The organism is Sphingomonas sp. H160509 (assembly GCF_024124765.2).
Taxonomy (GTDB): domain Bacteria; phylum Pseudomonadota; class Alphaproteobacteria; order Sphingomonadales; family Sphingomonadaceae; genus Sphingomonas.
On record NZ_JAMXSR020000002.1, the window covers coordinates 197,960 to 254,711 of the forward strand.

The 56,752-nt window shown below is 62.1% G+C and carries 54 protein-coding genes and 12 pseudogenes (2 of these 66 cut by a window edge); 31 read left to right on the forward strand and 35 right to left on the reverse strand.

Features of this window, described 5'->3' with window-relative positions; genetic code table 11:
* From NHF48_RS02600 to NHF48_RS02615, 4 genes and pseudogenes are all read left to right on the forward strand, one after another.
* Positions 1-385: pseudogene (locus NHF48_RS02600) on the forward strand (beta-glucosidase) (it extends 1,834 nt beyond the left edge of the window).
* A gap of 334 nt (positions 386-719) precedes the next feature.
* Positions 720-1,088: a hypothetical protein gene (locus NHF48_RS02605; protein ID WP_253070122.1), complete on the forward strand. Its 369-nt coding sequence runs from the start codon at positions 720-722 to the stop codon at positions 1,086-1,088.
* A complete protein-coding gene (locus NHF48_RS02610) occupies positions 1,031-1,789 on the forward strand; it encodes an MFS transporter (RefSeq protein ID WP_253070123.1) in 759 nt (252 codons plus the stop codon). The genes NHF48_RS02605 and NHF48_RS02610 overlap by 58 nt, the downstream gene beginning before the upstream one ends.
* A complete protein-coding gene (locus NHF48_RS02615; protein ID WP_253070124.1) occupies positions 1,758-1,952 on the forward strand; it encodes a hypothetical protein in 195 nt (64 codons plus the stop codon). The genes NHF48_RS02610 and NHF48_RS02615 overlap by 32 nt, the downstream gene beginning before the upstream one ends.
* Here the strand turns inward: NHF48_RS02615 and NHF48_RS02620 are convergent.
* From NHF48_RS02620 to NHF48_RS02645, 6 genes are all read right to left on the reverse strand, one after another.
* Positions 1,949-2,764, reverse strand: a complete 816-nt coding sequence (locus tag NHF48_RS02620; RefSeq protein ID WP_253070125.1) for a glycoside hydrolase family 16 protein — start codon at positions 2,762-2,764, stop codon at positions 1,949-1,951. The two genes, NHF48_RS02615 and NHF48_RS02620, sit on opposite strands and share 4 nt — an antisense overlap.
* Before the next feature lie 16 nt (positions 2,765-2,780).
* Positions 2,781-3,593: a hypothetical protein gene (locus NHF48_RS02625; RefSeq protein WP_263816653.1), complete on the reverse strand. Its 813-nt coding sequence runs from the start codon at positions 3,591-3,593 to the stop codon at positions 2,781-2,783.
* A gap of 240 nt (positions 3,594-3,833) precedes the next feature.
* Entirely contained in the window at positions 3,834-4,529 is a 696-nt protein-coding gene (locus tag NHF48_RS02630; RefSeq protein ID WP_253070127.1) for a hypothetical protein, read from the reverse strand.
* Between the two features lie 104 nt (positions 4,530-4,633).
* On the reverse strand, positions 4,634-5,299 hold the full coding sequence (locus NHF48_RS02635) for a DUF6445 family protein (RefSeq protein ID WP_235524596.1): 666 nt from the start codon (positions 5,297-5,299) through the stop codon (positions 4,634-4,636).
* A gap of 881 nt (positions 5,300-6,180) precedes the next feature.
* On the reverse strand, positions 6,181-6,675 hold the full coding sequence (locus NHF48_RS02640; protein WP_253070128.1) for a nucleoside deaminase: 495 nt from the start codon (positions 6,673-6,675) through the stop codon (positions 6,181-6,183).
* Between the two features lie 58 nt (positions 6,676-6,733).
* Positions 6,734-8,194 (reverse strand): aminotransferase class I/II-fold pyridoxal phosphate-dependent enzyme, encoded by a 1,461-nt coding sequence (locus NHF48_RS02645; RefSeq protein WP_253070129.1) that lies wholly within the window; start codon positions 8,192-8,194, stop codon positions 6,734-6,736.
* A gap of 214 nt (positions 8,195-8,408) precedes the next feature.
* Between NHF48_RS02645 and NHF48_RS02650 the strand changes: the two genes are divergently transcribed.
* Entirely contained in the window at positions 8,409-8,603 is a 195-nt protein-coding gene (locus tag NHF48_RS02650) for a ComEA family DNA-binding protein (protein ID WP_133021352.1), read from the forward strand.
* A gap of 1 nt (position 8,604) precedes the next feature.
* Here the strand turns inward: NHF48_RS02650 and NHF48_RS02655 are convergent, their stop codons facing one another.
* The 17 genes and pseudogenes from NHF48_RS02655 to NHF48_RS02730 all read right to left on the reverse strand — a co-directional run bounded on the left by NHF48_RS02655 (position 8,605) and on the right by NHF48_RS02730 (position 26,315).
* Entirely contained in the window at positions 8,605-8,955 is a 351-nt protein-coding gene (locus tag NHF48_RS02655) for a response regulator (RefSeq protein WP_093401120.1), read from the reverse strand.
* 91 nt (positions 8,956-9,046) lie between these two features.
* Positions 9,047-9,685, reverse strand: a complete 639-nt coding sequence (locus NHF48_RS02660; protein ID WP_253070130.1) for a sensor histidine kinase — start codon at positions 9,683-9,685, stop codon at positions 9,047-9,049.
* A gap of 42 nt (positions 9,686-9,727) precedes the next feature.
* Positions 9,728-9,808, reverse strand: a pseudogene (locus NHF48_RS02665) (hypothetical protein); the annotation flags it as partial.
* Positions 9,774-10,397, reverse strand: a complete 624-nt coding sequence (locus tag NHF48_RS02670; protein WP_253070131.1) for a PAS domain-containing protein — start codon at positions 10,395-10,397, stop codon at positions 9,774-9,776. The gene NHF48_RS02670 and the pseudogene NHF48_RS02665, both read right to left, overlap by 35 nt.
* Positions 10,398-10,655: 258 nt before the next feature.
* A complete protein-coding gene (locus tag NHF48_RS02675) occupies positions 10,656-11,120 on the reverse strand; it encodes a response regulator (protein ID WP_121884513.1) in 465 nt (154 codons plus the stop codon).
* Positions 11,120-12,220, reverse strand: coding sequence for a histidine kinase dimerization/phosphoacceptor domain -containing protein (locus NHF48_RS02680; protein WP_121884514.1), 1,101 nt, complete (start codon positions 12,218-12,220; stop codon positions 11,120-11,122). Before NHF48_RS02680 ends, NHF48_RS02675 begins: the two co-directional genes overlap by 1 nt.
* 357 nt (positions 12,221-12,577) lie before the next feature.
* Positions 12,578-12,949 carry a GDSL-type esterase/lipase family protein gene (locus NHF48_RS02685; RefSeq protein WP_253070132.1) on the reverse strand — a complete coding sequence of 124 codons (372 nt, stop codon included), beginning with the start codon at positions 12,947-12,949 and terminating at the stop codon, positions 12,578-12,580.
* A complete protein-coding gene (locus NHF48_RS24545; RefSeq protein WP_263816661.1) occupies positions 12,855-13,673 on the reverse strand; it encodes a GDSL-type esterase/lipase family protein in 819 nt (272 codons plus the stop codon). Before NHF48_RS24545 ends, NHF48_RS02685 begins: the two co-directional genes overlap by 95 nt.
* A 333-nt stretch (positions 13,674-14,006) precedes the next feature.
* Positions 14,007-15,032 carry a glycoside hydrolase family 43 protein gene (locus NHF48_RS02695; RefSeq protein ID WP_263816662.1) on the reverse strand — a complete coding sequence of 342 codons (1,026 nt, stop codon included), beginning with the start codon at positions 15,030-15,032 and terminating at the stop codon, positions 14,007-14,009.
* Positions 15,033-15,519: 487 nt separating this feature from the next.
* Positions 15,520-17,373 carry a glycoside hydrolase family 2 TIM barrel-domain containing protein gene (locus NHF48_RS02700; protein ID WP_253070135.1) on the reverse strand — a complete coding sequence of 618 codons (1,854 nt, stop codon included), beginning with the start codon at positions 17,371-17,373 and terminating at the stop codon, positions 15,520-15,522.
* Complete coding sequence (locus NHF48_RS02705; RefSeq protein WP_253070136.1) at positions 17,276-17,902, reverse strand: glycoside hydrolase family 2 TIM barrel-domain containing protein; 627 nt, start codon at positions 17,900-17,902, stop codon at positions 17,276-17,278. Before NHF48_RS02705 ends, NHF48_RS02700 begins: the two co-directional genes overlap by 98 nt.
* Before the next feature lie 169 nt (positions 17,903-18,071).
* A pseudogene (locus tag NHF48_RS02710) lies at positions 18,072-18,782 on the reverse strand (sugar-binding domain-containing protein); the annotation flags it as partial.
* Positions 18,783-19,166: 384 nt separating this feature from the next.
* Complete coding sequence (locus NHF48_RS24550; RefSeq protein WP_342454550.1) at positions 19,167-19,415, reverse strand: glycoside hydrolase family 95-like protein; 249 nt, start codon at positions 19,413-19,415, stop codon at positions 19,167-19,169.
* Entirely contained in the window at positions 19,321-20,745 is a 1,425-nt protein-coding gene (locus NHF48_RS24555) for a glycosyl hydrolase family 95 catalytic domain-containing protein (protein ID WP_253072520.1), read from the reverse strand. The genes NHF48_RS24550 and NHF48_RS24555 overlap by 95 nt, the downstream gene beginning before the upstream one ends.
* 97 nt (positions 20,746-20,842) lie before the next feature.
* Positions 20,843-21,535 (reverse strand): annotated as a pseudogene (locus NHF48_RS24560) (glycoside hydrolase family 95 protein); the annotation flags it as partial.
* 35 nt (positions 21,536-21,570) lie between these two features.
* Positions 21,571-24,223, reverse strand: a pseudogene (locus NHF48_RS02725) (glycoside hydrolase family 3 C-terminal domain-containing protein).
* A gap of 70 nt (positions 24,224-24,293) precedes the next feature.
* Positions 24,294-26,315: a glycoside hydrolase family 97 protein gene (locus NHF48_RS02730; protein WP_253070137.1), complete on the reverse strand. Its 2,022-nt coding sequence runs from the start codon at positions 26,313-26,315 to the stop codon at positions 24,294-24,296.
* A 108-nt stretch (positions 26,316-26,423) separates the two neighbouring features.
* On the opposite strand from NHF48_RS02730, the gene NHF48_RS02735 reads away from it, so the two are divergent.
* Positions 26,424-27,263 (forward strand): IclR family transcriptional regulator, encoded by an 840-nt coding sequence (locus tag NHF48_RS02735; RefSeq protein ID WP_263816663.1) that lies wholly within the window; start codon positions 26,424-26,426, stop codon positions 27,261-27,263.
* On the opposite strand, the gene NHF48_RS02740 is transcribed toward NHF48_RS02735, so the two are convergent.
* From NHF48_RS02740 to NHF48_RS02755, 4 genes are read right to left on the reverse strand one after another with little or no spacing between them, the layout of a single operon-like run.
* Positions 27,251-27,409: a hypothetical protein gene (locus tag NHF48_RS02740; RefSeq protein WP_253070139.1), complete on the reverse strand. Its 159-nt coding sequence runs from the start codon at positions 27,407-27,409 to the stop codon at positions 27,251-27,253. The genes NHF48_RS02735 and NHF48_RS02740 overlap by 13 nt on opposite strands.
* Before the next feature lie 25 nt (positions 27,410-27,434).
* Positions 27,435-28,547 (reverse strand): MFS transporter, encoded by a 1,113-nt coding sequence (locus NHF48_RS02745; protein ID WP_253070140.1) that lies wholly within the window; start codon positions 28,545-28,547, stop codon positions 27,435-27,437.
* Between the two features lie 46 nt (positions 28,548-28,593).
* Complete coding sequence (locus NHF48_RS02750) at positions 28,594-29,607, reverse strand: aldo/keto reductase (RefSeq protein ID WP_253070141.1); 1,014 nt, start codon at positions 29,605-29,607, stop codon at positions 28,594-28,596.
* A gap of 13 nt (positions 29,608-29,620) precedes the next feature.
* Positions 29,621-30,631, reverse strand: a complete 1,011-nt coding sequence (locus tag NHF48_RS02755; RefSeq protein WP_253070142.1) for a zinc-binding alcohol dehydrogenase family protein — start codon at positions 30,629-30,631, stop codon at positions 29,621-29,623.
* Between the two features lie 98 nt (positions 30,632-30,729).
* On the opposite strand from NHF48_RS02755, the pseudogene NHF48_RS24565 reads away from it, so the two are divergent.
* A pseudogene (locus NHF48_RS24565) lies at positions 30,730-31,056 on the forward strand (amidohydrolase family protein); the annotation flags it as partial.
* Between the two features lie 82 nt (positions 31,057-31,138).
* Positions 31,139-31,564 carry an amidohydrolase family protein gene (locus NHF48_RS02760; RefSeq protein WP_253070143.1) on the forward strand — a complete coding sequence of 142 codons (426 nt, stop codon included), beginning with the start codon at positions 31,139-31,141 and terminating at the stop codon, positions 31,562-31,564.
* Between the two features lie 44 nt (positions 31,565-31,608).
* Here the strand turns inward: NHF48_RS02760 and NHF48_RS02765 are convergent, their stop codons facing one another.
* Positions 31,609-31,887, reverse strand: coding sequence for a hypothetical protein (locus NHF48_RS02765; RefSeq protein ID WP_253070144.1), 279 nt, complete (start codon positions 31,885-31,887; stop codon positions 31,609-31,611).
* Here NHF48_RS02765 and NHF48_RS02770 point away from each other — a divergent pair.
* The 6 genes and pseudogenes from NHF48_RS02770 to NHF48_RS02795 all read left to right on the forward strand — a co-directional run bounded on the left by NHF48_RS02770 (position 31,886) and on the right by NHF48_RS02795 (position 38,771).
* Entirely contained in the window at positions 31,886-32,110 is a 225-nt protein-coding gene (locus tag NHF48_RS02770; RefSeq protein WP_253070145.1) for a hypothetical protein, read from the forward strand. The genes NHF48_RS02765 and NHF48_RS02770 overlap by 2 nt on opposite strands.
* Positions 32,064-32,681, forward strand: a complete 618-nt coding sequence (locus NHF48_RS02775; RefSeq protein ID WP_253070146.1) for a mannitol dehydrogenase family protein — start codon at positions 32,064-32,066, stop codon at positions 32,679-32,681. The genes NHF48_RS02770 and NHF48_RS02775 overlap by 47 nt, the downstream gene beginning before the upstream one ends.
* Positions 32,678-34,174, forward strand: coding sequence for a UxaA family hydrolase (locus tag NHF48_RS02780; RefSeq protein WP_253070147.1), 1,497 nt, complete (start codon positions 32,678-32,680; stop codon positions 34,172-34,174). The genes NHF48_RS02775 and NHF48_RS02780 overlap by 4 nt, the downstream gene beginning before the upstream one ends.
* Positions 34,175-34,702: 528 nt before the next feature.
* Positions 34,703-37,657, forward strand: a pseudogene (locus NHF48_RS02785) (TonB-dependent receptor domain-containing protein).
* A gap of 67 nt (positions 37,658-37,724) precedes the next feature.
* On the forward strand, positions 37,725-37,928 hold the full coding sequence (locus tag NHF48_RS02790) for a hypothetical protein (protein ID WP_253070148.1): 204 nt from the start codon (positions 37,725-37,727) through the stop codon (positions 37,926-37,928).
* Between the two features lie 39 nt (positions 37,929-37,967).
* Positions 37,968-38,771, forward strand: a complete 804-nt coding sequence (locus NHF48_RS02795; protein ID WP_253070149.1) for a hypothetical protein — start codon at positions 37,968-37,970, stop codon at positions 38,769-38,771.
* 55 nt (positions 38,772-38,826) lie between these two features.
* Here NHF48_RS02795 and NHF48_RS02800 read toward each other — a convergent pair whose 3' ends face one another.
* Positions 38,827-38,988, reverse strand: a complete 162-nt coding sequence (locus NHF48_RS02800; protein WP_253070150.1) for a hypothetical protein — start codon at positions 38,986-38,988, stop codon at positions 38,827-38,829.
* A 79-nt stretch (positions 38,989-39,067) separates the two neighbouring features.
* On the opposite strand from NHF48_RS02800, the pseudogene NHF48_RS25710 reads away from it, so the two are divergent.
* The 7 genes and pseudogenes from NHF48_RS25710 to NHF48_RS02830 all read left to right on the forward strand — a co-directional run.
* A pseudogene (locus NHF48_RS25710) lies at positions 39,068-39,139 on the forward strand (hypothetical protein); the annotation flags it as partial.
* A 40-nt stretch (positions 39,140-39,179) separates the two neighbouring features.
* A pseudogene (locus tag NHF48_RS02805) lies at positions 39,180-39,734 on the forward strand (TIM-barrel domain-containing protein); the annotation flags it as partial.
* Positions 39,735-39,789: 55 nt separating this feature from the next.
* Positions 39,790-40,635 (forward strand): glycoside hydrolase family 31 protein, encoded by an 846-nt coding sequence (locus tag NHF48_RS02810; RefSeq protein WP_253070151.1) that lies wholly within the window; start codon positions 39,790-39,792, stop codon positions 40,633-40,635.
* A gap of 113 nt (positions 40,636-40,748) precedes the next feature.
* On the forward strand, positions 40,749-41,279 hold the full coding sequence (locus NHF48_RS02815) for a beta-galactosidase (protein ID WP_253070152.1): 531 nt from the start codon (positions 40,749-40,751) through the stop codon (positions 41,277-41,279).
* A complete protein-coding gene (locus NHF48_RS02820; RefSeq protein WP_253070153.1) occupies positions 41,260-42,372 on the forward strand; it encodes a beta-galactosidase in 1,113 nt (370 codons plus the stop codon). Before NHF48_RS02815 ends, NHF48_RS02820 begins: the two co-directional genes overlap by 20 nt.
* A 32-nt stretch (positions 42,373-42,404) precedes the next feature.
* On the forward strand, positions 42,405-42,854 hold the full coding sequence (locus NHF48_RS02825) for a beta-galactosidase trimerization domain-containing protein (protein ID WP_253070154.1): 450 nt from the start codon (positions 42,405-42,407) through the stop codon (positions 42,852-42,854).
* Positions 42,855-43,346: 492 nt separating this feature from the next.
* Positions 43,347-44,756: pseudogene (locus NHF48_RS02830) on the forward strand (amino acid permease); the annotation flags it as partial.
* A 291-nt stretch (positions 44,757-45,047) separates the two neighbouring features.
* Here the strand turns inward: NHF48_RS02830 and NHF48_RS02835 are convergent.
* Positions 45,048-45,128 (reverse strand): annotated as a pseudogene (locus tag NHF48_RS02835) (IS5/IS1182 family transposase); the annotation flags it as partial.
* Positions 45,129-45,219: 91 nt separating this feature from the next.
* Between NHF48_RS02835 and NHF48_RS02840 the strand changes: the two are divergent.
* Entirely contained in the window at positions 45,220-45,468 is a 249-nt protein-coding gene (locus NHF48_RS02840) for a hypothetical protein (protein WP_253070156.1), read from the forward strand.
* Between the two features lie 99 nt (positions 45,469-45,567).
* On the opposite strand, the pseudogene NHF48_RS02845 reads toward NHF48_RS02840, so the two are convergent.
* Positions 45,568-46,689: pseudogene (locus NHF48_RS02845) on the reverse strand (IS3 family transposase).
* A gap of 44 nt (positions 46,690-46,733) precedes the next feature.
* Here NHF48_RS02845 and NHF48_RS02850 point away from each other — a divergent pair.
* The 7 genes from NHF48_RS02850 to NHF48_RS02880 all read left to right on the forward strand — a co-directional run bounded on the left by NHF48_RS02850 (position 46,734) and on the right by NHF48_RS02880 (position 51,518).
* A complete protein-coding gene (locus tag NHF48_RS02850) occupies positions 46,734-47,174 on the forward strand; it encodes a hypothetical protein (RefSeq protein WP_263817011.1) in 441 nt (146 codons plus the stop codon).
* Entirely contained in the window at positions 47,171-48,112 is a 942-nt protein-coding gene (locus tag NHF48_RS02855; RefSeq protein ID WP_253070158.1) for a PDR/VanB family oxidoreductase, read from the forward strand. Before NHF48_RS02850 ends, NHF48_RS02855 begins: the two co-directional genes overlap by 4 nt.
* 165 nt (positions 48,113-48,277) lie before the next feature.
* On the forward strand, positions 48,278-48,784 hold the full coding sequence (locus NHF48_RS02860) for an EF-hand domain-containing protein (protein ID WP_253070159.1): 507 nt from the start codon (positions 48,278-48,280) through the stop codon (positions 48,782-48,784).
* Between the two features lie 38 nt (positions 48,785-48,822).
* A complete protein-coding gene (locus NHF48_RS02865) occupies positions 48,823-49,380 on the forward strand; it encodes an RNA polymerase sigma factor (protein WP_263816667.1) in 558 nt (185 codons plus the stop codon).
* Positions 49,370-49,567: a hypothetical protein gene (locus NHF48_RS02870; protein ID WP_253070161.1), complete on the forward strand. Its 198-nt coding sequence runs from the start codon at positions 49,370-49,372 to the stop codon at positions 49,565-49,567. The genes NHF48_RS02865 and NHF48_RS02870 overlap by 11 nt, the downstream gene beginning before the upstream one ends.
* 303 nt (positions 49,568-49,870) lie before the next feature.
* Positions 49,871-50,206 (forward strand): periplasmic heavy metal sensor, encoded by a 336-nt coding sequence (locus NHF48_RS02875; protein ID WP_253070162.1) that lies wholly within the window; start codon positions 49,871-49,873, stop codon positions 50,204-50,206.
* 424 nt (positions 50,207-50,630) lie between these two features.
* Entirely contained in the window at positions 50,631-51,518 is an 888-nt protein-coding gene (locus tag NHF48_RS02880; RefSeq protein ID WP_253072317.1) for a cellulase family glycosylhydrolase, read from the forward strand.
* Between the two features lie 37 nt (positions 51,519-51,555).
* On the opposite strand, the gene NHF48_RS02885 is transcribed toward NHF48_RS02880, so the two are convergent.
* The 4 genes from NHF48_RS02885 to NHF48_RS02900 form a co-directional block, all read right to left on the reverse strand.
* Positions 51,556-51,807 (reverse strand): GCG_CRPN prefix-to-repeats domain-containing protein, encoded by a 252-nt coding sequence (locus NHF48_RS02885; protein ID WP_253070163.1) that lies wholly within the window; start codon positions 51,805-51,807, stop codon positions 51,556-51,558.
* 99 nt (positions 51,808-51,906) lie between these two features.
* Positions 51,907-52,779, reverse strand: coding sequence for a formylglycine-generating enzyme family protein (locus NHF48_RS02890; RefSeq protein ID WP_342454551.1), 873 nt, complete (start codon positions 52,777-52,779; stop codon positions 51,907-51,909).
* A gap of 59 nt (positions 52,780-52,838) precedes the next feature.
* Entirely contained in the window at positions 52,839-54,356 is a 1,518-nt protein-coding gene (locus NHF48_RS02895; RefSeq protein WP_253070164.1) for a sulfatase family protein, read from the reverse strand.
* 59 nt (positions 54,357-54,415) lie between these two features.
* A complete protein-coding gene (locus tag NHF48_RS02900; protein WP_253070165.1) occupies positions 54,416-54,730 on the reverse strand; it encodes a hypothetical protein in 315 nt (104 codons plus the stop codon).
* Between the two features lie 293 nt (positions 54,731-55,023).
* Between NHF48_RS02900 and istA the strand changes: the two genes are divergently transcribed.
* On the forward strand, positions 55,024-56,511 hold the full coding sequence (gene istA / locus NHF48_RS02905) for an IS21 family transposase (RefSeq protein WP_253070166.1): 1,488 nt from the start codon (positions 55,024-55,026) through the stop codon (positions 56,509-56,511).
* Positions 56,508-56,752 carry the 5' portion of an IS21-like element helper ATPase IstB gene (istB, locus tag NHF48_RS02910; protein WP_274705113.1) on the forward strand. The gene runs 607 nt beyond the window's last position, so the window shows 245 of its 852 coding nt (coding positions 1-245); its start codon is at positions 56,508-56,510; its stop codon lies beyond the right edge, outside the window. Before istA ends, istB begins: the two co-directional genes overlap by 4 nt.

The window sequence follows — 56,752 nt, forward strand, 5'->3', positions numbered from 1 at the left end:
CGCTCTTCGCGTTCGGGCACGGGCTGAGCTACACCAGTTTCGCCTATCGCAACCCGGTAGTGACGGGCGGGCGATCGCTGAACGTCACGTTCGAGGTCACCAACACCGGCAAGCGGGCAGGGGCGGACGTCCCGCAGATGTACGTCGCGCGCGACGGTTCGGCCACGCCGATGCGGCTCGCGGGCTTTGCGCGTGTGACGCTGAAGCCGGGGAGACGCGGCGAGTCACGCTGACCGCCGAACCGCGCATTGTCGCCGATTACGACACGACGCTGCCCGGCTGGCGGATTGCGGGGGGTGCTTACCGGGTGGCGCTCGCGCATGATGCGCAGGACCGGGCGTTGGTTGTTACGACCACGCTCGATGCGGCGACGATGAAGCCGTAGTCTTTTCTCTGTCCGGGTCCGAAATCCTCCCCCGCCAGGGGGAGGTGGCTGGCGCTTGCCAGACGGAGGGGGCGGTACGCGATGAACTATCGTTCCGTGTCCTCGCCCTCCGTCACTTTCAGCGCCACCTCTCCCCTGGCGGGGGGGATTGCAGAGACTGGCAACCGTCACCGTACGCTTGCCCTCGATACGCATGTTTCCTCGCGAAGGCGGGGATTTAGCCTGAGCTCCCGCCTTCGCGGACGAACAAGGAACGCGCTAAATTATCCTGACTCGGTAATTAGCGGGTATGAGCGCGGTTGCCTGTCCGGCTCGGACCGGCATAGGTGGACGAATGGCGCGTCTACCCGTTTCCCGTGACGTCTTGCCCACCCCCGTCCGCCGCTCCACCGGTTTCCTGCTCGTCTTCGCGCTCGCCTATGTCGGTGGGGTCGTCGGCTATCTCCCGCTGCTGACAATGTTGCTGCCGATCAAGGTCGACGCGGTCGTTACCGCGATCGGGGGTGCGGGGCGGCTCGACGTTCTTACCGTGATCGTCGTTACGGGGGCTCTGGCGGCGAGCGTGTCGAACATCGCGTTCGGGTGGCTGAGCGATCGATCGGTCGCGCGGGGCGGGGGCGCCGGGGCTGGCTGGCTGGGGGCTTCGTGGCGACCGCGATCGCCTACGCCGCGATGGCTGTCGCGAGTACGCCGATCGCGCTGATCCTCGCGGTCGTCGCGTTCCAGGTGGCGGTCAACGCGGTGCTCGCGCCGCTGCTCGCGATCATGGCCGACGAAGTGCCGGATGCACAGAAAGGCTTGGCCGGCGGCCTGCTGGCGATGGCGAGTCCGGTGGCGTCTGCCTTGGCGGCGCTGCTGGTGGCGACCGCGTCGCTGAACGAGACGCTGCGGCTTGCGATCTTGCCGGTCGTGGTCGCCTGCTGCATCGTTCCGCTGTTGCTGACACCGGCGCAACCGATCGCGCGGATCGATCCGAGATCGCCGATCGAGGCGGTGCTGCGCCGGGATCTGGCGCTCGCGTGGAGCGCACGGCTGTTCGTGCAAGTCGCTGGCAGTGCGCTGTTCGTCTATCTCTTCTACTATCTCGAAAGCATCGCCCCGTCGGTGGCGCCGGGCAGTATCGCGGCGCGGATGGGGATGGTGATGATCGTCGGGTACACCGTGCCGCTGCCGATCGCGGTCCTGGTCGGACGGCTGGCTGATCGTTCCGGGCGGACCAAGCCGTTCCTGTTCGCCACCACCATCGTTGCTGCGTCCGGACTGTGTGGCATGGCCTTCGCCAATGACTTTACAAGCGGCGCGGTCGCATTCTGCGTCTATACCGCGGGGGGCGTCGGTGTTCCTCGCGCTGCACGCGTCGTTCGCCATGCAGTTGCTGCCGAACCCACTGCACCGCGGACGTGACCTGGGACTGCTAAACCTGACCAACACGCTGCCGGGGCTGCTCGGGCCGACGCTGACCTGGGCGCTCGCGACGCCGACCGATTTCGATTCGGTGATGCTCGTGCTCGCGGCGCTGACGCTGTGCGGCGGCGGGATCATCCTCGCCGCGCGCGGCCGACACTAGCGGCGCCAGTAGCGGACGTAATCGACCGCCATGCGCTGCGGGAAGGCGGCGTCGTCGATTCCCTTCTGGCCACCCCAGTCGCCGCCGACCGCGAGGTTGAGGATCAGTTCGTACGGACGCGTGAACGGCCAAGCCGCCTTGCCGCCAGGCTGATTGTTGGCGACCCGCATGACCGCGCGGCCATCGACGCCGATGGTGATTGCATCCGCCCGCCAGTCGAGCTGATAGCGGTGATATGTGGTGCACGCCGTTGCGACCTGTGTCTGGGCGCCACGCTGCGTACCCTTGACGTGATTGAAGGCGGCGGTGTGCAGAGTCGCGTGGACGGTGCCGGCATCCCAGCCGACCATTTCCATTACGTCGATCTCGCCTTCGTCGGGCCATTTGCCGCCTGACGGCAGCAGCCAGATGGCCGGCCAGCTGCCGCGACCGCACGGCAGCTTCGCACGGACTTCGTAAAAACCGTAGCCGCGGGGCTCGCGAGAGACGAGCTTGGCGGAGGTGTACGCCTGGCCGCCCCAATCGGCGAACTTCGATCTGTCCAACGTCTCGCGCCGGGCCTCGATTACCAGCGCGCCGTCTTCGATGCGGGTGTTTTCGACGCGGTCCTTTGCGTAATATTGCCGTTCGTTATTATACCAGCCTTCGGTGTTGCGCGACACGTCGAAGCGCCATTTGGTTTTGTCGACCGCCTTGCCGTCGAACTCGTCGGCAAAGCTCGGTTTTCCCTTGGGCGCGACCATCGGCGCGCTGGCGCTGTAATTGGTCGCGCCCAGGGTAGCGGCTTGCGCGGCGAGTAGCAGCAGGATCATCGGATGGCCCTTTTCGTCATGGATAGCGTGTCAGCGTCTGGCGAACCGCGCCCGGTCGCGCGGCGGCGCCTGCATCGTTGACCAGATGCGCGATCGTACCCTGGCCGGTGCCGAGCGAGATGGTCGTTATGCTGGCAAAGCGAACGCCCGGTCGCCGCGGTGCCTCGATCGCGCTGTCCAGCACGATCGAGGGGTCGGCGGTAAAGTTGGCGTAGATGCCGAGGCCGGTCGCCTCGTGCGACGTGACTGTGTCCGCGACCTTGTATGCGGCCCAGCCTCGCGTCTTTCCCGCCTTATAAGCGGCCTGGTTCGGCGGGTCATAGGGCAGTTCGCACTGGTAGAAATTGGTCCGGCCGCGTTCGCCGTTCCACGTCACCTGGTATTTCTGGAAATGCTCGACAAAGAGGCCGTGAATGGTCACGTCGTCACCGTTGACGATGAGCCCCTGGTCGGCGGTGCTTTCGGTCCAGCCGACATGCACGCGTCCGCCATCGCGGTTGCCGTGGTCGGCGCGCCAGATCCAGAGATGATCACCGATCACGTGGTGGCTGTTGATCTCCAGGCAGGTCTGCGCCTTGCCCACAGTCGCGCCGCCGACCCGGAAGAAAAGGTCGGCGAGCAGGGTCGGGTTGCGGCTGTGGTCGTGCTTGGCACCGCGGGGACCGACCTGGATAAGTACCGGCGTTTCGACCGGCCCGGCGTCGATCAGCAGGCCGGCGATCGCGACACCCGGCACGTCCGCGACGACGATCGCCGCGGAACCCTGTTCGACGAGCAGGGTCGCCAGTCCCAGACCCAGCAGCACCGTTCCGGCATGTTCGATTCGCAACGGCTCGCGGATGCGGTAGATACCGGGGGGTGAGCAGAAGATGCTTTCCCTTGGCCAATGCCGCGTTGATCGCCGACACGGGCGTATCGGGTTGGGCGATCAGGAACCGGGACAGCGGAATGGACGTGCCCGCGGGTGCGCCGCCGGCCCAGCTCGTCCCGCGCGTGTCGCGTCGCACGGCAGGGACGAAGACCGCCCATTCCCCTAAGCGCGTGATGTGCAGGAAAGGCTTCTCCCTTATCAAGGCCACCGTCTGCAGGCTGGTATAAGGCGGCTCGGGAAACTCGTCGGCGGGGCGCCCTCGACGCCCGCGAACATCATGTTCCAGTTCGATCCCCGCCACCCGCCGATATGGCTGTTGCGGGTGAACCATTGCTGTTGCGTACCCGAGCGCACGGTTCCGTCGATTTGGCAGTCCGCCATGAACCCGCCGCTCGACCAGCCGCCATCGTCCAGCGCCAGGTCGCCGTTTAGATGCACGCGGCGATAAGGTGCGGCCTGCGACACCGCCCAGCGATCCGCGCCATCGGTGGGGCGCACCGAAAGGTTCTCTACGCCGCGCCAGAAATTGACGAGCGCCATGCCCTTTGCCCAGTCCGCTTCGGCATGGACGTGCCCGTCGATCGCGACGTCGCCGGGCAAAGGGCCAAGCCCTGCGACTTGCGTGAAGAACCCGACGTTCACGTCGATCGAATAGCGCCCCGGCTTGAAGAGAATCGCATGACGCGCGTCCGTGAAATGCGCGCGTTCCTGTTTGCGGAAGATGGCGTCTACGCGGGTCTGTACGACGTCTGCTGGCATGGCGGGGTCGACGATAAAAACGTTGGGGCCGAAATCCGGCGAGGCTGGGCTTGCGGATGCGGCAGCGGTTGGGAACGCAGCGACGAGACCCGTTCCGCCAAGTCCTTCGAGAAACGCCCGGCGCGTGTGGTTCAAGGCTGGCCTCCCCAGTATATGCTCCGGAACCGTCGCAGCGTGGTGCGGGCGCAGTCCGGTAGCGCGACCGGGTTAGGCCAAGTGAACCCGTGGCTCAACCGCCCTCATTCGATCGCGAGGAATGCGGTGATCGTCAGTCGCCCAACCGCTGGATCGGCGGATAGTGGCGCATCGCGTGCGATCGCGCCGCTGTGCAGGACGTAGCTTCGATACAGCAAAGCGCGATTATAGGCCGCATCGACCAGCGCCGTGCGTTCGAACAGCGCCGTATCGCTGGCGATATACCCGTCGGGCGGCGTCGCTGCGACTTCGTGGCCGAGGTGCTCGAAAAATGCGGGCGCGCGCGTCTCGTCGATCGTCTCGAACCCGGTCTTGCGATGTCGGAAAAACGCCGTACCTTCTCGGATCGTCGGCGAGAGGTAATGGATCAGCGCGATCCGGTCGCGCCCGTACGCGTCGACATGGGGCAGGCGTTGCCGAATATCGAGCGCTTCGGGCGTGGTCGTGACCATCGAGAATTGCGCATCGACGACGCGGATGCGGCGGCATGGTCCGAACTCCCGCCCCAGGGCGCGTGCGACCACGGGAAGTTGATCGCGCAGATACGTATCGGGAAGGGCCGCGCGGATGCCGGGATAGTGCTGCCCCGCGGGGACGAACGCGGCCTCAGCAGCCGCTAAGCGCAACCCATCGGGATCGCTGACAAAGCCATCGATGACGATGAGTGGTTCGGCTTCGCCACCGATATGCCGTCTGGTGATACTACGCATGGTCATGGCTCATCGTCCGTTATCGGTGTTTGACGCAGCACAACGCAAGGGCGTCGTTGATCCGTGGCCAACCTAAGACGGTCCCAAATCGGCATGTAGGATCGCTTCGTAGTTCGGCTCGAGCGGAGAGTTCGTCATATGCGTGCCATTACCGCAGCGCTCATCAGCGTGAAACCAACCAAAGATGGCTTCCGAGAGGGCGATATACAACGCTTAGTTGCCCGTGGCGCGAGCATCGTTACGACCTAGCGTCGCAGATTCAACCGCTCGCGCGCCGGCTCGCGAAGGAACTTGCTTACTTCATTGATTAAAAAACAGCCGAACTTTATCGCATCTATGATTCACCACACCTGACGACTGAGATAATAATGTGGTGCGGCGTCAATTTGCCGTACGGTACCGATTTTAATATTCATGCAATTCTTGTATATTTGCCGTCTGCCGGTCTCCCATTTCGGGAAGCTTGCTCCTTTTCGAGCGCACAAAAGCGCCGGGCGATATCAGCTATTTCGAACCGCCTATCGTAATTCATCGGTTCGTAAGCGGCGGCGAGGTAGGCTCGTGCAAGATCGAGCATCTGCCCGAGCGAAGCCCTCGCGCCAGGGTACGTTAGATAGGCTCGGGTTTCAGCCTCAGAGACCTCCGTTTAAGGGGGTGCGAAGCAACTCATTAATTGTGAGTTTCGGCACCCCCGGTCCGGGTCAGCGAGAAGCTGACGGCTCATTGAAGGCAAAATCAATGTGAATGGACGACCGGTTTCGGGAGGCGGCGGAAAGGGCGTGAATGTCCAAAAGTGGGTCGCCGGGCCTGCTTCGAGGAGGCTTTGCGTTACTCTCGCGCTCACAGCCGCAAACAGTCGGCGCCTATGACATCCTGTGTGCTTATAGGTTGGCCTGTTCCTCTTTGTTTAAGTCAGCATCGGGACCGTAATAGAGTTCAGCGCACGCGTCGCGCAGGCAGCCACCCTCGAGCTCGATATCGTCCCGATAGGCGTCCCCGATGAAGCCGAGAGTGTCGACGTGCTTTGCCTCGAAATACATCGGATGCACATCGTTGCGACCAGCACCGTAAACGACGCGGCCGACTTTCGACCAGATCGATGCCATCGTGCACATGCCGCAGGGCTGGAGTGTCGAGTATAATGTCGCCCCGCGCAGCTCCAGTTCTCCGGTTTGCTCACAAGCCCGACGGATCGCCATCATCTCGGCATGAGCGGTTGCGTCAGGCAATTCCTTGGTCTGGTTGCGTTCGGCGGCAATCACCTTCCCGTCTAGCACGATGACGCATCCAAGCGGGGAGGTTGAGGGATCGGACCCTTTGGAGCGTGCGACGTCTATTGCCATTTGCATCCAGTGTTCGTCGGTATCGGTCTGCATTGCGTATCCACCTGATTGCAGTTGCTGTTAGATTTGGCATGTCGATCCGGTTGCTGCGTCAGCTCTGAACCACCCTGACGGTCGCTTCTGTGGGATCGACCGGATCCATCACGAAAGCCCCGGCATCACGGTTCGCGACAAGCCATGCGACGTGTGCAGCCGTGATGCGCTGGCCTGGCACGAGCCGAGGGACGCCGGGCGGCGCTGGCGCGATCATCTCGGCTGCGATCCTTCCCTCAGCCGCCTCGTAGGCAACCATCTCGGCTGAGCCGTAGAGTGCCGCAGGCCCAGGCATCGCCATGTCGACGGACAGGGTGTCGATCCCGGGCACAGATGAGATTGCCGGCAGGATGAAGGGATCGGAACCGAGCTGTCTCACGAGATCCCGCAAACCACGGACGAGCTTGCGGAGATCGGACCTAGTTGTGCCCAAGGACAGAACAGCCAGAATATGCCGGGCGTCGGACAGCCCCATGCTGATCCGGTGATGCTTGTAGAGCCAGTCATCGATAGCATACCCGGCTACGCCCAGCGCCGAGACGTCGATCAGCACTTTCGTGACGTCCAGACTGGCATCTGGTGGCAAATGATCATGACCGAACACGCGCAGGGGGGCGATACCGGCAATCTTCCTGCGGACCTTTTCCGCCAGCGCAATGACGCCGTTCCACATCTGCTCCCCGTTCAACGCGTGATCTCGCCGGGTCGCGTCAAGCGTTGCTAGGATCGGTACCGATGGGCTGGTGGTCTCGAACAGCTCATAGGCCATCCACAATCGCTGGCGATCGATCAGGTCGCCCTTGGCGACGATCACCGATCCCTGCGCGAGGGCCCCCATCGTCTTATGGGCGCTGTAGACGGCGGCATCCGCCCCCTTGGTCAGCGGATCGGCAGGCAGTCCTTCACAAAATGCGAACGCACCACCCCAAGCGGCATCGACGATCATGGGAATACCGTGATCGTGACAGACAGTGGCGAGTGCCGCGATATCGCTCGTCACGCCGTAATAAGTTGGGCTGACGACGATGAACGCCTTGGCGGTTGGATTGGCCGCCAGGGCGGCGTTCAGCGCCTGCGGCTCAACACCATGCTCAATGTCCCATTCCCCGTCGATCTGGACCGGCACGATAGCGGCATTGAGCCCCGTCGCGAGCGCGTAGGTACGCTCGGCCTTGTGGGCATTCGCCGCGACCAGAATGGTGTCACCTGGTCCGGCGACCGAGGCCATAACCGTGTGAAGACTCTGGGTGGATCCGCCGGTTGCAAACCGGCAGAAGTCGGCATTCCAGGCCTCCGCCGCGATCTCGTGCGCACGTTGAAGGGCCAGCTTGCCTTCGGTACGGTCGTCGAGCCCCTTCGGCGTCAGCACGTCGGCTTGGAAAACGCGCTTGCCGAGCAGTGCCTTCATCCCGCCAGGAATGGCTGCACCCTGGTTGTGGCCCGGCGCTCCAAATCCGATGACCGGCCTCTTCTCGATCGCCGCCAACGCATCGGCCAACGGCGCACTCTTCTGATCCATGCCGAACCCTCTCCTGATCGAGTGGGTGAAACGCACGGATACTGGAAAGCCCCTCCACGATGGTTGATCTTCTTTATCAAACAAGCAGTTATCCGCCGAAGGCGGACATGAATCAAACCTTCCGCCTAGCTGGCTAGGGCGCTCATCGATAGCAAAGCCCTTTCCAACATTCCGTCACCAAGGGTACGAAAGAGGAAGAGCTATGAGGAACTAGATGCCGATCAACGTCAACGCGGCGAGTGCGGCGGAGTTGGACGCCATCCCGGCGTTAGCGGGGCACGGGTTCGAGATCGTCCGCTATCGTGAGGAACGTGGCGGGTTCAGTGACCTGAGACAGCTTGATGAAGTACCCGGTCTTACCGGTAAGGCCGATGGGGCGACTGCTTCACTGACCGTCGGCGATTGCTGACTCAGGCGGGCGCCAGACTTTGGAACGCCGCAATAAGAGCCTGTTCGTTGATCGGTTTGTCGAGAACGATCATCGATGGCCGACTTACATGGCATGCTTCGCGCGTGCCGGTCACGAAGATCACGGGCGTCGGCCCATGCTCCAAGATGATGGCTTCCACCGCGGCAGGGCCGGTACCGGCTGAGAGATTGACGTCGGACATGATGATGGAGGGAGGCCTCAATCTCGCAGCATCGATTGCCTCATCTTGCGAGGCAGCCTGATCAAAGGATGTGCCGCCAGCCCGCTCGATCAGCTGGATGATGTGATCGGCGATGAGGAAATCATCCTCGATGACGAGCACATGGCACATACGACAGATCCCGATAATCTGAGCTCTTAACCAATGTGGTCACGCAATGGGCCCGCCACGGCGTTAATAAATGTCAGACAAGGTCGAGAGCTCAGATCGGCGCTTCGATTGCGAAGCGAACACCTTCCGGCAAATATTGGATTTCCGCCTTGCCGCGGATGTGGCGTGATAGGACGCGCTCAATCATTCTCGTACCAAATCCAACACGTGTTGGCATAGCAACGATAGGTCCATCCTGCTCCGCCCAGGAGAAGGTAAGTCGGCGTTCGGTTGCATTGCCGTTCAGGTCCCAGCGTATGCTCACCTGACCCTCCGGTACCGAGAGCGCCCCATATTTGATCGCATTGGTCGCCAGCTCGTGCAGTGCCATAGACAACGCAAGTGTCACTTCCGGGGTCAGCCGTATCGTCGGGCCGACAGCGGAAAACCGTCGACCGTTGCTATCCATGAACGGCGCCAGCACCCGCTCGACAATCTCACCGATTGCCGCGCCTTCGATCTCGTCCTTGAGCAGCAGTTCGTGCGCAGACGCGAGGCTAGCGATGCGGCCCGACACCGCATCCCGAGCCTCAGCAAGGGACCCAGCATCGCGTAGCGTCTGACTGACAACGGCACTGACCGTCGCAAGTGTGTTCTTCACGCGGTGGGTCAGTTCATGGGCCAGAACCGAACGTTGCTCCTCGGCGAATTTGCGAGCTGAAACATTGCTCGAAAAGCCCGAAACCGCCAACGGTGTGCCATCCGCGCGACGCTGCAGCGAGCCTTGGGAATGGATCCAGCGTTGCTCGCCTTCAGGTGTTAGAATGCGGTATTCGACGTTATACCGTGTGCCATGTTCGATAGCGCTGTTCAGCGAGTTCGTGAGGAGGTCTCGATCCCTCTGGATGAACGCATGCCAACATACCTTCTATCGACAACTGTTCGCCGACAGGCCGGCCAAAGTTCGTCAGGCAACTTGGCGAGTAGCTGAGCCGCCATTCCGGCAGGTCGATGGTCCAAGTGCCCAGTCCGCCAGCATCGAGCGCAAGTGCCAGGCGGGCCTCTCGTTCGGCTAGCGCAACTTCGCGCTTCGCAAGCTCGGCACTCAGCGTGTCGCGGTCGCGTTCCAACTGCAACAGCCCGTGCCGCTCGAGTGTGACATCAAGCTGAGATGCCACAAAGTAACGTAGGCTGCCGGTCGCGTCATGCACGGGCGCGACCATGAGGCGGTTCCAGAACGGCGTGCCATCACGACGGTGATTCAGGAGGTCGATATCGATCGGTTCACGGCGAGCAATCGCGTCCTTCATGCGTCGGACGTCGGCCTGATCGGTCAGCGGTCCCTGCATGAAACGGCAGTTCCGGCCAACGACCTCGACCGCCGAGAACCCTGTCAGAGCCTCGAACGCCCGATTGACGTAAACCAGCGGGTTATCCGGTAGCGTTGGATCGCTGACGACCATCGGCGTAATGCAGTGATCGAACGCCGCAACGAAGGGGTCATGCTCGTTTAGGCGGGACGCAAATGCGTCGACAGCCTCGCGTACGACACCTGAGGCATCGTGCGGTCGAATAGGCGAAGGCGGGAGTGGCTGACGGTCCAAAGCGGGAACGTCCTAGCGGTAAGACGTTGATGGATCAACGTAATCGAAATTATGCATAACTTCTGTCATCTGTCGTCCCACTTCGTGAGGCCGTGGATTGTCGCTTAAACCCGGAAATCAGGGACTGGTCTGGGACCACTCTGCGGCAAACGCGGGCGCTGCAATGAAGCTCGCTGGCTGCGGGGATACGGGCGGCGGATCGCAGACACCCTCTTCAATGTAGCGCATTGCGGACATCAGACCATTCCGGGAGAAGGGCTTGGGTATGACGCCATGGCCACCGGCAAAGTCGGCTGGGATCTTGAGTGGGTTTGCAGTGACGAAGACGACTATCGCGTCCGCCCATCGCTTCCGGATCAGTGCACAGACATCCAGGCCGCTGGTGCCTTTCGCAAGCTGTATGTCGACAAAAGCCAGGTCCGGATGGAGATCGCCTGCCAGGTCTTCAACTTCGTAGAGAGACGCGGCCTCGCCGACGACACGGTGACCGGCGTCTTCGATCATCGCTTCAATATCCATCGCCAAAAGAGCTTCGTCCTCGACGATCAGCACATTCAACGGCGGTTTGGCACGTCCACTCATTAATCGTCCACCGGGAATGAGAGAGATACACGAACACCGGGGGCGGCGTCGGACCATACGACGTCGGCCCTGACTTGCTTGGCGAGGCGGGAAATAAGCATTTTGCCAATGCCGTCCGGCTGAACGTCATTGCTGGCAAGCCCATGCCCATCATCGGTGATTTCGATCAGGGCATTATTGCCTTCTAGGGCGGTGCGGACGGAAATCGTACCCGCTCGCCCGTCGGCAAATGCATGCTTGATGGCGTTGGTCGCTATTTCGTTGAGGATCAACCCAAGCGATGCCGCCTTACTGGACGGCACCTCTATTTGCGAAATGTTCGAAACAAGCTTGATGTCGTCGCGTCGGCTGGCACCAACGACGTCGCTGATTAGATTTTCGGTAAACGCCCCGACATCGAACCGGGTGACGTCGTCCGACTGATAAAGACGGCGATGCACTGTCGCCAGCGCATCAACCCGTTCGAGCATGGTTTCAAGTTTTGATGAAACGGCCGGGTCAGATATGCTCCGCGCCTGCAAACGCAGAAGCGAACCGATCATCGTAAGGTTGTTCTTTACCCGGTGGTCGACTTCGTGAAGCAGCAGAGTTTTCGCATCTAACGCGGCCTCGAGGTCTGACGTGCGCGCCTCGACTTCCTGTTCGACCAATAACTTCTGCTTTGAAATGATAGTCTGCGCTTTGACGCGGTCAGTAACATCAAGCTGGGAGGCGAAGAAGAATACAACCTTACCGGCGTCATTGCGTACAGGGCTCAGATACAACGCGTTCCAGAACGTAGATCCATCCTTTCGATAGTTTAGAAGGTCCACGGCAATGTCGGTCTGGGCGTCGATTGCCCGACGCACTTTAGCCACCTGCTCTCGGTCGGTGTCGGGACCCTGCAGGAAGCGGCAGTTACGGCCAATGATTTCACTTCGGTCATAGCCCGACAGCGTTTGAAAGGCTTCGTTGCAGAAGACGATCGGGTTATCGGTCTGCGCGGGGTCCGTGATGACCATAGGCATTCGGGTAGCCCGAACAGCCGCGGCAAAAGGGTCCGCTCGCCCGTGCTCGTAATCGAGCGCTTCCGTCAGATGCCAATCGTCCCGCTGCTTCATCACGCCTCCGTGGAGCGTGCCGACCAGCCGAACTCCGTGCCGGGACTAAATCGTTTTGATCGGCTTCCGTTCCGCTGAGAGATCGAGTTCGTCTCACTAAGGCATGGCCATTGGGCGGCATGGCTTGCGCGTACAAAGCCTCTTTGAGATCGAAAATCGGCGACCCGTCTTGCAGCCTGGAAGCTGAACGAATGGCAGAAGTAGGGAAAGCGAAAACGGCTTATGAGTGTCCGCTTGTGGGTCAGGTGATCTGCGATTGTGAATGGTAGCGACCGACGTCTTGTCCGATGCTCGAGGGGGACAAAGCGCTGAACTACGCACCATTCGATACGGGCGTACGGGACACGAGCTAGCCGATCACATACCGGTAATTACTTGCAGGTCAGCCGCATCTGCCATGGCTTTGTAGCCAGCGTCGTTCGGGTGCAGCTTGTCACCGTCGTTGAACGCAGAGGCGATGGCTTGGGGATCAGTCTTGTCAGCGACCGACGACGCAAAATCGATTACGCCATCGAAGGCCCCTGAACTTCGGATCCAATTGTTAAGCGCCTGTCGCACCGCCTCGCCTTGTTCGCTGGCGTAACCAGCGTTCTTGTACGGGGTGAGCGTAGCGCCAATTACGCGGATACCCTGCTCATGCGCCCGCTCGATGATCTGTTTGTCCGCCGCGATCAGGGCGTCCGCCGTTACAGGATCGCTTGCTCCGCGGGGGGCTGAAGCTGCGTCCAATATCGTTGATTCCCTCGAGCAAGATGACGGCCTTCACGCCAGGCACGCTCAGCACGTCGCGGTCGAACCGCGCGAGTGCATTAGGACCTGCACCATAGCCGAGCAGGCGATTGCCGCCGATCCCCGCATTCAACACCGCCCAGCGTTGTCGGCCCGGCCGCGCCGCCAATCGCTCGGCTAGTCGATCGGTCCAGCCGCGGAAGGCATTGTTGGTTGAGCCATAGCCTTCAGTGATCGAGTCACCGAGTGCAACGACTACACTCGTCGGCTGAGTAGGTGCGACCTCGACTTGCGTGAGGATGACCGGTGCGTTCACCAGGCGGACCTTAGACAAGACCGGCATCGCGCCGCTGTCGCCGCTCGGGCCGGCGACATACTGCCACAGCGCTCGCACGTTACGAACCGGCAGCCGACCCGGCGCGTACAGCGATATTGCCAGCCTATCGAGCGCCTTCACAGGGAGCATGATGGGATCACTCAGCAACGGCGCTCCTGCCGGGATGTTGGTGCCAGGCAGACCGGCGAAGGTGACGATGTGATCGGTGTCGGGCAGAACCGATCCGTCCGGCCCCGCAAGGCCGACGTGCATCGCTCCAATCGCAAGCACGTCCACGCCGCCTTCGTTCGACAACCGCAGCCGAACTGCGCTTCCTGCGACGGAGACGCGGACCACCTGCCGGATGGTCGCGTTGACGAGATCGCCAGTGCCGGTGTCTACCGGCACCTGGCCCGGGTTCTCAAGCAGCCGGGGCGGGGTGGGCGGGCTGGCCGGTGCCGAAGCAGGACCAAGTGGCACGACCGTTCCGGCGGGAGGCGTGAAAGGGGCCGGCTGCTGACCGGGCGGTGGTGGCGAGACGACATACCCCCACGCTGCAACCCACGTGCGATCCGAGGCGGCCCGAGCAGCCGTAGGGCGCGGTGGCGCGCTTGCGGCCGGTACCGACATCGCAGCCATGGCACAAAGCAAGGTCAAACCAAATCGCGTCATCTTAGACTAACCCCATTCGCTTAATTAACAGAGGATCGGCAGCGTGCAGCCAGCAAACTCCGCGACACTTCACCGCTTACGCTTGAGTTGCGGGCCAGACACTCCGGCTTCGGTCTGAACGACCGGTTTCATCGTGCCATCCGGATTATAATAGAGACGTTCTACGGTAACTGCGCGACGTCCAAGCGCGCCCTTCTGAGCGCCGATCGTCAGCGCAGCATTGTGCAGGAACAGATACCAGCTGCCTTTGAAGTCGGCGATACCGGGATGGATGGTGAAGCTGTTCTTCGCCGGTCCGGTCAGCTCGCCACGGAACGTCCACGGGCCGGCGATTGCCGGCGCCGTTGCGTAGGACACGTGTTCGTCCCCGGGTTTGGCCCCCAGCTTTGCCGCTGGGTCCATGGAGGCATAGGTGAGGTAGTAGAGATTACCGCGTCGGTGCAGCCACGGGCCTTCTACGTAGAAGGGCGGGGTAATCTCCCGGATCGGTCCGTCGAGCTCGATCATGTTCGGCTTAAGTTTGGCGATGTAGCATTCGCGATTGCCCCACGCGATCCAGATCGTGCCGTCGGTGTCGGTGAGCACGGTGGGATCGATATCTTCCCAGCTATGCTGGCCCTTGGGCGTCATCTCGTTCATGATCAGCGCCGAGCCGCGCGCGTCTTTGAAGGAGCCGGTCGGCGTGTCCGACACCGCAACACCGATGGCTTTGCCAGGGTGGGTGTCGTCATGCTCGGCGGGTACGTACAGATAGAATTTCCCATTCTTGGCGATGGCCTGCGGTGCCCACGCGTCCTTTTTTGCCCATTTAAGGTCACTGACCTTCAGGATCGAAGGATGAGGGCTCCAATGCTTCATGTCCGTCGTCGAGTAGACCAGCCACTCGCTCATATTGAACATCTCGCCGTCCTTGGCCTCGTCGTGATCGACATAAAGGTAAAGCGTGTTGCCCACAACGAGGGGTGCCGGATCGGCGATGAATGTATCGCGGATGATCGGATTGGAGCCGGGGGTGTCGGTCGCCACGGCCGGGATTGTAGGCAACGCAGAACCAAGCGCGAGCGCCACCATGCCAAACCAATGTTTCACGGACATCTCCCCATCTTAATTGTATGAGTACTCCCGCTACCAGCGCCGTCAACGCTCCCGCCAGGGGCGGCAGATACTACCGCTCCGACAAGGCTTCTCCACCCCCACGCGTGCCGCAAGTTCTCGTCAGAGAATCGGCGAGGCACGGGTCACAGGCCCCTATCGTCGAACCCGAACTGTAGACTAATGTCGAGCGGCTACACAGATTTGAACAAGTGTCGAATTATCGGAATTTGCGGTGGTGCTGTGAATGTCGGGATGTTGGCCATCTACTGGTAACCAACGACCGATTGTTTAACGCTAAATATGAGTAGAAGCATAAGGTAGTTGTTCGTCACCTTAAGCTTGGGGTCGTGTTGACGAGTTTGTCCGGGTCGGCCTAATTCACCTACCGGCGAATTGGATCGCCTCATGCAAGCGTTGGATAAGCCAGTGATGGTTTAACGGCTGTGCGACCGCACCAAGCATTGATCGCCCGGCGGTAAGTTGCGGATCAGAATTCAATTGGTGAAGCCGTCGCACTTGCAGGCATCGCTCCTCGCGCCGCAGACCCCGTTTGGTCATTCGACATCGTAAAGGCATAGCGAAGCGGGGTTAGGGGAATACGGTAGCGCTCAAGCGGACGTCCCTGGGGGCTCCAGCTGTCCGTACCGCCGAGGCCGCTCTGAACCGCGTCTATCATGACACTGACGTGACCATGCGGCACGATGTCGCTACTACGACGGGTGCCCGGCGGGCGACGAGAGAGGTCTTCGTAAGGGAACGCGAGCACATTGGCCGATAGCGGTTGGTCGCCCTTCACCGTCAACGTCGTCAGGTTTGCGCCTCGTATCGCCAGCCAGCGCACGGCGACCTTATTTCCCGTTTCCTGCGGCCGCATGTAATCATGGTTCTGCGCGGCGATCGCACCCGCCCAACGTCCCAGCGCGGCACCCGTCTGTCGGTCCTGGTAGCTTTCGTGTGGTCCCTTTCCGTACCACTCCAGGTTGGAGTATCCACTTGGCATAACGAACTCCATCCCAACCCGAAAAGGGGCGGGCAGCGACGTGTCCGTCGGCGTAAATTGCGCATCTACCGCGACCGCCCCGTCGCCATGCATCACGTATCGGCTTTCGAAGTTTGCGGCGCCATTGCCAACGGCGAAGCGGACGCGGACTGCGATGTCGCTACGCGTCGAGCGTTCGACGGCAACGCTCTGGACCGTCCTCGACGCTGACGCCGTCTTCCAGATGTCGTGCGTGCGGGCGACCTGAGTCCCGATGTCGTTGTCAGTAAGCGCACGGTAGAAGTTCGGCGATCCACCTGTGATGGTGGATCGTCCATCCTTGCGATAATCGACCAGTCCGGTGATGCGATCGATTTGCAGTTCGGACCCGCCGGCGGACAGGGTGATGCGATTGGCCGTTTCGCGGACGACTGCCGATCCACTGGAGTCAACGGTGGCGCCGCGTGCGGCATCGTTAGGCAGCACGAACTGGTCCCAAGCAATCAGGTGGCCTGCGGGCACCATGGCAGATGCGCCCCCGCGCGCTCGCGCCGTAAGTGTCAGGACATATTCGTGGCCTGGCTGGCGGATGGCCGGCAGCGAGACCGACAGCTTTCCTTGTCCGCGTGCCGCCACGTCAATCGCAGGCATTCCGCCCCGCGCGACCTCGATCCCCTCATCCAGCAATATCCAGCCAAGGTCGAATTCTGATAGATTGCTGAAGTCATTGTGGTTGATCGCGGTGAAGCGCCCGTTCGCCACGTCATCCGCGCGGAAGGCAACCGGCTGATACACCTTGCGCATCTCGAACAGATGGGGGTTCGGCGTGCGGTCGGGCTGGATCAGCCCGTCGCCGAACTCAATCTCGCCGCCGGGGTTGGGACCGTAGAGATTTCCCGTCCCCCAATACGGCTCGCCATTCTCATCCCGCGCGTTCATCGACTGATCTACCCAGTCCCAGATGAAGCCACCTTGCAGCTTACGGTTGGCGTAAATCGCGTCCCAATAGTCGGCAAGATTGCCGCCGCTGTTGCCCTGCATGTGGGAATATTCGCACTGGATCAGCGGCTGATTGAAACGCCCATCATGCGCGTACGCGATCGTCTGATCGACGGTGTAATACATGGGCGCGAAGATATCGCCGTATGGATTGAGTTTGAGCTCCGGCAACGTACCCAAGCCGAGATAGCTGACCAGCCGCGTGGGATCCAGGCGTCGCGCTTCTGCCGCTCCCCTTTCGAACGCTGGCCCAACGCCAGCTTCGTTAACCCAGCGACCAAAAGATGATCGACGGGTGGTTCTTGTCGCGCTCGACCATGTTGGCGACGCGCGAGACGTGTGCCGCTTCCCATGCCGGATCATAGCCTAGATGGTAGAGTTTGCGCTCCTTCTCGCCTTTCCAGCCCATTTCCATGTAGGCGTGCGATTCAACATTCGCCTCGTCCATGACATAGAGGCCGTATTCGTCAGCCAGATCATACCAGCGCGGATCATTGGGATAGTGGGACGATCGCACGGCGTTCACGTTGTTTTGCTTCATCAGCTCGATATCGCGACGCATCGACTCCATCGAGATGACATGGAAAGTATCGGGATCATGTTCGTGGCGATTAACTCCGCGGATATAGAGCGGCCGGCCATTGACCTGCAGTTGGCCACCCCGGATCGCAACGTCGCGAAATCCCACGCGCTGTCTGGTCGCCTGAATGACGGCTCCCTTCGCATCGGTAAGTTCGAGCAGAAGCGTGTAGAGATTGGGCGTTTCCGCCGACCAACTGCGTACATTCGTCAGGCGATCGGTCAGGCGAACGTTTTGCTCGGCCCTGCCGGCGCTCACGCGCGCCGTTCGGCGTGACAACGTACGGTCGCCGTCGAACAGCGTCGCGCGCACGGTCATCGCCGCACTGCCGGGGGAGTACCTTGGCGATGACGTCCAGCGTGCCATCGCGCCAATTGTCGGTCAGTCCAGCGCGCACGGTGAAGTCCCGTATGCGCGTCCGAGGCACGGCCATCAGGAAGACTTCGCGCTCGATGCCCGAGACGCGCCAGAAATCCTGATCCTCCAGATAAGAGCCATCGGACCAGCGATAAACGCGCATCGATATGCTGTTTTTGCCCGGACGCAGGTAACGCGTGATGTTAAACTCGGACGGCAGCTTGCTATCCTCGCTATATCCGACCTGCTGCCCATTGACCCAAACGTAATAGGCCGATCCAGCCGCACCGATGTGCAGGATCACGTCCTGACCGGACCAACTCGCCGGCACATCGACGTCCCGTCGATAGGAGCCGACCGGGTTGCGGTCGTGCGGAATCAGCGGCCGGTTTGCGGGGAACGGGTAGGTGACGTTGTTGTAGCGCGCTTGGTCGTAACCTTCCGCTTGCCAGTCGGCTGGCACGCGGATTTGCTGCCATGCGGAAATGTCGAAATCGTCTCGGTAGAAGTCGGCGGGAGCGCCATCGACATTGGGCGAGAAGAAAAAGTGCCATTTACCGTTCAGCGAGAGAAAGCGGCGCGATGCAGATCGGTCATCGGCAAAAGCAAGTTCGCGGCTCTCGAACGCAAAGCCGGTAGCTCGAGCCGGCTCCTTGCCGCGCGCAAATACTGCTGGATTTTCCCAGTCAGCACGGCTGGCATCGATTTGCGGCGATATAGGAGGAACTGGCCGGTTTTGCGCTGACGCGATCGATCCCCAGACGAAAAACCCTGACGACATGCCGACGAGCCATGCGAAACCGATTACCGGACCAAGCTTCATATCGCGTCGCATCCCCGTTCCCAGGCCCCGTGTTGGGCTTGGCAGATGCTATGCCTCATCCGGACCAAAGTGAGAACGGTTTTTCACAGGCAAAACTACGAGCGTTCCGGGATGGTCGGCGTCAGGGTGCGATAATCACTACGCAGAAGTGATTATGGGCACCGCAACGCCACCGGCTGAAGTCAAACCGAACGAATCCGGGCGACCTCAGCGTACCAATGCGATCACTGAGCCGTTGGTTCTTGGGCGTCGCCTGTACGTTCGAAGCCTACGTATGCGGGTATAGAACATCGACACCAAAGTAACGCGCAATGGCTCCCGCCTTTGTTTGGCCACCGGGCAGGCATAGCAGGATATGAGCAGTGAGGATATATCGTGAGGCGCGATACTGAACCTCTAAATCGCTCTAAACTCATTCGCATGCAGGGTCCTAGGCCGGCCAGCACGCAGGCGAATTTGAATTGCGCGTTCGCCCAGTCTCACCGTCCTCGTACCAGCCTCTGCTGAAACAAGCGACGCGGTGACCAATCGGCCGTCCTTCCAGTGCACATCAATCGCAGTGGAACCGCGTGTGCGCAGTCCGGTGATACTGCCGCTCGGCCAGGCAGAGGGGGAGGGCGGGCAACAGGAAGATGTCCTCTCCACGACTCTGCACAAGCATCTCCGCTATCGCGGCTGTTCCGCCGAAGTTGCCGTCGATCTGAAACGGTGGATGTGCATCGAACATGTTCGGGTAGGTGCGCTCCGGACCGAGCAGGAACTTCAGGATGCCGTGGGCCCGGTCGCCCTCCCGCAACCGTGCCCAGAGATTGATCCGCCAAGCCGTCGCCCAGCCGGTGGCCTTGTCGCCGCGGATCTCAAGCGACCGACGTGCCGCGGCGGCCAACCGCGGGGTGTCCTCCAGGTTGATCTGGTGGCTTGGATAGAGGGCATAGAGTTGCGACACGTGGCGATGCTGAGGCTCGGGCGCGTCCGCATCCCAGTCCGACTGCCACTCCTGCAACTGCCCGCCCGTGCCGATCTTGTCAGGCGCGAGCCGGGCTCGCAGGTTTTTGATCTGCGTCACAAATTCACGATCGACGCCCAGGATGCCCGCCGCTGCGGCTGTCTGTTCGAACAGGTCACGCAGAATCTGCATGTCCATCGCGGGTCCCGCACAGATTGACACGCCTTTGTGGTGCTCGTTCTCTGGCGAGATGGACGGATTGGTGACCATGTGCCCGGTCGTCGGATCGCGCTGCAGGACATCGACGAAGAACTCGGCGGCGCCGCGCAACAGCGGGTAGATCGACGCAAGATAGGTCTTGTCCCGTCCATAGTCCCAACGCTCCCATAGATGCGTGCAAAGCCAGGCGCCGCCTGTCGGCCACAAGCCCCAGGATGCGCCATCGATGGGCGCGGTGGCGCGCCAGAGGTCGGTATTGTGGTGCGCAACCCAGCCGCGGGCACCGTACATGTCACGTGCGGTTCTCGCGCCGCTTGCAGCAAGCTCCCGGACCATCGCGATCAGTGGGGCGGTGCATTCGGCCAGGCCGGTCGGCTCGGCCGGCCAGTAGTTCATCTCCGTGTTGATGTTGATCGTGTACTTGGAGCCCCAGGGCGGCCGCACGCGATCGTTCCAGATGCCCTGAAGATTGGAGGGCTGCGATCCTGCTCGAGACGAGGCGATCAGCAGGTATCGGCCGTAATTGAAGTACAATGCCGCCAGTGCCGGATCGTCGCTTGTTTCGCTCAGGCGAATGCGCTCGTCGGTAGGTCGGTCGGCAGCGGGCGTCCGGCCGAGATCGATGCGCACGGTCCCGTAAAGTCGCCGGTGCTCGGCAGCAGCGGTAGCCGCGATACGATCGAACCCGGCGGCCGCAGCCGCTTCGATCTGCCTGCGGGTGATTGTGGCGGGATCGCCCCCGACGTCGTTGAAGCCCCGGTAGCTTGTCGCCATCGCGATCAGGATGGTGACCGTCCGGGCGCCGCGCACGCCAATCTCGCCAGCCCGGCTCTCCACTGTCCCGCCCCTCGTGGAGCACGCGAGCCCGCGCCTCGAACCGAAGTGCGCCGGCGATCCCTTCGCTGGCGGAATTCCTACCCGACAGGATCAACGTGTCGTCGGCGATCGTCAGCGTTCCGGACTGCGGCGAGCGAAGGCCGATGTCGCAGTCGAGAGAGCCGGCCTTGCTCGCGACGAGCCGGACCGCGATGACCTGGTGAACCGGGCAGGCGAAAACCGACCGTTCGTGGCGAACGGTTCCAGCGGCGAAGCCCGTCGTCGCGACTGCCGTATCCAGGTCTAATGCCCGCTCGTAGTCACGGACGGAGTCTGCGGTGATCGTTGGCAGGCTGATGAAGAGGTCGCCTAGGGTTTGATAGGACATCTGGCTGAGCGGCTTGCCCATTAGCTTGGCGTTGGCCAACGCCTGGGCCTCCCGAAGACGTCCGGCGAAGACCAGTCGTCTTACCTCGGGCAAGGCTGCCAGCGCGTCAGGGTTGACCGGATTGTACGGCCCTCCCGACCACAAGGTATCCTCGTTAAGCTGAAGTCGCTCATGATCGACACCGCCCAACACCATGGCCCCGATGCGGCCGTTGCCGATCGGCAGCGCCTCGACCCAGCGTTCCGCTGGTTGACGGTACCATAGCCGCGTGTCCGGGGATTTGGACGATTGGGCAGCTAGACCCGGATGCGGCAGTCCTAGTGCGGCCGCAGTGCCGACAGACCGCTTCAATACGCTCCGACGGGTGAGTTTGCTGGCGTCGTTGATGTCCTGCACCCCTTACTTGCGGCGGCTTCTGGGTAAGGTGACGGTCACTTGGGCAGATCTATCTTCCTTCGGACAGCATACGCCGCGTATGCTCCAGGAATGCCTGCCGCTGGCTGTCCAGAGCCGAGGGTCAGTCGATACTCTCCGGGGATCAGTTGACGATCGCCTACGGCCGTGACGAAGCTCAGGTCGCGCGGCGACAAGGTGATGGTGATCCGCTTCGTCCCGTGCGGGTTCAACGAGACCCGCTCGAAGCCGCGTAGCGCGTGACGCGGAGCGCCCTCGAAGCCCGGCGGCGTGATATAGGCTTGCGCCACCTCGTCGCCGGCGCGGTCGCCTGTGTTCGTGACGTCGACCGTGGCGGTCAACCCGTTCTCGATACCGCCCGACGCCGGATCGATGGACAGCTTGCCATAGCGGAAGCTCGTGTAGCTCAGGCCATGGCCGAACGGATAGACGGGTGTCCCCTTAAAGTAGCGGTAGGTACGGCCGGCCATGCTGTAGTCGGTGAATGCGGGCAGGTCGGCGATGCTCTTGTAGAAGGTCAGCGGCAGGCGGCCGGCGGGGTTGACCTTGCCGGTCAGCACGTTGGCGACAGCGAGACCGCCCGACTGCCCAGGATACCAGGCCTCGACGATCGCGGCGGCATTGTCCCTTGCCCAGGACAGGTCGATCGCGCTGCCGTTCATCGCCACCACGATCAGCGGCTTGCCGAGCGCCCTGGCCCGTTCCAGCAGCGCGCGCTGGTCCGCAGGGATATCCAGCGTTGTCTTGTCGCCGCCCGAGAAGCCCTCGATCTTGATCGGCATTTCCTCGCCCTCCAGATCGGAAGTGAGACCGACCACGGCGACCACGACGTCCGCGTTTGCCGTACCGGATTTCAAGTCGCGATCGAGATCGTCGGTAATCCTCTTCCAGAAGATCTGGGCCGGCGGCGCAATGTCGCTTTCGCCTTGAAGGTTGATCGCTACCCGATCGCCTTTCCTCAGCCGCGCGTCGACCAGCTGCAGCGGCTCGGCCCAACGGGAGTAGCGTTTCGCCTCGACCAGCGGCTTGCCAGCAAGCGACAGCGTGCCCTTCACGCCGGTTAAGGCGAGACGATAGAGTCCGGTCTCGGGGACGACGAGCGAACCGGAGAACAGGACCTTGTGCTTGTTCGCGACCTGGCGGAACTCCGACGCGCGCGAGACGATGCTGGGCTCCACGCTGGTCAAGACCGGCTTGGCTGCGAAGCGCCGCTCCGCCCCGGCCGGGACTGCATTCTCGTCCAGAGCATTGAAATATTCGGTGCGGATGCCCGGGCGACCGTCGGGGGGTGACCAGCACCGAGCCCGGTACGGGATCGCCATCGGTGACGGAGGCGGTGAACGGCACGACCGTCACGTCCGCGCCGGGCATTGCCTGCCTCAAACCATCGGCGACCGAGATCGGGGAGCGCTCCGCGTCGAGGAGTAGTTGCCGCGCAGCACGCGTGTGGCGTCGGACAGCGGTCCGATCAGCGCTACCCTGGTGCCTGGACGGAACGGCAGCGCGCCGTCGTTCTTGAGCAGCACGAGGCTCTTCTCCGCCGCGGTCAGCGCCAACGCGCGGCTTTCCGGCGTGTCGATCGCGCTGACCGATGTCGCGTTCGGCTTGCGCGCGGACAGACCGGGCAGGTCGCCGTTGCGGTAGCGAGCCGAAAAGAGGCGGACGAGCGCGGTGTCGATGTCCTCCGTGCGGATATACCCGCGTCGCAGAGATTCCGTATAGCGATCGCCCAGATCCATGCGACCGCCCAGCGTGGCGTTGTTGCACTCGTTGTCGACGCCGTGCGTCAGCGCCACTGCGACGCCGGTCGGAGCGTCAGGCGCGTATTTGTGATGTTCGTAGATGTCGACCACCGAGTCGCAGTCCGACACGACATAGCCCTTGAAGCCCCAGGCGCCGCGGAGATAGTCGCGCAGCAATAGCTGGCTACCGCATGCCGATTGACCATAAACGCGGTTGTACGCGCACATGATCGAACCCGCCTTCGCATCGACGATCGCCGCGCGGAACGCCGGGAGGTAGGTGTCCTCCAGGTCATGCGCCGTCGGGTAGATGTTGTCGACGTGGCGGCTCTGCTCCGGGCCGCTGTGCACCGCGAAATGCTTCGGTGTCGCCACGACGTTCGGCAGATCGGGATTGTCGCCCTGGATGCCGTCGACGAACGCAACGCCGATCCGCGCGGTCAGGAACGGGTCCTCGCCATAGGTCTCCTGTCCGCGGCCCCAGCGCGGATCGCGGAAGATGTTGATGTTGGGCGACCATGTGTCGAGCCCGGTACCGATGCGCCCCAAGCGCCCCGTCCGTCGGCCTAGCGTATGTAGTCCCTGCACCTCCGTACTGATCACTTCAGCCACGCGGCGGACGAGGGGCGCGTCGAACGTGGCTGCCAGGCCGATCGGCTCCGGGAAAGTTCGTCGTCGGCACGCCGCCCATCGCGCCATGCAGCGATTCCGTCCACCAATTGTAGGCGGGAATGTTCAGACGGGGGACGGCCGGCGCGGTGTTCAACAACTGCGCCACCTTCTCGTCCGTCGTCAGCTTGCCGACGATCTCGCGCGCCTTCGTATCGGCTTGCGCCCGCGCGCCGGCTTGCGCGTTCGCCGGTGCCGCGACGATGGCAACAGCGAGAGCCAGCGACGAACCGGTGCTTATGATTAGCGATTTCAGCATGGGTAGCCTTTCCATTGCGCTCTCGCGCAGCACGTATCTGTCAGCGTTCCGGCGATTCTATTCTCGAGTGTCATTCGGAGTTCAGGATCGCCACCGCACCGCCCGAGGGCGCTAAGTTAAGCGAGAGCGGCCGTCTTCCTCCGATGCGCGTGGAGAGGGTCTGCAGGCTGTTCATGGTGTCGCCATCCTGCCAGACCCGCGCCTGCCAGTTGCGATTGCCTTTTCCCAGGAACGACAGCGGGACAGTAATTTTGCGACCGGTCTCGTTCGTCATCGCGCCGACGTACCAGGTTCCGCCCTTGCGCCGGGCCACCACGACGTACTGGCCGATCTCTCCGGTCAGAAATCGCGTCTCGTCCCAGCTTGCTGGTACATCACGCAGGAAGTCCGCGCCTTCCTTAAGCGTGCCGTCGGCCGCGACATAGCTGTCCGGGCTATCCGAAAGCATCACGACCGGGCTGTCGTAGACGACGTACATCGCCAACCCGTGGCCGCGCGTCGTCATCACATACGGACGCAGCGAACGTACCTGCGTCGCGAACTCGGCCGGCGGCAACGCGCGGAACCCGCCCGGCGTGTAATCCATCGGTCCCAGTAGTCCGCGCGTGAAAGGCAACGTCACATTGTGGCTGGCGGTGATCCGCGTCCCGAACTTGTTGTATTCGGCACCGAGCACACCTTCCTGCGTGACGAAATTCGGCCAAGTGCGTGCCAGCCCATCGGGGGGATAGGCGCCGTGCAGATCGACCATGAGATGATGCTCGGCCGCCTTCTTGAGCAGGCGGTGATAGAAAGCGACCATCTCCTGATCGTTGCGGTCCATGAAATCGACCTTGATCCCCTTGATGCCCCACGAAGCGTAAAGGGGGATGGCGGCGTCGAGCTGCCGTTCAAGCTGCTTCCACTGCAGCCACACCCACACGCCAACGCCGCGCTCTGCGCCGTATTTTACGACGCCGGGGATATCGACTTCGGGTTTGGGCACGGTGACATCGGCCGGGGCAGGCCCTTCTGAGCTCCCCTTGTACCAGCCTTCGTCGATCAGGGTGTATTCCAGCCCCATCTTCTGCGCGAAGTCGATGTACTTCTTGAACGTCGCGGTGTTGACGCCCGCATTGGGCAGGTCGACCGCCCAGCCGTTCCACCAGTCCCACGCGGACTTGCCCGGCTTGATCCACCTTGTGTCGGCGATGCGGGACGGCTCTGCCAGCAGCTGGATCAGGTTGGATGGGATAAGATCGCCCGCCGTATCGCCAAGCATGACCACCCGCCATGCGGTGGTCAGCGGCCCTTCCAGCAAAGAGGCGTGAACGGCGGTCCTGAATCCTGCACCGTCCTGCGCATTGTCCGGCCTGGTCGTCAGGCTGATGTTTACTCCAAGCCCGCCGTCGCCGCGGCCGCGCAGGTAGGCTCCAGCATAATCGCGCTTGTCCGACTCCGCGATCGCGAACGTCGTGCCCTTGCCCGTCGCGCACAGTAGGGGAGCGTCGTACAGGTGAAAGTTGCGCATCTTCGACGCCTGCACGGCATCGAACTCGAACTCATGGCTGTTGACGTAGGTGCCAGCGTTGGCACCCCAGCAGCCATAGTCCGCCGGAAAATAGAAAGCTGTGGTTTCCCAATAGACGTCGAGCGACTTGAACCGGTCCTGCGCGGGCACGACGAAGCGGAACGCTACTCCCTCTGCATAAGCACGGGCAATCAGGTCGAAGCGGACGGCGTCACGCTTGCGCAGCAGATGGAGTGTAAGCTGGTTGTAGCTGTCGCGCACCTGCGACGCCTTGCCCACCACGGGGCGGTAAACGTCGTTGACCGCCGTTCGATCGGTGCCCGTTACCTCCACCCCTTCGCCGCCAAGCGCACCCTGATCGGTGAACAGGCCGACCGGAGAGGGCGCGAGCACCGTCTTGCCATCGCGCGATACGGTGAAGCGCAACTTGCCGTTGTCCGACGTCACCTCGATGCGGTTGCGCCGGTCCGGGGATACCGCATCGGTCGGCGTCTGGGCGATCGCAACGCCGGGCAGCGACGAAAGAGCGAAACCAACCAGCGCCATGGCGGTCCGCAGCCGATTTCGTTCGATCATCCGCATGCCATCCCCCTTACATCGTCTTTGCGCCAGACTAGCCAACCTCTCGAACCTAGGCCACCGCTTTTTCGCAGGTGAGAGGCAGGTCTCATTAACAAAAATGAACTGGCTTTGCGCTGCGGCGCAATCCGCCATAGTGTGAAGCACGCGAAAGGTTGGGGTAGGTCGGTGGAACGCAAAGACGTCAAGGGCACCTATGCCGCTCCTGCACTGGAGAAGGCGTTCGAGATCATTGAGCATTTGGCCGAGTACCCGCAGGGCATGCTGCTCAGCGAAATGGCGGTCCGGCTCGGGCGTACCGTCGGCGAGCTGTTTCGCATCGTCATTGTGATGGAGCGGCTCGGCTACCTGCGTAAATCGGCAACAACCGATCACTACACCGTCGCCTACAAGCTGCTCGACGTCGCAATGCGCGCGACGCCGGCCCAGCATCTGGTCCGCGCGGCGACGCCGGTGATGCAGGGGCTGGCGCTCGCCGCCGGGCAATCTTGCCATCTGGTCGTTGCGAACGGCGGCCATGGCCTTGTCGTCGCCTGTGAACAGCAGCCGGGAACGCGCGGCTTCTCGCTGCGCGTTGGGGCACGGATCGACATGATCATCAGCTGTTCGGGGCAGGTGATCCTTGCGTTTTCAGGCGAGCAGCGCGCACACCAGATCGTCGCGGCCGTCGAGCAGGAGCGGGCGGCACCGGTAGACCGACGCGCGCTCGCCGAGAGTCTGGCGGTCATTCGCGAGCAGGGATATGACAGCCGCAGGAGTCCGATCACTTACGGCGTCACCGACATCAGCTTCCCGGTGCACGGCTTCGACGGCAACGTCGTCGCTGCGCTGACGATTCCATTCCTGGAGCTGATCGACGGATCGCAGAAGATAGGGCTGGACGCGGCACGGGGGCTGCTGCGCGAAGCGGTAGCTGCGATTTCCGACACGCTCGGCTATCAAGCCGGGTGAGTCACTTCCGGCGAGATTTGCCGGGCATAGACCGCGATGGCGACAAAGCAGGCGAGCGGTAGCAGCATTGCGACCGGCACCGCGCCGGCGCGCACCGCGACCAGACCCATCAGCGGGGGAAAGATCGCCCCGCCGATGATCGCCATGATGATGAAAGAGGAGCCGAGCGGCTTAGCCGGCCCGGTCCCTTCGATCCCGAGCGCAAAGATCGTAGGGAACATGATCGACATGAAGAAGCTGGAGACCATCAGCGCGCCGACCGCGATCCACCCGCCCGCAAACGCTGCAACCGCGCACAGAATGACATTGGCGAGCGCATAGGCGCCGAGCAGCCGCGCCGGCCGCACCCGCGCCATTATTGCCGTGCCGCTGAACCGGCCGATCATGAACAGAACCAGGCTCGCCGAAAGGAGGAACGCGGCGTTCCGCTCCGTCACCGACGGCGTCACGTCCTTCACGAAATCGATGAAGTAGCTCCAGATGCCAACCTGGGCGCCGACGTAGAAGAACTGCGCGATCACAGCGCCAACTAGCGGTCGGTGACGGGAGAGGCGGCGGAACTGGTCGGCCAGGCTCGCGCCGTCGTGCGGCTGGGCGGCGGGGGAGGCGGGTCACCGCCACCGCGCCAGCGACGAGCAACGCCGCCAACGCGAGGAGGGTATAGGGAAGCTGCACCGTGCTCGCTTCGCTCGCGCGATAGGCGGCGAGCGCGGCTGGGCTCATCGCCTCTACGGTCGCGGAGGAATGTTCCACGCCCGTGAAGATCAGCAACGCGCCGATCACTGGCGCCAGGCACGCGCCCAGACCGTTGAACGCCTGCGCCAGGTTCAGCCGCTGCACCGCTGTTCCGGGGTCGCCGAAGGAACTGGCATATGCGTTTGCCGTCGTCTCCAGGCACGCCGCCCCCGCCGCGATCATGAACAACGCGAACAGGAACGCGCCGTAGCTGAGCATCAGGGAGGCGGGAAAGAACAGCAGCGCGCCGCCTGCATACAGCAACAGTCCCGTAAGGATTCCCGCCTTGTATCCAAAGCGCCGCATCAGCAGGCCAGCCGGCAGCGCGACAACGAAATAGCCGATGTAGAATACGAACTGAATGAAACCGGCTTGCGCGCGATCGAGACCCAGCGACTTCTGGAACTGGCGGATCAAGATGTCGTTGAAGTTATTCGCCAGCGCCCAAAGGAAGAACAGGCTGATGATCAGCACGAAGCCGAACCGGTAGGTTGGCGTGATGAAGGAACCTCCCGCTTCGGCGGGTTCCATCGGGCCCGTATCTCCCATCATCGCCGTCCTGCTCCCTGTACGGTTATCGTTGTGGCGCTCATGCTCAGGCGGTCGGTGTCGGACAGTCACCGCTTACCAGACCCTCAGCGCGCAGTGCCTGCCAGAAAGCGGCGGGGATCGGCAGGCGGATAAGATCGGCCGTCTGCTTGATCCGGTCGGGACTGCCGGTGCCGAGCACCACCGTCGCGACCGCAGGATGGGCGGCGGCGAACTGCAGTGCCGCCGCCGGTAGCGGCACGCCGAACTGCTCACAGCACCGCTCGATCGCGGCGACCCGGCCGATCACCTCCTCGGGAGCGATGCCGTAGTCATAGTGCGGCGGTTCTCCCCGCGTGCCAGTAGCAAGGATTCCAGAGTTGTAGACTCCTGCGCCTACCACGCCAATTCCTCGCGCGCCGCACTGCGCGAGGAAACGCTCCGCCTCCTGCTCGAGCAGGGTGTAGCGACCTGCGATCATCAGCAGGTCGAGATCGGCGTGCGCGAGGCTCGCCTCGCAGACCGCGATTTCGTTTACGCCCAGCCCGATCGCAGAGACTACACCCGTGTCGCGCAGCTCCGTCATCGCGCGGAAGCCGCCGTCCACTGCCTCCGCGAAGGTGCGGTCGTGGTCTGCGCCGTGAGTCAGGCGGCCGAGATCGTGCATCAGGAGCACGTCGATCCGCGCCAGCCCCAGCCGGTGCAGGCTTGCCTCGACCGAGCGCATGACGCCGTCGTAGCTATAATCGTACACGGGATCGAACGGCATCGGCGAGTGGAAGCCGAACCGCTCGTCGGCAGCACCTCCGGGTACCAGAAGCCTTCCGACCTTGGTCGACAGTAGGAACGCATCGCGAGGCCGCTCGCGCAGCGCATCGCCTAGTCGTCGCTCGCTAAGCCCAAAGCCATAAAAAGGTGCGGTGTCGAAATAGCGCACACCTTGATCCCAGGCACCGTTCACCGTGGCGCGCGCTTGAGCGTCATCGATTTGGCGGTAAAGGTTGCCGAGCGTGGATGCGCCAAATCCGAACGGACCGCTCGCCGCTAGGCGTTGGAGAAAGGCTGTGCGGGATGTCTTCATGGGTTTGGGGCCTTCAGAAGCTGGCGATTGCCTTCACCACATGGTCCGCCTCGGCGATCAAGCCGGGCAGGCGCTGTGGCAGGTCATCGGCGAGAAGGCTGTGGGTGTGCAGCGCCGCCGTCGGGATCTCGCCGGCGAGGATCGCCTCGCGGACGCGTTCGAAATCCGAGGCGTGTGCGTTGCGGCTGGCGAGCAGGGTGGTCTCCCGCTTGTGCAATTCCGGATCGGAGAAGACCAGGTCGCCCGGAGCGACCCCGACCAGCACCAGCTTGCCGCCGTGCGCGACATAACCGAGGCTCTGCGCCATTGCAGTCAGGGAACCTGTGGCGTCGAACACCGTGTCGAACATTTCGCCTCCGGTACGCTCCGCCAGCGACCCGTCTAGGTCGGCCGTCGCATCCGCCGTGTCGTCGAACCCCAGCCGCTCGCGCGCATAGGCAAGCCGCGGGAGGCGGGTGTCGGTGAGGGTTACTTCCGCACCGTTGGAACGCGCGAACAGCCCGCAGGCAATGCCGATCGGCCCCGCGCCCACCACCAGCACGCGCTCCCCCGCCGCCACCGCCGCGCGTGCGACCGCGTGCGCACCGATCGCCAGGAACTCGATCATCGCCGCCTGATCGAGCGTCAACCCGGTTGCGTCGAGTAACGCGCTCTCGGGGACAGCGAGCAGCTCGGCCATACCGCCGTCGGTGTGGACGCCCAGCACCCGGATGTTGACGCAGGCATTGGGCTTGTCCTTCCGGCACGCGATGCAGGTCCCGCAGGTCAAATACGGGTTGATCGCGACCTGCTGGCCGACATGGAAGGGCGACATGTCGGAGACATGCTCCACCTCGCCGGAGAGTTCGTGTCCCATGACGCGTGGATAAGCCAGAAAGGGATGCCGTCCGGCGTATATATGATAATCCGTGCCGCACAGCCCGACGCGGCGGACGCGGACGATCACCTCCCCCGGTGCCGCCATGGGCGCGGGCCGCTCCTCTATCGTCAGGTTATACGGCTCTTGGCAGACGACCGCTTTCATTGCGCTTCTTTCCGTTCAGACTAGCCCCCCGTACTAGACGACCATTCTCATATGTGCAACTTGGCTATCATCCTTGAGAAATGAGAACGGCCTCGCGAATGCGAATCGACGCGCACCACCATCTCTGGCGATACGATCCCAGCGTGTTCGGCTGGATCGCGTCCGGCTCTGCAATCGCGCGGGACTTCGCAACGGAAGATTTGAGATCGGCATTAGAAGATGCCGCGCTTGATGCGGCGATCGCGGTGCAGGCGCGGCAATCGCCAGAGGAAACCCGCTTCCTGCTCAACGCCGCGCGGCAAGAGCCAGACATCATTGGAGTCGTCGGCTGGATCGATCTGCGCGCACCCAATATTGCAGCCCTACTGGACGAGAACGCAGATCCGCTCGTCGTCGGTTATCGTCACGTGGTGCAGGACGAGGACGAACCCGACTTCCTTCTCGCCGGAGAGTTCATCGACGGTGTCCGCGCGGTAGTAGAGCGGGGGGTTAACCTACGACCTCCTCGTGAACCACGCGCAGCTCGAAACCGTCCCGCATTTCCTCGACAGGGTGGGCGAAGGACGCTTCGTGCTCGATCATGCCGCGAAGCCCGACATCGCTGGGCAGGGATGGCAGCCTTGGGCGGACCGTATCTCCGCCGTCGCCGAGCGGCCAGACGTGTGGTGCAAAGTGTCGGGGCTGGTGACCGAGGCCGATCACACCGCGTGGACGCCGGATGACGTCGAGCGCTACCTTGATCATGTGCTGGCGGTGTTCGGTCCTGAGCGGCTGATCTGGGGGTCGGACTGGCCGGTATGCCTGCTCGCCGCCTCTTATGACCGCGTGGTTGATCTGGTCGCCGACTGGGTCGTGCGATGCTGCCCGGACGCGGAGGCGGCGATCTTCGGCGGTAATGCGCTACACGCCTATGCGATCGGGCGCGCGCGATGATCCTCCAGTTTGGCACCAGCCGTTTCCTTCAGGCGCATGTCGATCTATTCGCGTCCGAGGCTCGCGATGCGGGCCAGACGGTCGCCGACATCGTGATCGTGCAGGTGAGCGACGACCCGGTGCGCGCGCAGCGGCTGGTCGCGTTCGACAACGTCGCGGGTTTTCCCGTCGTGATCCGGGGGCTGGAGGGTGGAGTGCCGGTCGAGCGTACCGTGCAGGTGCGCAGCGTCGTGCGGGGTTTGGCGGCTGCGCACGACTGGTTGGAGCTCTGTGCGCTGTTCGTTGGGGCGGTTACCCATGTCGTGTCGAATACCGGCGACCATGGTTATACGGTTCCGCCAGAGGATCGCATCACGCTGGCCGACGATCGGCCCCCCGCGCAGTTTTCCTGCAATCCTGCTCGCGCTGCTCCACCGCCGCTGGCGGTTCGGCGGGGCGGGGGTGACGTTCCTGCCGTGCGAATTGGTTGCGGGCAACGGCCAGACCCCTGCGCGCGGCAGTGCTCGATCTCGCGGAGCAGTTGCGGCTGCCGCCAGCATTCGTTGACTGGCTTGGCGTCGCCTGCCTCTGGGTGGACACGCTGGTCGACCGGATCGTCAGCGAACCAATTAATCCTGCCGGCGCGGTTGCCGAACCATATGCTCTGTGGGCGATCCGCGACCAGCCAGGGTTGGTCTTGCCTTTCACCCATCAGGTGATCGTCGTCACTGACGATCTGCCCCGCTTTGAACGGTTGAAGCTCCATATCCTCAACCTTGGGCACAGCTGGCTGGCCGAACGCTGGCACCGCGCCGGGGCGCTGCCGGACGCCACGGTGCGGCATGCGATGGCGGATGCGGACATGCTTGCTGACCTGCGCCGTCTCTATAACGACGAAGTCGTGCCTGGCTTTGCCGCCGGGGGCCTTGGCGACGAGGCGGCGACCTATGTCGGCAATACGATAGACCGGTTCGCCAACCCGTTCATCGAACACCGCTTGGCCGACATCCACGCTAGCCATGCGGCCAAGATTGCTAAACGCGTCGGCGGTTTCGTCGACTGGGTCGACGCAAGCGGGGGCGAGGTTCCGATGCCGGAACTGCGCGCGCTTGCACAACGCTATGAGGTGAAGGAATGACAGTGCGCGCGTTACGTTTATCGGATCGTGACGACGTCGCGGTGCTCATCGACGCCGCCGCGCCGGGGGATTCCGTACTGGGGATCACCGCGCGCGAGGCCATGCCCGGCGGACATAAGATGGCGCTCCATCCGCTCGCTGCAGGGACGGTGGTGCGAAAATACGGCTATCCGATCGGCATCACCACTCGCGACGTCGTGGCGGGCGAGCATGTCCACAGCCACAATCTGGCGCTACCCGAACACAGGCTTGCAGAAGCCATCGCCGGATTACCGCACGCGCGCGCCACTGCTCCAGACGGGGCGACGTTCGAGGGGTATCTGCGCGCCGACGGCGGCGTCGGTACACGCAATGCGATCGGGATCATAGCCAGCGTCAACTGCTCCTCCACGGTAGTTCGTCGGATTGCGCGTGGATTCGAAGACCGTCTTCCAGCAGAAATCGACGCGGTCGCGCCGTTCACCCATTCAAGCGGGTGCGGCATGTCGCGCTCAGGCGAGGGATTCGAAACGTTGGAACGCACGCTAACAGGCTACGCCCGCCACCCAAACTTCGGCGGGGTGCTGCTGGTCGGTCTCGGCTGTGAAGTGGCGCAGATCGACGACATGCTCGCGCGTCACGACCTGTCGCCGGGTCTGCGGCTACGCACGCTGACGATTCAGGAGGCGGGTGGTACGGCGGAGGCGATCGCTCAGGGCAGTGCAATCGTCGCTGAGTTGATCGAGGAGGCGTCGGTCGATCGCCGTACGACCCGCTCTGCCTCTGATCTCGTGCTTGGACTGCAGTGCGGTGGGTCCGACGGATGGTCGGGCGTGACCGCGAACCCGGCACTGGGCGCAGCGGCCGACCTGCTAGTGGCGGAGGGCGGCACCGCTATCCTTTCCGAAACACCAGAGATCTACGGAGCAGAACATCTACTGCTCGCGCGCGCGGCGTCGCCAGAGGTCGCGGCGCAACTCTCAGAGCGGATCGCGTGGTGGGAGGATTACGCTACACGCCACGGAGCCAGCCTCGACAACAATCCGTCGCCGGGCAACAAGGCAGGTGGGCTCACGACCATCTACGAGAAGTCTCTCGGCGCAATTGCAAAGGCTGGGACGGCACCGCTCGCCGATGTGCTGCTCTACGCAGAGCAACACAAGCGGCGCGGGCTCGTGTTCATGGACTCTCCAGGATATGACCCGTGCTCGGCCACTGGTCAGATTGCCACAGGCGCAAATTTACTCGCCTTCACGACCGGACGAGGTTCGGTATTTGGAGCGCAACCCACGCCCTGCCTCAAGCTCGCGTCCAATCCCGTGCTCGCACGGTCGATGGCAAACGACATTGACGTAGACTGCTCGCTGATACTGGATGGGGCAACGCCGAAAGAAATTGGTCAAGTTGTTTATCAAACGATGCTCGAGACGGCATCTGGTAAGCAGACCAAGTCCGAAGGACTTGGTGTCGGTGACTTTGAATTTGTGCCGTGGCAGCTAGGCGCTTGGATGTGAGTTCTGGTACAATTCTAGTCAGCACAGATGACCTTATAGTATCCAGGTTTAGGGTTTGACGTCACCATTGTGCCAATCGGATAGCGAGGGGTGCCATGACGAGGGAAGTGTCTGTCGCGTATGGCATGTCGTTGCCCTTTGCCTCATCAGCGAAATACCTCGACTTTTTCGACATCAGCACTGCGATTAATCAACATGTATACAATGCCATATCGTTGACTGCTTACGAGACTCTATCGCTTGTGCTTCGCATAAGAACGATCATGCCCTCGATCCGCCATCCTCACAAGACAACACATTTTACTAGAAGAATTGCAGTTGCATAAATGAAAACAACAGGGCACGTTAGCGTCGCGTTGCACTAAGATATGGCAAGGGAGAGGTTGCGCGAACGAGCGCACCCCCTTCCGCAGCTGAGAAGAAGATAACGTTACCAGGAATAAGCTGGGCGGTTGGGAGAGGATCATAATGGCAATCGAGTTTAGAACGTTGCGTACGCACAAGCTGCAGATTGGGGCGACGAGTCTCATGGCAATCGCTGCTTGTCTGCATGCTGTGCCTGCCTTGGCACAAGCGCAGGACGTGCCCGCCGCGTCATCGCCCGTCGCACCCGAGGGTACTATCACCACGGCTACTCCTCAACAGATAGCGCCCGCTGCGCCGGATCCCGCTACCGGTGAACCAGCGTCGACGGACATCATCGTTACCGGATCACGCATTACGACCGGTGGTTTCACCGCGCCGACGCCGACAACCGTGATCGACGCCAATGCCATTGCCGCCAATGCACAACCAAACGTCTTCACGACCATAGCTCAGTTGCCGTCGTTGCAGGGATCGACCGGCACGAGCACCGGCACGTTCAGCACATCGAGCGGCGCCCAGGGGCTTAGTTCCTTCTCGCTGCGCGGCGTTGGTGCGATCCGCACCCTGACGCTGATCGATGGTCAGCGTGTCGTTGGTGCCAACGTCACCGGCGTGCCCGACGTAAGCCTGTTCCCGCAGATACTCATCAAGCGTGTCGATGTCGTCAACGGCGGTGCCTCGGCTTCCTACGGGTCCGACGCGGTCGGCGGGGTCGTGAACTTCATTACCGATACCCGGTTCAAGGGCCTGAAGGGCAACGTTCAGGGCGGCATCACCACGTACGGTGACAACGAACAGGTACTCCTCCAGCTTGCCGGCGGAACGAGGTCTACTCAACGATCGCCTCCATATCGTCGGGAGCACCGAATACGCGCATGAAGACGGTATCAAGGGAGGAGGTTTGGGCACCGACCTTGCAAGCGGGCGGGACTGGTTCCGGCAGACTACCTTGATCAATCGAAACGTCTTCAATGACGGATCACCCCAATACCTCGTCCGGGACTACTCCCAGCAATACAGCTATACGAAATTCGGGCTGATCACCGCCGGCCCGCTGCAGGGCACGGCCTTTGATCAGTCTGGCAACCCGTTTCAGTTTCAGTATGGCTCAAATGGCGTACCTTCACGTAACGCGTCAGGTTCCGTAATTGGCTGTTTCCCCGGAAGTTGTCTTGGAGGCGACCTATCGGGAAACGTCGATGTAGGGCGCTCGCTTCAGTCGCGACTGCAGCGGGTGGCCAATTATGGTCGGATCGGGTTCGACTGGGCGCCTGACAACGAGGTCTACGTCACTGCCAACATTGGTCAGGTGAAAACCAACAACCAGCCGATCGGAGGTATGAACCGTCCGAACCTGACGATCCAGTGCGCCAATCCGTTCGTACCTGCGTCGGTTCAGGCTGCCTGCACCACCGCGGGGATCACGAGCTTCGTATACGGTACGAGCAACGCCGCCTTGGGGAACACCCAAGTCTATACCGATCGCCGTCAGTATCGTTTCGTCGCCGGTGCCAAGGGCCGCCAATCCGTCGCCGGGTCCGACTGGACCTACGACATGTACTTCGAACACGGCACCAACTATTCGAACATCGACGTCAACAACGTCATGCTGTCGAACCGTTTTAACCAGGCGATCAATGCGACCACGGTGAACGGAGCGATAGTCTGTGCCAATCCGGTTGCGCGTGCGAACGGGTGCCAGCCTCTCAACATTTTCGGTGGCAATCCCTCGCAGGGGGGGCGCTCGGCTACATCATGCCCGACAACGGCCCGTACCAGAGGACCCGCCAGACCCAGGACGTGATCAGCGTCAACTTCTCGGGTTCTCCGTTCAGTCTGTGGGCGGGGCCCGTCTCGTTCGCGTTCGGCAGCGAGTTCCGGCATGAATTCTATACCGTGCGCGCCGATCCATACGGCGCAGGTACTAGTGCGACGCCAAACACGCCAGATTACCCCGCCGATCCTACGCTACTGCCCGGGGGCAACAACTGGTACGCTGGGAACTACAAGAACGGCAGCGGCGCCTACAGCGTTAAAGAGGCGTTCGTCGAAACCAACGTGCCAATCCTAAATTCGGAAGGGACCGGACGCGCGGCAATAAACGGCGCGATCCGGGTAACCGATTACAGTACTTCGGGCACCGTTTGGGCCTGGAAGATTGGCGGCACCTGGGACTTGCCGATCGACGGGTTGCGTTTGCGTGGTGTGACCTCTCGCGATGTTCGGGCACCGAACTTATCGGAACTGTTCGCTGCACCGACGACTACGACGCTACCTGGATTTTTCGATCCGTTCCGCAACGTCAACGTACTCGCAATCCAGAATACGATAGGCAACTCCGCCCTCACGCCCGAGATCGCACGTAACACCACCGCTGGCATCGCCTTTTCAGGCTCCTCTTGGCTGCCTGGTCTCAGCCTCTCGGTCGATTACTACCACATCAAGATCAAGGACGTGATCTCGAGCCTCGGCACCGGGGACATCGTCAACCTCTGTTTCCAGAATATCCTTCCCGAGACCTGCAGCGCGTTCAACCTCAACAACTCCGCCGGGCCCAACTTCATCAACGTTCAGGCGTTCAACCTCGCCTCGATCGACACCAACGGGCTGGATATCGAGGCAAGCTATCGCTGGCGGCGTCCGCTCGGTCTGCCGGGCAGCTTCACGCTGCGCGCGCTTGCGACCAACATCCGCAAGTTCGCGACCGATACGGGCCTTCCCGGAACGATTCCAATCGACAGCGCCGGCGTCAACGCCGGAAACACACCCGACTGGAAATGGCTGGCGACGCAGACCTATGCCAATGACGACTTCTCGCTGTTGCTGCAGGAGCGCTGGTTCAGCGACGGGGTGTTCGGTAGCCAATATGTAGAATGCTCGGCTGGTAATTGTCCCGTGTCGACGAACAATCGACCGACGATCGACAATAACTTCATGCCGGGCGCTTTCTATATGGACGTTGGCGGCACGTATAACCTGACCAAGCAGGTCACCGGTTATTTCAAAGTCGACAACGTGTTCAACAAGGAGCCGCCGGCGTTCCCGAATTTCGTCAATCCGGCGCTGTATGACATTGCGGGTCGGACTTTCCGGGTCGGCCTCCGTTTCAGCATGTGATGAAGGGTCGCGCCGTTAGCCTTAAAGCGAAACGGCGCGGGACGACTTGGTAGTGGAAGGCAGGAACATGCAGCGGTTTGCAAAAGCACTCGCATTGGCCGCGGTGGCTCTGCCGTCGGTCGGTCAGGCGCAGGTGCCCGAGACCATCCTGTACGGCGTCGCCGATTACGACGACTACACACCGTTCGACCGCCAGGTGAGGCGTGGCGAGCCAATCGACCTTGCTGCGTGGGACGTGGCCATCATCGGGGAAGATGGACGGCCCAATTGATAGCCGCGCCGTGCGGAAACAAAGCGAAGGGGAGGTTGCATGACCGATAAGAAAACGCCGCGTAGCGGCGCCATCACCCGGCGCGCGCTGCTGGGAAGCGGCGCGGGGGCGGCGATCGTGTCGAGCGGCCTCGTACAAGCCGCGATCAGAATTGCCTCCCCCGCTTTCGTGATCCGCACCGGCGATCTGTCGATTGCCGTCTCGGCCCTGAGCGATCGTGCGTTCCGCGTCCGCGTCGTGCCCTTGGAAGCGCCCCCCGCCACGCCGAGCGAGATGCTGGCGCCCATCGCGAAGCCGCCAATCCTCAAGAGGACAAGAGAGGGCAGCCGAACGCGTCTGACGCTCCCGCAGTCACAATGCGTATGGGATCGAGCAACCGGATGCCTGTCATTTTATGACGGCGCCGGCAATCTGCTTCTCAGCGAAGCCCCGGGATCGCGCCATGTCGCGCAATCGACGATCGGAAACGAGCCGACACTGGCCGTGACGCAAGGCTTCGCCAGCCCCGCTGACGAACGCCTCTACGGCACGGGCTGTTTCCAAGACGGCCATCTCGATATCCGGGGCCTGCCCCGCCGTCTAACGCAGGTGAATACGCAGATCAGTCAGCCGTTCGTGCTGTCGAGCAAGGGCTATGGTCTGCTGTGGCATAATCCCGGCATGGCGGAGCTGAACCGGCCTGACCGGCCGATCGCGTTGATCCGGCAGGCGACAGAGGGCGACGCGCGCATGGCTGATGTCACCACCTCCACCGGCAACGCCCGCGTCCAGCGCCGCGATGCCGTTTTCACGGGAAAGTTCACGGTCCCGAAGGGGGGCGCTACGCGTTCCTGCTTGATCTAGGCCGCAAGATGTCGTCGCGCCATTATGTGGAGATCGACGGCAAAGCGCTGACGGATCATACCAATCTCTGGCTGCCACCGACCGCCAGCTTCATCGGCGAGCTCGCCACCGGAGAGCACAGCGTGCTGGTGAGGGCGGGTGACGAAGACACGCCGGTGCTGAACTTCGCACCGGTCGAAGATCGCACGACCTGGTGGTCGCCGGTATCCGAGGGCATCGATTACGTCGTGATCGCCGGACCTACGGCGGCGGAGGTTATGACCGGCTATCACGCCTTGCTTGGGCCGCAGCCGATGATGCCGCTCTGGGCGCTCGGTTACATCCACTGTCGCGAGCGGTTTCACTCGTCGGATGAGATCATGGCGACGGCACGCGAATTCCGCGCGCGCAAGCTCCCCCTGCGACATGATGGTGCAGGACTGGCAATATTGGGGCAAATACGGCTGGAACGCCATGCGCTTCGACGAGGAGCATTACCCCGACCCCGCAGGCCTCGTTCGCGATCTGCATGCGACGGACATGCGCTTGATGCTGTCGGTCTGGTCCAAGGTCGGCAAGGAAACCAAGCTGGGCAAGGAAGTGGCGGCGAAGGGCTTCTACATTCCGGGCACGGAATGGATCGATTTCTTCAATCCGGTCGCCGCCCGCTTCTATGCCCGACAGCAGAACCAGAAGCTCGCCTCGCTCGGCATCGACGCCTGGTGGCAGGACGCAACTGAACCCGAGAACGACGATCTGGCCGGACGGCCGATTTACGCCGCAGTAGGCCGGACCCAGCCGGGCGAGAAGCGCCGTAATCTCTATCCGCTGCAGGTCAGCCGAACGGTGTATGAGGAGCAGCGGCGCGCCTATCCGGACAAGCGGGTGATGATCCTCACCCGATCGGCCGCACCCGGCCAGCAACGCTATGGCGCGGCGACATGGTCGGGCGACATCGGCCACGACTGGGAGACGCTTAAACGGCAGATCCCGGCTGGTCTGAACATGGCTGCGGCGGGCCAAGCCTGGTGGACCGTCGATGCAGGGGGGTTTCTTCCGGCCGGGCAAGGGACAGTATACCGACCCTGCCTATCAGGAACGGTTCCTCCGCTGGTTCCAGTTCGCGACATTCCTGCCGATGACGCGCGTCCACGGCTACATGACCGATACGGAGTTCTGGCGATATGGTGAGACGGTGGAGCGCGTCGCCCGCTCGTACCTCGAACTCCGCTATCGCTTGCTGCCCTACACCTATGCTCTGGCAGCCGAGGCATCGGCGGCCGGAATGCCGCTCATCCGTCCGCTGGTGTTCGACTTTCCGCACGACCCGAAGGCCCTCGATCAGGTTCATGCGTACATGTTCGGCAGCGCCATCCATGTCGCGCCCGTGCTGGCTGCAGGCGTAAAGACATGGGACGTATACTTGCCGGTTTCGGAGGGCGGCTGGTACGATTTCTGGACAGGCGAGCGTCGAGAGGGCGGCCGGACGTATGCCGTCCCGGTGACACTGGACCGCATGCCGCTTCACGTGCGGGCTGGTAGCATCCTGCCACTGGGGCCGGTCGGCCAATCGACGGTCGGGCTGCTTGGCGGGGCCCTCGATCTCCTGGTTTATCCGGGCCGAGACGGCGTCACCTCGTTGTACGAGGATGACGGGCTTACCTATCGTTACGAGCAAGGTGCAGCAGCGCGCACGACCCTGGAATGGAAGCAGGCAGCAGGCCTGCTCACGCTTGGCGCGCGGCGGGGCGCTTATCCCGGCATGCCGAACAGCCGGGTGATCGGTGCTCATCTTATGCGCCCGGGAGACTCGGTGTTGTCGGCAGGTTCCGGAGTATCGGTTGAGTATGTCGGGGGAGCTAAGCGCATGTTTCTTGGAGCTTAGCTTTATGCATTCCTAGTTAAATAGACGATATCACGTGTCTGTATCGTCGATTATAAATCCTGGCTCTAATTTTAAGCCGGAAAGATCAACAAACTCGGAACAGGTGGCATTTGATGATTAAGTTCAAACTGTCGAGCTTTGTCGCAATTTCGGCGCTAGTGGCTACATGGTCTAATCCGTTATTAGCACAAGCGGGATTACAATCGGTTGATCGCACTCCCCGACAAATTCTTTATGGTGTGTCGTATTACGACGAATACACTCCCGTCGATCGCATCGAGGAAGACTTTCGGTTGATGAAGGAGGCGAACATCTCGGTGGTTCGGATTGCTGAATCGACTTGGGGAACGCTAGAGCCGCAGCCCGGTGTATTTGATTTCAGCCATGTCGACCGGATGCTGTCAGCGGCCCAGCGCTACGGCATTAAGGTCATCGTCGGCACGCCAACATATGCGATTCCGACATGGCTGGCGCGCGAGCACCCGGACGTATTGGTGACTGGACCGGAAGGGCAAGCCAAGTTCGGCGTTCGCCAGAACATGGACATTACGAACCCACACTATCGCGCGGCTGCTAAACGGGTCATCGAAACCCCTAATTACCCACGTTGCGAAGAACCCGGCCGTGATCGGCTATCAAGTTGACAACGAAACGAAGCCTTACAACACAGCGGGGCCGAACGTGCAGGCTGCATTCGTTACGGCGATGCAGAAGAAGTGGGGCAGTCTCGACAAATTAAATGCGGCGTGGGGTCTCAATTACTGGAGCAATAGAATCAACCGATGGGAAGATTTCCCTTCAACGACCGGGTCAATGAACGCCAGTGTCAAGAACGCCTTTGCTGAATTCCAAAGGGATTTGGTAACCGAGTTTCTAGCGTGGCAAGTGGGTCTGGTTCGGAAACATTCACGCAACGACCAGTTCATCACCCAGAATTTTGACTTAGGCTGGCTGAAAACGTCCTACGGCATTCAACCTGAGGTTAATCATTGGAAAGCGGCCAGACCGCTCGACGTTGCCGGCATTGATATCTACCACCCGACGCAAGACGACCTGACAGGAGTGGAGATTGCCTTCGGCGGTGACCCAGCCCGCTCGCTGAAATCCGGAGCAAACTATTACGTTATCGAGACCGAAGCACAAGGGTGGGTGCAATGGACGCCCTACCCGGGCCAATTGCGTCTACAAGCCTTCAGCCATCTCGCATCGGGTGCGAACATGGTCGCGTATTGGCACTGGGCGACAAACGCGAACGCGGTCGAGACCTATTGGCGCGGGTTGTTGACCCAGGACTATAAGCCGAATGAAGTCTACGATGCGGCCAAGGGAATCGGTGCCGAGATTAAGTTACTCGGGCCCAAGTTAGCGGATTTGAGGAAGAATAACGACGTCGCGATCTATGTTAGTAATCGTGCGCAAACCGCCTTCGACTCTTTCAAACTGCCTGGTAACGTCCAATACAACCAAGTCATGCGTCCATTTTATGATGCGCTGTACCGAAGGAATATTGAGGCGGATGTCATATCACCTGATGGCAACCCTGATTTATCGAAATACAAGATGATCGTCGTGCCGGCTCTGTATGCGGCGAGTGACGAGGAGATCGCTCGGCTCAACGCCTATGCTAAAGCCGGTGGGCACTTGGTCTACACCTTCAAGAGCGGGTTCTCCAACGAGGACACCAAGGTGCGGTACGCCACGCAGCCGGGCGCGATCGCGGAAGCTGCGGGGGGGTAAATTATCAGCTGTTTACTGAGCCTAAAGGGGTGATGGTCGGATCCGACCTATATGGTCTCAGCGGAAAGGATCTCGAGGCGCGCTGGTGGATGGAGTTTCTAAAACCTACCACCGCAAAAGTTATTGCCCGCTTCGAACATCATTCATGGCCGAACTATGCCGCCATTACCCGCAACTCCTACGGCAAGGGAGAGGTAACCTACATTGGCTTCATGCCGTCGGACGCGCTGATCGAGGGCGTTCTGACTGACACTGCGAAACGCTCAGGAGTCGTTTGGCCAGATGCAGCCCAATATCCTCTTATCGTGCGTAGCGGCATCCTGACAAACGGCAGTCGCGTCCGTTATCTGCTGAACTACTCGCCAGAAAATCGTAGCGTCCCCAAGGAACTTATCGATGGAACCGACCTTCTGACGGGCAAGCACGCCGCTTCGTCAATTGGGCCTTGGGGCGTGGTGATCGTGGAAAGCAGAAATAAATAGAGCCCTGCCATTACAAGGAATCAGATGTTAACTATCTGCAACATTGACAAGCATTTAATCAGGAAAAAAACCTAGGTGAGTGCTTGTCTGTCGTAAACGTCCAGCAGCAGTCGCTTCAGCTGAAGCGAGGCGCGGTCAACGTTGTTGCCACGATTACCACCTAGGACATCAGGCGTTTTCCGGAGCCGAATGTAGCGCAGTCTTTGCAGCGTATCCCTAGCGTGACGATCAGCCTTAATCCCGGCGACGGGCAGTTCTTATCGGTCTGTAGACCTCGAGCCGTAATTCAACGTCGAGCGCCCTCTCGGGCGCTCCCCGGGAAGGAGAATACCGTGCTAGAGAGCCACGAAGAAATGTCTGACGACGAAAAGCACCTTGCATCACTTGGCTACACGCAAGAGCTGGACCGCTCTTGGTCGAGCTTCAGCAACTTCGCCATCTCGTTCTCGATCATCTCGATCCTAGCGGGCTGCTTCACCTCGTTCGGCCTCGGCTGGAACAACGGCGGGCCCGCGGCGATCGCCCGGGGGGTGGCCAATCGTGTCGGTGTTCATCCTGATTATCGGACTGTGCATGTCCGAGCTGGTCTCGGCGTTCCCGACTTCTGGCGGAATTTATTGGTGGGCAGCAAAACTTGGCGGCGCCAAAGCCGGCTTCTACACGGGCTGGCTGAATCTGATCGGCCTGATCGCCATCCTTGCGGCGACGGCCTACGGCGCAGCGACGTTCCTCGACCTCACGCTCGGCACGTTCAGCGAGGCGTGGCTGGCCGGCTACAGCCTGACGAGGGTCTTTGTCATGTTCCTGGTGATCCTGGCATTGTCGGCGATCATCAACATCTTCTCCTCGCACCTGCTGGCCGTCATCAACAACATCTCGGTCTGGTGGCACGTGGCGGGCACAGCCATCGTCATCGCCATCCTCATCGTGGTGCCCAAGCAACACGCCAGCATGTCCGATGTCTTCGCCAAGACCATCAACAACACCGGCATGTTCGGCAACGCTACCTCCGGGGTCGGCTGGCTGATCTTCGTACTGCCGATCTCGGCGATCCTGACCCAGTTCACGGTCACCGGCTACGACGCGTCCGCGCACATTTCCGAGGAAACCAAGAACGCGCCCGACAGCGCAGCCAAGGGCATTTGGCGGGCCATCTTCTACTCCTCCATTGGTGGCTGGATTCTGCTACTTACATTCTTGTTTGCGGTGAACGATCCGGACGCGGTGTCCGCGGGTGGCGGTGCGGTTGCGGTGATCTTCAGCCAGGCGATGAGCTCGGCGTGGGTGGGCGTCGTGTTGCTGATCTCGACGGTCGGTCAGCTGTTCTGCGTCACTGCCATCCAGACCAGTACGTCCAGAATGCTGTTCGCGTTCAGCCGTGACCGCGCGGTCCCAGGTCATCAACTGTGGTCGAAGGTCAGCAAGAACAAGATTCCCGTCAACGGCGTGATCGTCACCGCGGTACTCGCGGCGGTCCTCACGTTGCCGGCGCTGGTCGAGGTCGACATCAACGGCGCACCCGTGCCGGTCGCGTTCTTCGCCGTGGCCTCCATCGGCGTCGTCGGCCTGTACCTGTGCTTCGCGGTACCGATCTACTACCGCTGGAAAGCCGGGAATGCGTTCCCTGTCGGCAGGTGGAATCTGCGAGGTCACCACAAGTGGATGGCGCCGGTCGCGCTTGTTGAGATCATCGTCACTTCGATTATCGCGATGTTCCCAACCTCGTTGGGCGGCGTGCCGTGGGCCCCGAGCTTCGCGTGGAAGTTCGTCAACTATACCCCGCTCGTCGTCGGCGGCGTGCTGATCCTGCTCTTCATCTACTGGCACGTGTCGGTGAAGAAGTGGTTCACCGGACCCATCATGCAGGTAACAACGGTCGCCAAAGAACTCGACTTCATCTAGATCGCTTATCCGCTTCGGAAACAGACCCCCGGGCCCCTCGTGCTTCAACGCCGAGAGGCCCGGTGCTGTTAGCTGAACAGTTCTCGAACGTCGGCGTCGGTAAGGGCCGTTTCGAATACGTCGCTCTCGTCGAATGTGATCGTCATCAAATTCTCAGAGGCGGCCCGAAAGTCTTGCGATGTCCTCCGTGCGAATTTGCTGTGCTGGGCAATTCTAATACTGAATGCCCTCACACTGCGCCTTTGGTAGATCGTCAAGCAGCGCGGCAGCGCCGGTGTAGTCGCTGACCTAGCCAGCCGTCATGAAGAAGCTGAACGGTCTACCTTCTGCATCGGTAACGGCGTGCAGCTTGGTATTTATACCGCCTTTGGTGCAACGGCTGTCGGCGATCGTCTTTGCGCACCGCGCAGCGGGGTTCGATCCGCCGACGCAGCAGCCAGACGGCGCACGGTTGGAAAAAGCCATGCGTGCCATCCGCCGCGACGAGCGCGACGATCCGTCGGGTAAGAAGCGCCCCGCGGATGGCGAGGTGATGCGTGACATGATGCGGACGATCGATGGCGAGGATCTGCGGTCGTATCGTGACCGAGCATTACTGGCGATCGGGATGGCGGGGGGCGTTCCGTCGCTCCGAGCTGGTGGCGATGACCGTCGGCAGGGTGTCGGAAGACACGCGCAGATTGCTGATCCGAGTACCGACGTCGAAGACTGACCAAGAGGGCAGGGGGGCATAGCGATATTCCCGATGGCCGGCGAGCCACCGCCTTTCTGGGCGAAGCAACTTGGACGACCAGTGACCTGCTCCCCGTTTTCAGGCCGCTGATAACTTAGCTTCGGTGTCCATATGCCCCTGGCGGGGGCGGTTCGTAAACTCGGCGGGAGCCATCCCGCCAAGACTGCTGTGCGGACGCACGGTGTTGTAGTCCGTCCGCCATGCCTCGATGATCCGTCTCGCCGCAGCCAGCGAGGGGAACAGGTGTTCGTTCAGGCACTCGTCGCGCAAGCGACCATTGAACGATTCCACAAAGCCATTCTGCTGCGGCTTCCCCGGGGCGATGTAGTGCCACTCGACCCCGGTGTCCTGACACCAGGCGAGGACGGCATGACTGGTCAGCTCGGTGCCGTTGTCGCTGACCACCATGCACGGCAGCCCGCGACGCTCGGCGATGGCGCTCAGCTCGCGAACGACCCGCCGACCCCGACAGCGAGGTGTCGACGATGCATCCCAGGCATTCCCGGCTGTAGTCGTCGATGACGTTGAGCATGCGGAACCGCCGGCCGCAGGCCAACGAGTCCGATACGAAGTCGAGCGACCAGCGCTGGTTGGGTTCTTGCGGGATCGCCATCGGCGCCCGCGTGCCCAGTGCGCGCTTGCGACCGCCACGCTTGCGCACCGTCAGTCGCTCCTCGCGATACAGCCGATACACCTTCTTCAGGTTCATGCCCTTGCCCTCCCGCTTGAGCAGGATCGCCAGCCGTCGATAGCCGAAGCGACGACGTTCGTTCGCGATCTCGCGCATCCGTTCGCGGACAGCATCGTCCTTCCCGCGAAGCGGCTCATATTGCCACGCCGACCGGTTGACCCCGATCAGCCTGCAGGCGCGACGCTCGGAGAAGCTGTGGTCGGCCATCAGCTTCTCCACCGCAGCGTAGCGATCTCCAGACCGGGTCAGTTTTTTCCCAGCAGATCCTTCAGCGCCGACACGTCGAGCATCGACTCCGCCAGCAGCTTCTTCAGCCATCGGTTCTCGTCCTCCAGCGTCCGCAACCGCGCCGCCTCCGACACGGTCATGCCGCCATACTTCGCCTTCCAGTTGTAGAACGTCGCGTCGCTGATCCCGTGCTTCCGGCACAGCTCGGCGGTCTTCACGCCAGCCTCATGCTCGCGCAGGACCCCAATGATCTGCTCTTCGGTAAATCGGCCTCGCCGCATCACTCGTCTCCATCTGACGAGCTAACTTACCAATGGCATGAATTCTGGGGAGCAGGTCACCAGGTACGGTAGATCGTTGGCAGGTTGTGTACTTTCAGGCACCGTCAACGGTCGTCGGGCAGGTCGGTGTCGCAGTTGCCGGAAGCGGCGCTCCCGAGGGCGATAAATCGCAGGGCGTCGAAGGCGCTTTTCTCGCCGCTATCGCGCCCGCTACCGACACGACCTGTCATTATTTCTGGAATTTCGTCCGCAAGTTCCGCCGTGAGGATGCGGACCTGACCCGTGCCCTCAACATCGCACACGTGAACGGCGGAACGGGCGTCTACGACCAGGACCATGTCGTGCTGGAAGCGCAGCAGAAAGCGATCACCGCTAACCCGCGCACGCCGTTTTATAATCTTAACATCGATGCAGGTGCGCTGTGGGCACGCAAGGCCATCGATCGCATGTGTGCACACGAGAACGCGAGGGGCTCGGCGTCTTGAGCACGAAGCTTGACTGGGAGTCCGCCAAGCTAGTCGATATTGCCGATCTGACGCCGGACATTCGCCTGTTCACGATCAAACGCGAAGGCCGCTTCGTAGCCCCTTCTCCCGGCAGCCATATCAACATCATCGTCCTGATCGACGGCCGCCCTGTTACCCGGAGCTATTCGGTCGTTGGCACGTGCCGGGACGGGCTATACCGCATCGCGGTCAAACGGTTGGCGGACGGCCGGGGTGGCTCGCGCTACATGTGGAGCCTCGAGCCTGGTGCCAATCTTCAGCTGTCGCAGCCCGCTAATCATTTCGATCTTGGCTTCGCTGCACCCGAATATGTGTTGGTCGCCGGCGGCATTGGTATCACCCCGATCTATGGAATGGCGCTGACGCTGGCCGCGACGAATGTTCCTGTCAAAGTGCTATACGCCGCGAGGACACAAGCTGATCTCGCGTTCGCAACGGATCTGCGCGCGCATCTCGGAACTCGGCTGGAAACGTTCGTTGCAGAGGAGAACGAACGGATCGATCTGAACGCCGTTATCTCCAGGATGCAACCCGACGGCGAACTGTATATCTGCGGCCCGATCGCGTTGCTGGAGGATGCGAAATTGCTGTGGCGGTCGTACGGTCGACCTATCGAGCAGCTGCGTTTCGAGACGTTCGGTAATAGTGGACGCTTCGCTGCTACGGCATTCCGTGTCGAGATCCCGCGGCTCGACCTAGCGATCAACGTCGCTGCCGATGAATCGCTGCTCGATGCGCTGGAACGCAGCGGCGTCCCGATGATTGCATATTGCCGTCGTGGGGAATGCGGATTGTGCGTCCTGCCAATTCTCAAAATTGACGGGCGTCTTGATCACCGTGATGTTTTTTTAGTGAAGAACAGAAGGCGTCGAATGACCTACTGTGCACTTGTGTCTCTCGCGTTGACGGGGAAGTAGTGACGTTGGATGTGCCTGATCGCCGTCGTCAGAGCTAATACATCAAGCCTGATCCACATGGATTACGCTGAAGGCTGCACCGCCTTTTTCGTTCGCACAACCGACGGAAACAGATCAGCCTGACGTTGAACCGGACAACACAGGTTCAATCGGGATAGGCAGCTCATGATCATGATCGATCGGCGGATCGCAGCGTTGGCGTTGATGGTCGCTGGCACTCTTCCCACAGCGGCGTGCGCAAAGCAGCCTGGCGGCGATCACGCGCAATCAACCGTCGCCAACAATGCCCAGACTACCAATCCCGCCAGCTTGGGCGCTGCGCAGTCATCGAACCGGCGCGATAACGCCGTAGGTTGGAGCCTTCAGCAGTTCCAGCAGCGTCGCGAACGCAAAGTGATGGCAGCAGATACCAGCCACGACGGCCGGGTCAGCCGAGCCGAATTCGTCGCAGCAATGACTAACGGCAAGGGCGCCCCCGCCAAGCGGTTCACGCGTCTCGACCGCAACGGCGACGGGTCCGTGGATCGACCGGAGATCGATAGGGCCGCCAGCAAGCGCTTCCACCGGCTGGACATCAATGGCGACGGTCGGCTGACCCGTGAGGAACGCAAGGCTGGGCACGCCTCGGCCACCAATCGTGGCGCCGGTCCAGCCGACGACGCCGGCGAATGACATCGGGTAAGGAATCATGCCGGTAAGGTGCGCCCAGTTTGGACAACCCCGATCCCGATGTTGCCTTGCTGTCACGCCTCTCACGCGGCGATCCGACAGCGGCGCGCTTGCTCGTCACGGGCAAGCTCCCGCGCATCGTCGGTTTGGCGAACCGCATGCTGCGCGATACCGCCGAAGCGGAGGACGTCGCTCAGGAGGCGTTCGTTCGGGTCTGGCGGCAAGCCAGCAGCTGGCAGCCGGGGCGTGCGCGGTTCGATACCTGGCTGCACACAGTCGTGCTCAATCTTTGCCGCGATCGGTTGCGTCGTCGGCGCGAGATCACGAGCGATGCGGTCGTCGACCTGGCCGACCCTGCGCCCGATGCCGAGGCTGCGCTTGTCGCGGCAGAACGCGATGGGGTTGTGGCAGCAGCGATCGCAGCGCTACCGGAACGTCAACGAGAGGCCATATTGCTCGTTCATTATCAGGATCTGACGGGCGCAGCCGCAGCCGAAGCGCTGGGGGTCAGCGTCGAGGCGCTGGAATCCTTGCTGGCGCGCGGTCGACGGACCTTGCGCGCACAGCTTTCGCAGAAAGGAGCGAACGGTGACATCTGAGCCTTTCAGCCTGGAGCGTTTTCAAGCGCTGGCCGATGCTTACGGCGGTGTGATCGCACGGTGGCCGGATGACGAGAAGGATGACGCGTTGCGCGTGTCCAGAACGCCAGAGGGGGAGAACTATCCTCGCCGACGCACTGAACCTCGACGAGGCACTCGACGGCTGGCGGGTACCGGTCCCCAGTAAAATACTCGCGGCCCGTGTCCTTGCGGGTGCGCCCAGAACCTCGATCGCGCGATCGGTCAAACTCTGGTGGACTGCGATCGGGATGACCGTGGCCCTGTCAGGCGCCACGGCCGGTATCGCTGCTACGACGATCCTTACACCCGCAAGTCAGGCGGACAGCATGACGGTATTCGGCGACCTTCCGACCGGGAGTGACAGCAATGGGTAGGATGCGCGTTCTTGTTGTCGCCTCGTTGCTGCTCAACCTGTTCCTCGCAGGGGGCACTTGTCGGCGGAACGGTCTGGCTGAAGGGTGGTCACCGCATGATTGCCGCGGGCGCGCTGCGCGTGATCGGTTCGGAACTGCCACGCGACGAGCGCCGTGCATTCCGTACCAACCTGCGTCAGGCCAGAGCGTCAGTGCGACCGCTCATCGTCGACAGCAACGCCGCCAAGGCGGCGGCCGCAAAACTGTTGAGTGAGCCGGTACCGAATGCTGTCGCGATCAAGGCGTCGCTTGCACGTGCTCGCGCGAACGACGCCCGGGTCCGTGCGATCGTCGAAGATCGCGCCGTGGATTTTGCCGCCACGCTCCCGCAGGCGGACCGGCACAGCATTGCGAATGCGTTGACTAGCAGAATACGCAAGCGCGATCGCTAACGCGGATGGGGACGGGGGGCGTCGCGACGGATTTGCTGTGACGCGCCGTTCAACGAGCAAAGAACCGAACAGAAGGTCACGCTCCGTTGAGAACAATTCTGATAACGCGTCTGATGACGACCGCTGCCCTCCTGTGCGTCTCCGCCTGCGGTAGCGGGGGTGGTGCGACGTCAGCACCTATTGCCGTTGTGCCGGGCGCAACGCCGACCCCATCGCCAGCACCTTCCCCCACGCCAACGCCAACACCTGCTCCCACGCCGGTCGCTGCACAGGCGGTCGGCGTGTCCGGGCTTCACCTCACCCTCAACGGTCAAACCTGGATGCCGCGGAGCGTCGTGATCCGCGGCTTTGTCGCTACGCCCTCGTATTTGAAGGCCAATCTGCCGGGAACATACACGGGAACGGTGAACTACGGGGGGCCGAACTGGCCGCAGCGACCGCGTTCGGCGCCGACACCCTTCGCTTCCAGGTCAGTCAGCCGTCGCTCGATCCGCAATCGCCACTCTACGATGCCGCCTATACTGCCAGCGTCAACGCCGCGATCAAGCAGGCTCGCGCTGCCGGGTTCGTCGTCATGATCTCGATGCAGGATGAGACGAACAGCGGCGAGACGGGGTTCAACCCTTTTGCCACCGCCGAGACGGTGCGCGACTGGGACGCGCTCAACGCGACCTTTGGTGCGGACCGTGGCGTGCTGTATGAGCTGTACAACGAGCCGCGACCGGCCAAGAGCGCCGCGAACTGGGCGCTATGGGCCAATGGCGGCACCAATGCTGCCGGCGCGAGCGATCCCGTTGCGGTCGGCATGCAGCCGCTGCTCGACCATCTGCGTGCAGCCGGCAGCCAGAATGTCATGGTCCTCGACGGGCTGGGGATCGGTCGCACGCTCGACGGCGTGCCGACGATCAACGATCCGCTCGGCCGTGTCGTCTACGCGGTCCATCCCTATCAGCGTGAAAGTGACGACGAAAGCAAATGGGATGTCGATTTCGGCATTCCCAGCACCAAGATGCCGGTTTGGGCCGATGAATGGTCCGCCGGGTTCGGCGCTGATATCGGCCTTGGCAATCTGACCAGCTATCGGGTCGCGGTCGACCTGCTGAACTACCTGCGCGACCACGCGATTCCGCTCGGCGGGGGGTGCGTTCGACGTGCCAGGGGTGATGACCCAGACGGTGCCGGGATGGGTACCAACCAATTACGAGGGATCGACGCCTGCCAATCCGAGGGGCAATTCGGGGCAGCTGGTCCACACGCTGTTCACGACAAATTACGGTCGGCCGCTTACCGCAGCGGACGGGTTGTGACGTAGAGCCAGGGCACCGCGGGTGCCCCGGCCAATCACTCACTCAGCGGTAGCGCCACCCGCCATGCCAGCGGGAACGGTGCCCCCAATAGCGGCCGCCATGCCAATAACCGCGGCCAGGGTAGAACACGCCGATTACCGGACCGCGCCGCCCATACCCAGGCCCGCGATTGGGAATGCAGTGCCCATAGCCACCGCGGTGAAAGCCCCGTCCGCAGCCCTGGGCAGCGTCGGCGGTCGACGCAACACCGAGCGTCGTTGTGGCGGCCAGAGCCGCCAGAATAAGCATCTTCATGATAACCTCTCATTTTGCTTACGCATCCGGATTTGAGCCGGACTATCGTTCAACGTTACCGGCAGCGGTTTCCGTCGCAGCTCGTTTCGCCCGCGCGACCTAATCACCGCTTGGCATGTCTCGAGCACAGCGAAAGCCGATATGCCCGGTACTGCTCTCAGGGGTGCTACTGCTACGGGCCGCGACACGGTAGCGATTGCAATAGGATGGGTGGCACAGATGCGAGCCGCCCCGCAGGACCCGACGCTCGCCACTGGCGGGACCGTGTGGATTGTCCCGCGATGCAAAGAGATGGTGCGCAGGATCGAACCAGTCGGCGCACCAGTCCCAGACGTTGCCCGCCATGCCGTAAACGCCGTAGCCGTTGGCCGGGAACTCGCGCACCGGCCCCGTGCCGGGCGGTAGGGCACCGGCTCGTCGATTTGGGAACGGTCCATCCCAGATCCGACAGCGCGGATCGCCGTCGGGCATCAATGCATTGCCCCAGGGATAGAGCTGTTGGTCGAGCCCCCCGCGTGCCGCGCATTCCCATTCCGCTTCGGTCGGCAGACGCTTGCCGGCCCAGCCGGCATAGGCGAGCGCATCATGCCACGAGACATGGACGACCGGGTGATCGCCGTGGTTGTCTATGCCGCTCTTGGGGCCATAGGGTTGGCGCCAGTCGGCACCGTCGATTGCAGCCCACCACGGCGCTTGCTCCACGACCAGATCGCCAGATCGCGTCTCGCCTACGAACACGAAGGACCAGCCCAGATGCTCGGCATCGGTGACATGGCCGGTCGCCTCGACGAAAAGCGCAAAAGATGCGTTGGTCACGGCGGTCGCATCGATCAAGAAGGGGCGGAGCCGTACGGCACGAACCGGTCCCTCCCCCATCGTCGGGGAAGCCAAGCGGATCGTCCGAGCCCATCCGGAACACGCCCCCCGGAATCTCGACCATCGGGTCAGTCGCGGTGGAGCAAGTCCCGACATGCAGCGACTGCGTGCGTGGTGCCTGGCTCGAGTGGTCAGGAGGACAACAGCTCATGAGCTCAGGTGGGGAAGTCGGTGATATGCTTCACTGCGTCGTCCAGTGGAAAGGGGTCACCAGCTGAGATCAACCATGCCCCGATCTGTTTGTCGAAACCCGTCATCATCGCCTGGTGTGCCGGGTCACGGACCAGATTCTTCATCTGGAACGGGTCGGCGACGTTGTCGTAGAGGCACCAGCGACCGCTCTCGGCAACAGCGTAGGTATGGGTGTCGGTCCGCAAACCGCGATAGGTTGGCTGGTTGATGAACTGGTGACCCGGTCGGGTCTCCCGTGGCCCGCGCGCAGGGCTCTCGGACGCCGTCTCTCCTGCATCGCCATCCTCACCGTTTGCCGCGATACCATCACCTGCATGCGGCAACTGGTTCATCAGGAACACGGCTGGCGACGCCTTGAAGCTGCCACCGCGCATCACGGCCGACATGTCCCGTCCTGCACAGTGACGCGGGACTGGTAGGCCCGCCAGCGCGCATAGGGTCGGGTAGATGTCGATGGCAGCAAACAGTGTGTCGGACGTACCGCCTTTTGGCGTCACGCCGGGATAGCGGATGAAGAACGGAACCCGGCAGGATTCCTCGAAGGGCACCTGCTTTGCCATACGGCCCTGCGACCCCATCATATCGCCGTGGTCGGAGGTGTAGACGACGATCGTGTCTTCCGCCTGGCCGCTGGCCTCAAGTGCAGCGAGCAGCCGCCCGAACTCCGCATCGACGCTGGTGATCGCACCATAATAGCCCTGCATGGCCGTACGTAGCGGCTCGGCGCCGGTCAGAGGTCGTGCCTCACCGGCCGCGGACTTCCCTTGCAGGGGAAACGAGACGTTGGGTCGCAGCTTGAGCTGGTCGGGAGGGTAACGCTCAGCGTCCTGCGCGGGCGGGTTGTAAGGCGGATGCGGCGGGTTCCACGACACCATCAACATCCAGGGCTTGGTCGCGCCGTGCTGCTGCTCGATGAGCGTGATCGCCTGATCGGTCATCGTGGTGCAGTTCCAGCCGTCGGGCTGGATCCGGGCACCAGTATCGGGATCGTAGGTCCAGGAGCGGTAGTGCGCGTTGGTACGCGCCCAAACATGCCAGTCTTCGAACCCTTGGCGATCGGGACCAGCGGGTATGAACGCGTTCCCGCGACCCTGCAGATGCCATTTGCCAACATAGCCAGTGTGGTAGCCGGCATCGCGGAACACGCGGCCGAGCGAGATTTCGTTCGACGGCAGCGCGACGTTGTTGCGGGTCAGACCCGTCTGATACGGCCAGCGGCCACTCATCAGGATACCGCGATATGGCGTGCATAGCGGATAGTTGGAGACGCAGCGGTCCATCGAAAAGTTCGCGTGCCGGAAGGCGTCGAGGTTCGGGGCGGAGGCCTGGTTGAAAGGTTCGCCTGGCAGCGACGCGGCGCGGTGCTGATCGCTGAAAACGTAGAGAAGATTGGGCCGTCGTCGCACGCTCGCAGCACGCACACCGGTTGCAGCGACCGCGGCGACCGCAGCCGTCGCCTGAACGAAATCACGACGGTTCATGAGGGCCTCTCTACAGCAAAACGAAAGGCCGGGGCGGCAGGAGCCGCCCCGGCCGTGGCTCAGTAACCGCGGCGATTGTGCTTGCTGTTGTAGATATGCGCGCTGGCGCGGTTCTGACGGTTCTCCAGGCGCGCACGCTGGTTGCCGTTGAGGTGGCCATCATTGTTCGCGCGCATACGCGCTTCAGTGGCATTGATACGACCCTGCTGGCGCTCGTCGCGAACGGCCTCACCGGCAGTAAGGCGACCGCTGGCGACACCCTGATTAATGCGCGCCTGTTGACGTCCCTGACGCTGGTTGACGGTCTGTGCATCTGCGGCTCCGGCGAGCACCAACGCTGCAGTGAGGGCAGCGGTAAAACGTAGCTTCGACATCTCGTTCTCCTTGTGACTGCTCCTTCAACGGGAGGCTCGACAAATTCCGTCGCAGAAATTTCATAGTTCTACGACTGTCTGCTCTCTAGCGTAGTGAACGTCGGCAGCGGGTCGGCGGCTACACCATTTCGTGTAACCAGCGGGTTCCCCAACAATCACGGTGTTTTCAAGGGAGCTCGATTTCTGTGAAGGGCGGTGACAAACCAGGCCACAGGACCGCCGGCGCACTGCCGTCGGGGGCGGAGTAAAAATCCGGCCAGTTGGTAAGCTGCTCCCTTTGCGGAGCGGCGGAGATGTTTGTCGTGGAGAGCTACGCAGCGGTCAGGCGGTTTGTATTCGTCGAGGGCCATAGTCGCCGGGAAGCAGCGGAGGTGTTCGGACTGAACCGGGATACGGTCCGCAAGATGTGCCTGTATTCGGCACCGCCCGGATACCGCCGGACAAAGCCTCCGACCAAGCCGAAGCTCGGGGCGCTGCTACCGGTTGTCGACGCAATCCTGGCGGCCGACCGCGAGGCACCGCGCAAGCAGCAACACACGGCCAAACGGATCTTCGAGCGCCTGCGCGACGAGCATGGCTATACGGGCGGCTACACGATGGTGAAGGACCATGTGCGGCTGTGCAGGGCGCGCGGGCGCGAGACCTTCGTGCCGTTGGCGCACCCACCGGGGCATGCGCAGGTCGACTTTGGCGAGGCTGTCGCGGTCGTCGGCGGAGAGCGGATGAAGATCCACTATTTCTGCATGTCGCTCCCGCAGTCGGATGCCTGCTTCTTCAAGGCGTATCCGCGTGAGACGACCGAGGCGTTTCTCGACGGGCACGTGTCGGCATTTGCGTTCTTCGGAGGCGTGCCGCTCTCCATCCTCTACGACAACACGACCATCGCGGTGGCGAAGATCTGCGGCGACGGAACGCGCGAGCGCACGCGTGCCTTCACCGAGCTGGTCAGCCACTATTTGTTTCAGGACCGTTTCGCACGTCCGGCGCGGGGCAATGACAAAGGCAAGGTCGAAGGGCTGGTGAAGTTTGCGCGCAACAATTTCATGGTGCCTGTGCCGGCCGCTGCCAATTTCGATGTCCTGAACGCCAGGTTCGCGCAGTCCTGCCGCGCGCGGCAGAGCGAGCATGCCGGTCAGCACGCGCAGACCATCGCCGGGCGGCTGGTGGCCGACGTAGCAGCGTTGCGCCGTTTGCCGGCTGTGCCGCTGGAGCCATGTGAGAAGCGCGCCGGGCGCGTGTCGTCGACCGCGCTGGTGCGCTACCGGACCAACGACTATTCGGTGCCGACCGCGTACGGTTTCCGCGACGTGGTCGTGAAGGGGTTCGTCGACGAGGTCGTCATCCTCTGCGCGGGTGAGGAAATCGCCCGGCACACGCGTTGCTACGGCGAAGGCGTATTCGTCTCCAATCCGCTGCACTATCTGGCGCTTATCGAGACCAAACCCGGCGCACTCGACCAGGCAGCGGCCCTTCGGGACTGGAACCTGCCGGACATCTTCCAGCATCTGCGGCACCTGCTCGAGGCCCGGATGGGGAACAAGGGCAAACGCGAGTTCATCCAGGTGCTGCGGCTGCTCGAAGCCATGCCGCTTCCTATCGTCACAAACGCGGTAACCGAGGCCATCCAGTTGGGCGCTCCCGGTTTTGACGCGGTCAAACTCATCGCGCTGGCGCGTATCGAGCGCCGTCTGCCGCGCCTTGATCTGGCGGCGTATCCGCACGTGCCCAAGATGGACGTCAAGACGACGCGCGCGGCCGACTATGCGGTGCTGGCAGCATGACGGGCAAAGACGCTATGCCTGTGGGGACGATGGCCGGAACGCCACAGGTTCTGCTCGCCCATCATCTCAAGCAGCTCAAGCTGCCGACCATCCTGCGCGAATATGAAAAGGTCGCGCGCGAATGCGCGCAAGGCGGGGTCGACCACACCCGGTACCTGTTGCGGCTCATCGAGCTGGAGCTCATCGATCGCGAGCGCCGGACCATCGAGCGACGGATCCGCGCGGCCCGTTTTCCGGCGGT

Excerpts from the sequence above, each read along its gene's own strand:
- NHF48_RS02860 (WP_253070159.1), top strand. The coding sequence starts at position 48,278 with ATGATCATGATCGATCGGCGGATCGCAGCGTTGGCGTTGATGGTCGCT.
- NHF48_RS02750 (WP_253070141.1), bottom strand. The coding sequence starts at position 29,607 with ATGAAGACATCCCGCACAGCCTTTCTCCAACGCCTAGCGGCGAGCGGT.
- NHF48_RS02800 (WP_253070150.1), bottom strand. The coding sequence starts at position 38,988 with ATGCCCTCGGATACCGGCGACCACCAGGTCGTGCGATCTTCGACCGGT.
- NHF48_RS02730 (WP_253070137.1), bottom strand. The coding sequence starts at position 26,315 with ATGCGGATGATCGAACGAAATCGGCTGCGGACCGCCATGGCGCTGGTT.
- NHF48_RS02650 (WP_133021352.1), top strand. The coding sequence starts at position 8,409 with ATGCCGATCAACGTCAACGCGGCGAGTGCGGCGGAGTTGGACGCCATC.
- istA (WP_253070166.1), top strand. The coding sequence starts at position 55,024 with ATGTTTGTCGTGGAGAGCTACGCAGCGGTCAGGCGGTTTGTATTCGTC.
- NHF48_RS02790 (WP_253070148.1), top strand. The coding sequence starts at position 37,725 with ATGCAGCGGTTTGCAAAAGCACTCGCATTGGCCGCGGTGGCTCTGCCG.
- NHF48_RS02890 (WP_342454551.1), bottom strand. The coding sequence starts at position 52,779 with ATGTCGGGACTTGCTCCACCGCGACTGACCCGATGGTCGAGATTCCGG.
- NHF48_RS02680 (WP_121884514.1), bottom strand. The coding sequence starts at position 12,220 with ATGAAGCAGCGGGACGATTGGCATCTGACGGAAGCGCTCGATTACGAG.
- NHF48_RS02825 (WP_253070154.1), top strand. The coding sequence starts at position 42,405 with ATGGTCGGATCCGACCTATATGGTCTCAGCGGAAAGGATCTCGAGGCG.
- NHF48_RS02875 (WP_253070162.1), top strand. The coding sequence starts at position 49,871 with ATGATTGCCGCGGGCGCGCTGCGCGTGATCGGTTCGGAACTGCCACGC.
- NHF48_RS02780 (WP_253070147.1), top strand. The coding sequence starts at position 32,678 with ATGACAGTGCGCGCGTTACGTTTATCGGATCGTGACGACGTCGCGGTG.
- NHF48_RS02770 (WP_253070145.1), top strand. The coding sequence starts at position 31,886 with ATGGTTATACGGTTCCGCCAGAGGATCGCATCACGCTGGCCGACGATC.
- NHF48_RS02885 (WP_253070163.1), bottom strand. The coding sequence starts at position 51,807 with ATGAAGATGCTTATTCTGGCGGCTCTGGCCGCCACAACGACGCTCGGT.
- NHF48_RS02670 (WP_253070131.1), bottom strand. The coding sequence starts at position 10,397 with ATGGTCGTCAGCGATCCAACGCTACCGGATAACCCGCTGGTTTACGTC.
- NHF48_RS02675 (WP_121884513.1), bottom strand. The coding sequence starts at position 11,120 with ATGAGTGGACGTGCCAAACCGCCGTTGAATGTGCTGATCGTCGAGGAC.
- NHF48_RS02700 (WP_253070135.1), bottom strand. The coding sequence starts at position 17,373 with ATGATCCGGCATGGGAAGCGGCACACGTCTCGCGCGTCGCCAACATGG.
- NHF48_RS02745 (WP_253070140.1), bottom strand. The coding sequence starts at position 28,547 with ATGGGAGATACGGGCCCGATGGAACCCGCCGAAGCGGGAGGTTCCTTC.
- NHF48_RS02895 (WP_253070164.1), bottom strand. The coding sequence starts at position 54,356 with ATGAACCGTCGTGATTTCGTTCAGGCGACGGCTGCGGTCGCCGCGGTC.
- NHF48_RS02795 (WP_253070149.1), top strand. The coding sequence starts at position 37,968 with ATGACCGATAAGAAAACGCCGCGTAGCGGCGCCATCACCCGGCGCGCG.
- NHF48_RS02620 (WP_253070125.1), bottom strand. The coding sequence starts at position 2,764 with ATGATCCTGCTGCTACTCGCCGCGCAAGCCGCTACCCTGGGCGCGACC.
- NHF48_RS02635 (WP_235524596.1), bottom strand. The coding sequence starts at position 5,299 with ATGCGTAGTATCACCAGACGGCATATCGGTGGCGAAGCCGAACCACTC.
- NHF48_RS02640 (WP_253070128.1), bottom strand. The coding sequence starts at position 6,675 with ATGCAGACCGATACCGACGAACACTGGATGCAAATGGCAATAGACGTC.
- NHF48_RS02765 (WP_253070144.1), bottom strand. The coding sequence starts at position 31,887 with ATGGTCGCCGGTATTCGACACGACATGGGTAACCGCCCCAACGAACAG.
- NHF48_RS02655 (WP_093401120.1), bottom strand. The coding sequence starts at position 8,955 with ATGTGCCATGTGCTCGTCATCGAGGATGATTTCCTCATCGCCGATCAC.
- NHF48_RS02695 (WP_263816662.1), bottom strand. The coding sequence starts at position 15,032 with ATGTCCGTGAAACATTGGTTTGGCATGGTGGCGCTCGCGCTTGGTTCT.
- NHF48_RS02900 (WP_253070165.1), bottom strand. The coding sequence starts at position 54,730 with ATGTCGAAGCTACGTTTTACCGCTGCCCTCACTGCAGCGTTGGTGCTC.
- NHF48_RS02645 (WP_253070129.1), bottom strand. The coding sequence starts at position 8,194 with ATGGATCAGAAGAGTGCGCCGTTGGCCGATGCGTTGGCGGCGATCGAG.
- NHF48_RS02815 (WP_253070152.1), top strand. The coding sequence starts at position 40,749 with ATGATTAAGTTCAAACTGTCGAGCTTTGTCGCAATTTCGGCGCTAGTG.
- NHF48_RS02810 (WP_253070151.1), top strand. The coding sequence starts at position 39,790 with ATGCAGGGGGGTTTCTTCCGGCCGGGCAAGGGACAGTATACCGACCCT.
- NHF48_RS02755 (WP_253070142.1), bottom strand. The coding sequence starts at position 30,631 with ATGAAAGCGGTCGTCTGCCAAGAGCCGTATAACCTGACGATAGAGGAG.
- NHF48_RS02740 (WP_253070139.1), bottom strand. The coding sequence starts at position 27,409 with ATGGCGATCATCGGCGGGGCGATCTTTCCCCCGCTGATGGGTCTGGTC.
- NHF48_RS02840 (WP_253070156.1), top strand. The coding sequence starts at position 45,220 with ATGCGTGCCATCCGCCGCGACGAGCGCGACGATCCGTCGGGTAAGAAG.
- NHF48_RS02605 (WP_253070122.1), top strand. The coding sequence starts at position 720 with ATGGCGCGTCTACCCGTTTCCCGTGACGTCTTGCCCACCCCCGTCCGC.